We start from the raw sequence: 57,671 nt of genomic DNA, 5'->3' as shown, positions 1-57,671 counted from the left end.
GCAGCACTTCTTCAGCCGTAGCACCTTGTTCAATCCGCTCTCTAAACTCCGCCGTCTTGGCTTTCAGTTCCTCATCCGAGAGCTTCTCAAAATCAGGCTCTATTTTATTGATCAGTTCAACCGTCTTCATTAAACGTTTGACGTCACGTTCATTTGTATCCCCAAAAATTTTTTTGACAATTCCTAGCATGGTTTACCCCTTTCGCGCAAAACAATTAATAGAATCAATTTCACAATAAGAAAGGGTCCATGATGAAATTGATTCCCGATATGTTTGACAGGCCCGGCTATACCAGCCCATCGTGCGATGTTCTTTGCATAAATTGTAACAGTTTGTAGGACATGCCGCAACACAAGCAGCCTCCAGATTTGCATCCGGTTAAAGATACCAAAACAATTGACGCACGAAATACACAATTGGTTACACCTGTCCAAGCTGAAATTTTCAATCATGTTTACAATAAACATATAAAAGAGCCCTATCCCGCCAGGTTCGCAAGGATAAGGCTCGTGTTATTATCATTTTCCTGATATCCATGAAGCATGCTTCAATCAAAAAGTTCTATTCATTTTAAAATGCAATAAGTTCTTGCTTTACAGGCTATTCCCGTTCGATCAGACCGTATTTACCATCATTGCGTTTGTAAACTACGTTAACTTCCTCATTATCAATATTAGAAAATACAAAGAAATTATGTCCAACCATGTTCATTTGCAGAATAGCTTCTTCCACATCCATAGGTTTCAACAAGAAACGCTTGGTACGAACGACTTCCAGCTCATCCATTTCCGCATCCTCATCTTCGGCAACAGCCACGCTACCCGCTGGATCTTCCACAAAAAGAGTTTTCAAACTACCTTCCTGCCGGAATTTCCGGTTAAGCTTGGTTTTGTGCTTGCGAATTTGCCGTTCTAGCTTGTCTACCACGGCATCAATGGATGCATACATGTCATCGCTTTCGTCTTCGGCACGGAGAACAAGCCCCGGCAAAGGAATGGTTACTTCTACAGTGTGCAAATCTCTGGTTGTGCTTAACGTTACACTTCCATCAGACGTCGGGGGTGCATCGAAATACTTCTCAAGTCTGCTGAATTTCTTTTCAACGTAGTCCTTCAAAGCGTCGGTAACCTCGATCTGTTGACCTCGTACTGTTAAGTTCATAGGGCACGCCTCCTTTGCCTCTTCAGTATAACACATATGTTAACGCCAAGTAAAAAAGGAGATCAACATTTCGAAGATTTTTTACAATTTTCCTCATGATTCGACAAAACACTTCCCATAACGCCATTCTATGAAAAGGGTCATGTTTAAATTCAGCTCGCATACATATGTGAATAATGAAGAGAAATTTAAAAAGTTACTCTGCTGGTGTCATGACAAATCCACTATTTCGAGTTCATGCTATGTATTTTATCGACTGGGGAGGGGGTTATTTGTCAGACTGAATCCGGTATAGAACCTATGCTAAAAGCAAGACCTGACTATCATGCAGGCAATTTATACGAAAGGATCATTACACCCAGCCCAGCTGGCTCTTCCCCTGCAAAAATCCTAAGACAGCTAATTGGGGAGAGATGGAAAGTAGGAAGTTAATCCATGGCTTTTATTCAGCGTTATGCAACGAACCAGACCGGGGCTATTACCTTTATAGGAAATACACTCGGGCTGGCACGTTCTGCTTCGGCGGGGGTGCCAGGTACAGTGACCAGCATTGGCGCTTTCATCACAACCAATACAGCCTCTCGCTTCGGCACATATCCATTCGGCACGACTTCTGCTTTTGCCAGTAACTCATCGACGGCATTCCTTGTGCTCCCTGCGGGCAGTACCGTGCTATATGCTGAACTTATTTGGGGAGGAAGCTATGCCAACGGCAGTACCAATGTATTGTCCAGCGCCAGCAATCCGATCACATTTCAGACGCCTGCTTTATCTACTACAGTCAGTCCTGAATCTGCAACATCGGTCAACGTCACCAGCCTCAGTACCTATGTGAGAACCGCAAATGTAACAAATTTGGTCATTCAAGGCGGCCCAGGGGCATACACGGTCGGGAATGTAACCGGCACCATCACGGTTCCCGATTCTACCAACACCAACCACGCTGGATGGACACTGGCAGTGGTATACAATAACCCGTCCCTCCCCTTCCGTAACCTATCGCTGCGTGTTGGCGGTGAAGGGGTCAGCAGCGCTACTGGCTCGGTCAACGTGGTAGTGAGCGGGTTTGCCACGCCTGTACAGGGAACTTTGCGCGGCAGGGCGTTAATTAGCGCCCAAGAGGGTGACGTGGATATCACCGGGGATCGTGCGTTATTTGGACCTACCGCATCCAGCTTAACTGCGCTGTCTGGGCCCAACAATTTTTCGACTAATTTTTTTGCGTCACAAATTAACGGGGATGACGGCACATTGGTCACGACGGGGACCTTCGGTACCACTAATGCGGTGAATGGGACACCTGGGACGCAGGTTACGGGTGGACGGCAAGGCTGGGACATTACCAACGTCGATATCTCCTCCACGCTGCTAAACAGCCAAACCAGCGGTGTCCTTCAACTAACCACTAATGGCGATATTTATACCGTTAATGCCAATGCCATTCAAATTGATATCAATGCTCCGCTGGTGACCCTAACCAAAACTGCTAGCTCTACGGGGTTGGTTATTGGCGATACAGTTACTTACACGGTTAACATTTCAAATACGGGGCTTGTCAGCGCGTCTAACACAGTACTTACCGATATCATCCCAGCCGGAGCTACCTTTGTACCCGGCAGCGTTATTGTCGCGGGCACTGCCCAGCCCACAGCCAATCCTGCAACAGGTATTACAGTGGGCAGCGTAGCTCCTTCTTCCACGGTAACCATTACATTCCGAGCAACAGTCACCTCATTGCCAGCCAATGCGCAGCTAGGCAATCAGGCATCGGCAGCCTTTTCCTTTCAAACCGTGCCTGGCGGGCCTGTCATCTCTGGTAGCGTTCCGTCCAATACTGCGAGTACACCGATCTATCAACCCGTTATCGGGATTGTTAAAAGTGCCAATACATCGGCTGCTACAGTAGGAGACACCATTACGTACACGTTTCAAATATCCAACACGGGTAGCATTGCTGCGAATCTCAACTTTACAGAGAGCATCCCGGCGGGCTCATCCTTTGTTCCGGGCAGTGTGACCATTGGCGGTTCTTCCGTGCCTGCTGCCAATCCTGCTGCTGGCTTTTCAGTAGGAACGATTAATACGGGGTCTACTATACCGGTGACCTTCCAGACCCTCGTCAATGCTGTTCCTGCCTCTGGCAACTTGACAGATCAGGCGACTTACACGTACACCTTTATACCACCTGACGGACGTGTATTGAATGGAAACGGCACATCCAACACGCTCACCATTCCTGTATCCTCACCGAATGTGACCGTGACCAAAGCCTCTTCCTTAGCGGCTGCTGCTGTTGGAGAAACCATTCAGTTTACGATAACCGCCACAAACAACGGCATTGCAAATGTGACCAATGTCGTGGTGACTGATCCGCTACCTAGCGGAGTTGCCTTCGTACCTGGCAGTGTCACTGTAAACGGAACACCAGCTACGACAGCTTCGCCTGTAAACGGGATTCCAATTGGCACTTTGGCTCCAGGCGCATCGGTAACAGTTGTTTTTCGAGCAGCCATTAATTCATTGCCTTCTCCCTCGCAAATCAACAATCGCGCAACTGGCAGCTTTACCTCCGGTGCCTTTACCGGATCATCGTTGTCCAATCTTGTAGCTATACCTGTCGTGATTGCAGCGCCAACGATTACTAAAAGCGCAAGCTCCAACCGTGCCAGCGTCGGTGGAACGATTACTTATTCATTTCTCATCGCCAACACCGGTACAGCCGTGTTAAATACGACCTTAACGGAAACTGTACCGGCAGGCTCCACCTTTATTCCAGGGAGCGTCATTGTTGGCGGATCTTCGGTTCCGGGGGCCAACCCCAATACCGGAATTCCAGTAGGCACAGTGAATCCTGGAGCACAAATTACAGTCTCGTTTCGCACCACAGTAGACTCTCTCCCACCCGGAGGTGGATTAAACGATCAGGGACAGCTCCAGTATTCCTATCAATTGCAAGACGGGAGAACCCTGTCGGGCACACTTCTTTCAAATATCGTTTCCGTATCCATATCGCTCCCCAACGTAGCAGTAACCAAGTCTGCCGGATTTACATCCGTTAGTGTAGGCGAAACGCTAACCTACAGTGTAAATGCCGTTAATAACGGAATTGATCCCATCACCAACGCCGTGATTACCGATCCGCTCCCTAGTAGTGTGTCATTTGTACCCGGGAGCGTAACCGTTGGCGGTTCACCTGTGAGCACGGCTGACCCCAGAAGCGGTATTCCTGTCGGCAACATCAGCGCAGGCGCATCTGTTCTAGTGTCCTATGCCGTGCTGGTCAATGCCGTCCCGTCCGTACAGCCGCTGCAAAACACGGCCAGTGTCAGTTTTACCAGTGGCACCTTTACCGGAACCTCCCAGACGAATACGGTTACTGTGCCCGTTTATCAGCCGCGTATCAGCGTCGCCAAATCTGCAAGCACAACAGCAGCTACGATTGGCGACACGATTTTGTATACCTTGTCGGTCACAAATAGCGGCAACTATAATGCTTCTGTCACGCTGACTGATGCTATTCCTTCCGGGTCTACTTTTATAGAGAACAGCGTGGTAATCAATGGTGTTAGTCAGCCGGGAGCCAGTCCAGCAGCAGGTATTTTTATCGGAACCGTGTCACCGCAAAGCCCGATCACACTGACATTTCAAACTGTAGTGACCTCTCTTCCAACGCCATCTGTGCTGACAGACCAGGCCAACGCCGCCATTTCCTTTACGCTGCCTGATGGGCGAGTGCGAACAGATAGCTCATCATCCAACGTGTTATCCATTCCTGTGTCTGCGCCAAATGTGTCCATTTCAAAGACCACAGACCGTTCCACTGCCATTCCAGGTGATTCAGTGTTATACACGCTGACAGTACTCAACAACGGTATCCAGGCAGTGAACAATATGGTCGTTTCCGATCCGATCCCGCCTGGCTCCCAATTCACTGCGGGCAGCGTAACACTGAATGGCATCGCAGTGGCTAACGGAGATCCGGCATTAGGTATCCCGGTTGGGAGCATTGCCCCAGGAGGAGGGGCGACGATCACGTTCAGGGTCACGGTATCCTCTCCATTGCCGAGCCCACCGCAGCTCACCAATCAAGCGCGTGTCAGCTATACCAGCGGCGCTTTTTCAGGTGTTTCAGTATCTAATCCGGTGACAGTAGCCGTCAATGCTCCAGTGCTAACTGTAAGTAAAATTGCTGACCCCCTACAGGCAACGGTTGGCGATATCGTTACGTATTCTGTGGCAGTGACCAACAATGGAAACATTGCTGCTGCTGCCACATTAACAGACAATATCCCCACAGGCTCGGCACTGGTGCCGAACAGTGTGGTCGTTAACGGTACTCCTGCTCCGGGTGCCAGTCCCGCAACAGGTCTGTCTATTGGCTCCATTGCACCAGGAGCCACAACTCAAACAACTTTTCAGGTGGTGATTACTTCCGTGCCTTTACCTCCCCAACTCACCGACCAGGCGAATATCAGCTTTTCCTTTCAACCGCCCGATGGCCGGATTGTTAACGGCAATGTTTCGTCCAATATCGTCACAATTCCTGTTTCATCGCCCAATGTGCAGGTCAGTAAAAGCACCTCGGCAACTGATGCCGTTCCTGGTGATACGATAACCTATACTATTACAGCTACCAATAGTGGGATCGAAATCGTAACAGATGTCCGCGTGACTGATACCATTCCGACAGGCTCCTCTTTTGTTCCTGGCTCCGTTATCGTAAATGGAACAACGCTGCCGTCAGCCAGCCCCGTGACCGGGATTCCAATTGGTTCTATCGCTGCTGGGGCGTCAGCAACGGTCACCTTTTCCGTATCTGTTAACATCCTGCCTGAGCCACCTCAGCTTAGTGATCAGGCCACGGTTTCTTTTACCAGCGGCACACTGAATTTCACCTCACTCTCCAACACCGTTGTCGTTCCCGTTTACCAACCTATTATCAATCTCGTTAAAACTGCTAATATGAGTCAAGCAACCGTAGGCGATACCGTAGTCTATACACTGACCGCCCAAAATACAGGTAATTTAGCAGCAACAGCTACCTTTACCGATGCCATTCCATCAGGTTCCTCCTTTATACCCAACAGCGTCACTGTAAATGGTTTACCTGTTGCCGGGGCTAACCCCCAAACGGGTGTGGTGGTTGGAAATATTGCAGTGGGAGCCTCTGTCGCTTTAACCTTTCAAGTGGTCATTAATGCTGTCCCTACAGGCTTGGGCCTGTTAAATCAAGGTTCGGCCACATTCACTTTCCAGCCGCCTGACGGTCGAACATTAAACGGAAGCGTCCAATCCAATCCGGTGTTTATTCCTGTATCCAATCCAGATGTGACCGTGACCAAAACAGTCAATCAGACGTCTGTAGCCTTTGGAGACACCATAACGTACACCATTACCGCAGCAAACAATGGCATCACACCTGTGACAGGAACGGTCTTTATCGACCCGATTGCCGACGGCACTACTTTTGTACCTAACTCCGTACAAGTCAACGGTGTCACTATACCGGGAGCCAACATTGCCACAGGCGTGTCCGTGGGCACTGTCCCTTCTGCCAGCTCGGCAACGGTCACTTTCCAGGCCATAGTAACCTCCTTGCCAGCATCAGGTTTGTCAACGGATCAGGCAACGGTCTCCTTTAATTCCGGGGCTTTCGCAGGCCAATCCGTCTCGAATCAAGTTAGCCTGCCTGTATTTCAGCCGATTTTGAATGTGACCAATACTCTGAGCGCAGATCGTGCAACCGTAGGGAATACGCTTGGTTTTGTCATCAATGTCACGAATACAGGCAATGCGCCCGCAGAGACAGTCGTGCTTGATCTGTTATCCAGCTCGCTTAGCCTGAATCAAAATAGCGTGTTGGTCAACGGTGCGCCTATTCCTGGGGCAGACCCGATTACAGGCATTAATATTGGCTCGGTCGCCCCAGGTGCGACGGTAACCGTCTCATTTAGCGCTGTGGTCATATCGGTACCACCTGGCTCTATACTAACCAACCAAGCCACTGTGAACTACACGTTCCAACTGCCGGATGGACGAACGTTGACCGGCAGCGGTGCAGCCTTGCCCGTATCCATTCCGATCTCATCACCGAATGTTACAGTCACGAAGGCAGCCGATGTGGCAGTCGCTGTCGTAGGTGATTCGGTTCCCTACGTCATAACTGCGTTCAATAACGGACTCGATCCTGTTACTGGCGTAATCGTCACAGATACCATTCCTTTCGGAACCGCATTTGTACCGGGCAGCGTTACAATTAATGGCACTCCTGTTGCTACAGCCAACCCGCAAAACGGCATTCCCGTCGGGACGCTTGGAGCCGGTGGTGGAGCCACCATACGTTTTTTGCTTAACGTACAGTCACTGCCGTCACCAGCGTCCATTACCAATGAAGCAACCGTCAGCTTTACTTCAGGTGTATTTAATGGATTTTCTGTGTCCAACCCTGTTACCATCCCTGTGTACCAACCTATCGTCACTGTATCAAAAAGTGCAGGAACGGGAAGAGCTACGGTTGGAGATACTGTGACCTACACATTCTCTGTTACTAACTCTGGGAACATTGGCGCCGATACCGTCCTTACTGATCCGATTCCAGCCGGGGCTGCCTTTATCCCTAATAGTGTAGTGATTAACGGCACGGCCGCACCTGGTTCAGATCCAACTGTCGGGATTCCCTTAGGTATTATAGGCGCCGCTACGACCGTCGCACTGACCTTCCAGGCAGTTATCACCTCACTGCCCGCGTCGGGTACACTGGTCAATCAGGCGACCGCTGCTTTCAGCTATCAGCCACCAGATGGCCGTGTCCTGACCGGAAGTGCAGTATCTCCGGCCGTGACCGTCTCCGTCTCTTCGCCGGATGTGGACGTTATCAATACAGCCTCTGCCACAGTTGCCGTAGTCGGAGATACCATTACTTATACCGTGGTCGCTACGAATAACGGAATCAGCCCAGTCGTTAATGCCGTCGTATCTGATCCACTGCCGCCAGGCACCAGCTTTGTCCCCGGCAGTGTGACCGTGAATAGCACATCTGTGCCTGCTGCGTCACCAATCTCAGGTATCCCTGTAGGCACCATTGCAGTAGGTGGCTCAGCAGCCGTTACATTCCAGGTCTCCGTTGCCAGTCTGCCTCAGCCGCCGCAAATAACCAACCAAGCGACTGTCAGCTTTACTTCAGGCGCGTTGACCTCGTCTTCGCAATCCGATCCGGTGACCTTGCCCGTTTATCAGCCGATCATCGGCCTGACCAAAACCGCTAATACCATCAACACACAGATCGGATCGACATTGGTCTACACCTTGACGTTAACCAATACTGGAAATATCGCCGTTTTACCTGTTCTGTCGGATAACATTCCTGTAGGTTCTGAACTATTACCTAACAGCGTAGTCGTTAACGGCATCCTGGTGCCAGGAGCTTCGCCAGTTACAGGCATAACACTCGGATCACTGGCCCCTTCAGGCAGTATCACAGTAAGTTTCCAAACCATCGTCTCGTCTCTGCCAACTCCGCCTATACTGACCGACCAAGGGCAAGTGAACTTTACGTACTCACCACCGGATGGTAGAGTGCTGAGCGGTACTGTCACATCCAATACAGTTAATGTCGCTGTGTCTGCACCTAATATTCAGGTGACTAAAACATCCAGTCTGGCAGCCGCTGTAGTTGGAGATACGATCAGATATACACTGAGTATTACGAATAGCGGTGTGGATTCCGTCACAGATACCGTTGTAACCGATACAATCCCAGCAGGTACTTCATTCGTTCCGGGTAGTGTCCTTATCGACGGGATACCTTTCCCTAACGCCTCGCCCATTGCTGGAATTGTCATTGGAAACGTCGCACCTGGAAATACATTTATCGTGAGTTTCCAAACTTCTGTCCAAAGCTTGCCGCAACCACCACTGCTCACGGATATTGCATCCGTCACATTTACCAGCGGAACGTTCACCGGCACTGCCTTTTCCGATCCACTCATCGTCCCTGTGTTCCAGCCGTTAATTACACTTACTAAAGCATCGAGCACTGTTAACGCCTCCGTCGGCGATACACTAACCTATACGATTACAGCTGTGAATAACGGTAATATTGCAGCTGCCCTTACGATCAGTGATAATATCCCTGCCGGATCATCATTCCTTGCCAACAGTGTCAGTATCGCTGGCAGTCCACAACCTGGTGTGTCCATCGAAACGGGCGTCCCGGTTGGATCTGTGCTGCCGGGCGGAACGGTATCCGTAACTTTCCAAACCGTTATCAATGCTCTGCCTAATCCACAGGTACTGGTCGATCAAGCATCAGGCTCATTCACTTTCCAACCGCCGGATGGCAGAACCGTATCAGGATCAGTTGTATCCAACACAGTTAGTATCTCTGTATCTTCGCCAGATGTGAGCATTGTCAAAGGAACAGCAGCTACGGACGCCATTGTCGGCGATATCATCACCTATACCTTGGCCGTTTCCAACAATGGAATCAGTACTGCCAATAATATAGTGGTTTCAGATATCATTGCGGCGGGAAGCTCCTTTGTGAATGGCAGTGTTACTATAAACGGAACCTCCTTCCCTGATGGAAATCCGGGATTCGGTATTGCCATCGGTACACTCACTCCTGGAGCCGTTACTACCGTTACATTCCAGGTTCGAGTTGATTTCTTGCCTACACCTGCACAATTAACCAATCAGGCATCAGTTAGCTTTACCAGCGGGGCATTTACCGGCAGCTCAACATCTAATGTGGTGACTATTCCAGTCTTCCAGCCGATCCTGACAGCAGTCAAAACAAGCAGCAGCAACAATGCCACCATAGGTGACATCATCACCTACACGATTGTCGTATCCAACACCGGAAACATTGCTGCCTCAACTACGGTAAGTGACAACATTCCAGACGGCTCCGTATTTCTTCCAAATACAGTGACGATTAACGGCATCGCTGCTCCTGGTGCAAGCCCAGTTTCCGGCATCCCGACTCCAGCTATAGCACCAGGACAATCGGCAACCGTTACTTTCCAAGTGCTGGTATCCTCCATCCCTACAGCTGTACTACTGGTAGATCAGGCTGAGGTAGGCTATCGCTTTAATGCTCCAGATGGCCGAGAGGCTGGCGGATTCCATTTATCCAACATCGTTGAGGTTGCCGTGTCACCGCTAGATATCACCTTAAGTAAAAGCGTAAGCTCACCTTTCGCCACTACTGGCGATACCCTGACGTATGAACTCGTGATTCATAACGAGGATGCGGACACCGTGCAAAATGCCCGTTTGCTGGATACATTGCCAGAGGATATCGAGTTTATTACAGACTCAGTTCAGATTAACGGGTCTACCGTGGCTGGAATCGATCCTAGTGATGGCATACCGTTGCCTTCATTAGAAGCGAATACCAAGACCCTTATATCCTTTGAAGTCCGTATCGCAGCTACCGAACAGCCGGGACCGCGTACCAACCAGGCCCGCTTGTTGCTCACAAATGGTGAAGAATCGAGTGCCATTTTGTCCAATCCTGTGACGGTTGCTATACTCCATCCTGTAGTGAACCTTACGAAATTAACCAATACAGAGATCGCACATCCGGGTCAAAGCGTCACCTATTCCATCATCGCGGAAAACACCGGAAATATTGGGGCCTTCGGCTTGTTGGCTGACTTATTGCCACCAGATCTCTCCTTTGTTCCCGGCTCTGTTTCGGTTAATAGAGTTGCTCAATATGGTGCCAGTCCAGAACAAGGTATTACGCTAGGCGCTATTGCACCAGGAGAAAAAACGACTACTGTCTTCTCCGCACTTGTCGTTCGTGTCCCTGAGTCGGGCTTACTAGAGAATCAAGCTTCACTGACTTACTCCTACCAGTTACCAGATGGACGGAGCCTAGATCAGCAAACCACTTCGCCTTCCGTCTCGGTTAAAGTAGCCGCTGCCGATCAAGGAGCCTTGTCAGCTGTGCTGCACACGACGGTATCTACTGTCGCATTGGGCGATGCTGTGCCTTATCAGCTGACCCTTGTTAATGATGGAGGCTCCGTCGTTACCGACATCGTGTTAGCCGATTACGTACCAAGTGGCACCATCATAAATCCGGACAGCTTGAAAATTAACGGTTCTCCATCTGCCTCTAGCAAGCCGGGTGAATCACTCTTTATCGGTAGCTTACAGGCGGGACAGACAATTAACGTATCCTACACCGTAAATGTTCAATCTCTGCCGGTCGGAGGACGTCTAAATAATAACGTGCGACTTCAGTATGCTGATAGTGGCGGTGCGAGCGAAGTCACCAGCAATACCGTGACTGTAGCTGTTTTTGATCCGCAGCTTTCCGCAAACATCTCCACAGAAAATAAGGAGGCCCTTGCAGGAGAAACCCTGACCTACACGGTACTGCTCCATAACTTTGGCAACATTACTTCAGAAGTTATTCTGCAAAATTTCATTCCTGCTGGAACTCTATACATCTCCGGCAGCATCCAACTGAACGGTCAATCGTTGGCAGAAGCCGATCCTGCTGTCGGAGTTAGTCTAGGTTCTGTGGAACCTGGTCAGTCATTGACCCTGACTTATCAGGTAAACGTATCCGAGACACCACCATCTGGCTACATCGTAAATCAAGCTGCCTTTACCTACTCATTTACATTGCCTGGAGGAAGAATCGTACCAGGCACATTGACTACCAATACCGTGACGATCCCAGTGGTATTCCCACTGCTTGAATTAGTGAAACAGGTGAACACCCATGACGCCTCTGTAGGAGACACACTGACCTTCACTATTCATATTACAAATAAAGGAGGAATCTTGGCGCAGTATCCGTTGTTCACAGACCCGTTGCCGCATGGACTTGTTTATGTACCCAACAGCCTGACTATCCAAGAAAAAGCACAGCCAGGCGCAAATCCTGGCACTGGTATTACGCTCCCGGATATTGCACCAGGAGAGACGCTCACCCTTACGCTCCAGGCACAAATCCGTGAAGCACCTGCAGATGGAACATTCAGCAACCAGGCCACCATCGAATATACCTCACGTCGTAGTGGTGGAGAGACCCTGCAGGAAACCGCCCAAACCAACACTGTAGGCGTGGACGTCATCGCAGCCATTCCTAAGCTTACACTTAGCTCCAGCGCTCTGCGTGTCGAGCAAGAAGATACCCTGTCCTTCACCGTCCAGGTGGAAAACATCGGCAACACTCCGCTGGAGGAGCTATTGCTCACAGCACCATTCTCAGCCGAAGATTTCCTTGTACTGAGAACCGTCACCGTGAACTCTGTGCCAATTCCGCATCCTAATCTGCTCCAAGGTATCCCGTTAGGCCAGCTTGATCCTGACCATAAAGCCGTCATCGTCTTCTCCTTCGATATCGAATCTGCACTCCGCGCGTACTTGATCGCCCAGGCCATCCTGCGCTATCAATTCCGTTATCCAGACGGACGCGTAGAGAAACAATCTGCCTCCTCCAATACCATTTTTGTGGAGATGGCTGACTTTGACGGTTCTCTAGAGTAAAGGTTCTGTTATGTTGAGCCCCTTACCACCGTGTAAGGGGCTCTTTTATGTATGTAGAAAACATAAAAAAGCCCTGGAATATATTCCAGGGCAGTTGCTAGCGCGTTATCCATTGCTAACCATCTTACCAATTATGTAGGTCGGCTATGCCGGGGATGATTATAATTTGGTTACGTTAGCGGCTTGTGGTCCACGTGCGCCTTCGACGATGTCGAACTCCACGTCTTGTCCTTCTTCAAGTGTTTTGAAGCCTTCTGTTTGAATTGCGGAAAAATGTACAAATACGTCGCCGCCGTCAGCCGTTTCGATAAAACCATAACCTTTTTCTGCGTTGAACCATTTTACTTTACCTTGCATGCACTAACATTCCCTTCGTCATCAAATGAAGTGAAGCTCTCGCCCACATTTTTGACTATACCACCCAAAGTTATCCATTGTCAATTGGAATTGATAATGTTTTCATGTATAGTTATTCCATATATAATACAATGGGTAAATAGTCAACAACTTTGTTCCTTGTTCATTAGAACTTGAACCAAAGCAGACTTCCTAATCATGTTTTAAACTACATTTTAGAGTCTGAAACGATAAATTGATAGACTTTTTTTGCTTTTGAGGGTTCTTTTCTTTATTTAGAAACTATTTAAATGTTCAAGAAGCTCTCGTCCACGCAATAAAGCATGTTAGACGAGAGCTTCTTGAATTTATTTCATACGATCCATTAGAACGCTATCAGGTGTATAGTTAGATTCTTTGGACAAGCTAATTTTGCACTTCCTGTTTTAGCGTTTAAATGTATTGTTTTGCAATTCACACTAAACAACAAATCTATTATTTTGAATCAGTAATTTCGCTTCACTGTTCATACCTACCTATGTTGTATGTCTTTCAATAAATACCGAAATATCATCATTTAACAGAAGATCCCAATTAGCTTTAATTTTATAAATGGGCCACTCCCACCATGCGATTTTCACCAACTGCTCGATTTCCTCTGGTTTGAATCTATATCGAATTATTCGCGCAGGATTTCCTCCTACAATACTATACGGGGGGACATCCTTAGTAACTATACTTCCAGCACCAATGACAGCACCCACACCAATAGTAACACCTGACAGAATCATCACATTATTCCCGATCCACACATCATCTCCAATGGTGACATTACCTTTAGTTGCAGGGTGCCCTAGTTTATACTGAGCTTCCGTAAATATATCACTAAATGGATAAGTAGTTAACCAATCCACCCTATGCTCTCCCCCAAGCATGATAGTAACATTATCAGCAATAGAGCAGAACTTACCTATTTTAAGACTTTCACTTATTGTATGACAGTAAATACTTGGATTTCCGTAGGTCCAATCTCCTATTTCAAAATTAGCATATATAGGGTTTTGATTTGTAAATACTATACCGTTTTTAATTTGTTTCCAATTCAATGCGCTATCTCCCCATTCTTATTCAAGTACCCTTTAAACTTTTAATTCATATAATCTGATTAAAGAAGGTTCATAGTTATAGACCACTGCTGCTTGGTAATGCTCAATAGCTCTCTGAATGTTACCTGTTAATTCATAAAAAACCCCTAGATTATGATGAGCTGCGAAGCTTCCAGTCCCTCTTACATTTCCTTCTTCGCCCGTATCACCTACATCTAGTGCCTTTTTATATAATTGTTCAATATTAGGAAGAATACTCTGGTAATTTTGAGGATCGCTAATCATTAATTCCAAAAAAAATAGGGCGGAGACAAAATAGAAATCAGAAGAATGCCCCATAAATTTTTCCTCATGATCAAAGACTGCTAAACCTTCCTTAAGGTTCCCAGAAGAGATAATAGCATACATATAGTTGACTATAATACTAGTCGAAATAGTCTCTTTATGATCCATTAACTTATATGCCTTCTTGAGATTATTGAATTCTTTCTCAGCATCTCCCAAGCCACGATATTCTTTAGCAATTTGATAATAGTAATAAGAAGTATCAGGATGCTCTTCAATTGCTTTTTGCAATAATGGAATATTTCTATCATGTTTCTGAGTTTCCATATATCCATCATGCATAATCTCTACATTTAATTTTACTCTGGGTAAATCGGACTGGATTTGTTCGTGAACATTCCCAACATACCGACAATACGATGGAATTATCCTAGAAATATAACAATGTTCATAATTTAGCCCGTCTTCAGAAATAAACTTGCTTGTGTGTTTAACCCTTCCAATTTGGGGGCCATCCGCTATAAAAGCGTTAATAATATCCTTACATTCATTGATGATGAACTCATCTGCATCCAAAATCATACACCAGTCTGTTGTAGACTGTTCTAATGCAAAATTGCGAGCATCCGCAAAATTATGATTCCATTGATAATCAAATATTTTCGCTTTATAATCAGCTGCAATAAGTTTGGTACGATCCGTTGAGCCAGTATCTACAATTACTATTTCATCGACATTTTCTACTGCGCTATCCAAACAACGCTTGAGTACTGCTTCCTCATTTTTCACAATCATAACTAGAGAGATTGTAGGTTTCATAAAATTATCCTTATGCCAGTTTTAGCTAAACTAATACTTCCATGAGTTTCTGATACCAGTTAAAATCAAGGCTCTTAAGTCTGAGCATGTACTCTTCAGATAATTCTTCTTCTCCTATATGATGAAGGAAATAAGCAATATTATATATAACCTCTAAATGAGTCTCATCAAGCGACAGTGCTTCATCAAATAAAGGAAGGACTTTTGCAATTTCCCCCTGCTCAAAGTGAATGACTCCGATCGTATTCAGAACCTCTACTTTATCCGCTACACAAGATAGGAACTTGACATTTCTTAATATTTCATCATTAGTCTGGGAAGAAGTAACTTCAAATATTTCTTGCTTATTAATATGACCATTCTTGATATCATTCATAATATCCAGAAGCTGATTGTTACAAGCAGAAATAATATATTGGTAAACTTCAAATTGATTTAAGATTTCATTTGGGACAACTTTAGATAGTCTTTCAAGTCCTTTGACTGCAGTACTATCTCTTGGCAAATTAACTCCCATGAAATCCAGGTTAACAAACCCACTATTAATAAACATTTCTTGTATAGATGCTAATGTAAAAAACCTCACATGTGTACGGTCTAGAATCCCTGCATCAGCATACTTCCATTTTCCATCCAACAGTTCATTAATAACGCTATAGTGCATTATGTTAGGTATACTTGCTAATATTTTTCCGTCAGGTTTCAGAAATTGACGCATATTTCCAAGTGTCTTCCAAGGATCATATAGATGTTCCAACACATCCCCAAAAATGATGTAATCAAAACTTTTTGGTGGGTATGGTAGATCTCCGTTCTCTACATTGTGTGGAATGACATCAGCAACTAGAGAAGCTATACTAGCTGAATTTTCGTTTAGCTCTATGCCATAGAGTAGGCTATTTTTGAATTTATTCTTGATTCCGAGCAGAGTTCCTCCACAGGCACATCCAACCTCAAGTACAGTTATTTGAGAAGACGCATCAGCCTCAATAAGATTAATAAGGATATCTCGCTTATGTTGCGAATAAATAGGGTCAAACCCCCATTTTTCTTCAAATTTTTTTGCGTTTTTTTCTAAAAGAGAATTAAAATAGGACTTATCCTCTTTAAATGAAGTGCTGCCATAATGATGGATAAATGTATCCTTGCATAGCAATAACTTATAACCATTTTTTCGCATGCGAATGGAATAATCGTCATCTTCATAATTCCCTGGCGAAAACCTTTCATCAAGCAAACCTATTTGCTCAATGACGCTTTTTTTGATAAGCATGCAAAAGCCAACTAATTTCAAGCGTTCTTCCCAAGATAACGGATTAGAGATATTGTAATCTTTAGCAAATGAATGCATGTCATCGATATTTCCATATGGAACATCAATTTCTTGAAAATAGGAAGAATTGTTTGTAACACATCCAACTGCCCCAATCTCATCCGAGCTATATAATGCTTTTAGAAGATTTGAGAGCCAGTGCTGAGTCACGATTGTATCGTTATTGAGAAGAAGGATTTCAGTACCAGTAGCGACCTCTATTCCTTGATTGCATCCTTCCGGAAACCCACGGTTTTCCTTATTTAAGATCGTTACAACATCTGTTTGCTGTGCTAACCATTCGGCTGTATCATCCTGAGAAGCATTATCAACTACAATGATTTCATATGCATTCTCATGGGTGTATTTCCGTATACTTTCAATACATTGTTTTGTGTACTCTAACTTGTTATATGTTAAAATGATTATGCTGGTTTTCATAGTTTACTCCAATACTATTTTTTAGTTATTGCACATCTCCATAAGGAAGGATATATCAGAGACGTAAGGGTAATTATCAACTAGTTTATTAAAGTAAGACTTCTTCCCCTCTGGTTCCGATATACAAATAATTGGATAATACAAATGTTTTTTTTCTGGTGATAGCTTTAAACTCTCAGCAAAAAATTCTAAAGCATCTTCCCTGTAACCTTGTGCCTCATGATAAAAAGCAAGATTTTCATAACTTCTATCATCTAGTTGTTGACGTGACAATAACAAAGAATAGTAATTCATTGCGTCTTGCATTTGGTTTACGCTAAAGAAATAGTTTCCAACGTCATTAATCAGCTTGGGATGATTCGTATAATTTATTAAATTATCAAACTCCTCATAATAGCCAAGCAAAAATAAGTCTTTAGCTAATAAAAACAACTCAGTCGAATAGTTTTCAGCAACATCATCACTTACTGTTTCTTTTTTTTCCATGAAGTTGTACAATGCATTTAACAACTCATTTTCACCGCTGCAATCAGATGATTTGAAAAACTCCAACTTGTCTTTTTGTTTAAAAATCATACAACCAATGATTAACTGACGTTGTAAAAATGAATCTTTTTTTATCTCTGAGGATAAATTTCGAACAGATTCCGCCCACAATTTCTTATTTTTATTTATCAGAGCATACCTAAGCTGATCTCGATCTGTTAATGTTACTTCATCACTGAGTAGGTCATAATAATGGTTCACCATACGATGATTTCCTAAAGCAAGGAACACTTTAAAAAGAATAAGACAATGTGACATTTCCTGAGTGTCATAATTAGCATCTAAAAACCTTTTTATAGATTGTTCATTGTCGTTTAGGCTTAACCATTCAAGCAAGCTAAATAGTACATTCACGTTCTTTTTATCCCTAAGAAGCTTTTTTCCAAGCCAATATACAGCCTCTTCATTACGACATAACCGAAAACTTAATTTTATTAATTGATTTACTGGAACATCATACCCGTAAGAAGGGTTTACAAGCCAAGCAGTTGCCTCGAACCGAGCCTTATAATCAGCTTTTTCAATAGCCTTTTTATAACACTCAATCGCTTTTTCATAAAGACCAAAGGATTCGTAATGTGCTCCTTTTATAGTAAAGTACTCTGGGTAAGATCTAAAATTAGATAGTTTTTCTTCCGTCAAAAACCAAGAGTCTTTTAGTTTGTCATTTTCGATATATAGGGAGATAAGCGCCATTAAGCAATATGGGTACCAAGCACTTGTTTCATCTGCCTCTTCAAAAGACTTTTCGTAGGCCAGCATTGCATTTACACTATCATCTGCAAATCTGTATTGATTTCCAAGAGTAAACCAGTCATAGGCACTCATGGCTTTTTGGCGTTGCATTTCCTCAAAAATCTTCATATTTCGGGTATGCTTATCTTTCTTTACTACAGTTTGCTCCTGATAACCTGTATGGTATATACAAAGATCTGTCATTTGTGTATATACTTTTGCATCTTCCTCTCCGATGCACAATTGTTCGTGTATTGGACGATAAAACTGTATCCCCATAAAGTTAGGGAACAATCGCGTCACAGGAGCAGTAGATACTTGTTCCATACTTTCAGAAGATCCTGAGTAATTTACTACAGTAATCGTATACCCTACATTAGACTTAGGAGTTTGTTGGGCTATAAAATCCAACCACTTGGATTCATCATCAGCAGATAGATATTCATCTGCATCCAGCACTAAAACCCACTTGCCAGTAGCAAAACGAATGGATTCATTACGAGCGGCTGCAAAATCATTACACCATTCGTAATCAAAAATAAGATCTGTATATTCACGAGCTATCTCTTTAGTCCGATCCGACGAGCCTGTGTCTACAATTATGATCTCCTCAGCGATATTTCGCACACTATCAAGGCACCGCGAAAGCAATGCCTCCTCATCCTTTACAATCATACACACACTAAGCCGCTTCATCTTTACCAACCCTATTCTGATCCTATAATTAATTCCTCTTGTCAAAAAACAAACTGTCTGGTGTATATTTGGCATTGTATGCTGCCTGTTGATCTTGAATTGTCCCTTTTTTTGCAAGCCATTCACTAGCTTCTACTTTAAAACTCTCCATCTTGGAAAGAATAGCTTCGTCGAAAACAGTAAGTTGCTGTATTCGTTTTTTATCTGTCTCAGTAAGTTTTTGTTGATTAGAAATGATTTTAAGGGAAATTTTTTCTCTTTGATCTGCATACTGGCTTAATTCCATGTAACTGACTCGGTGAATTCGCTCAATCAGCTCTATTGTGGCCCTTTCCAGTTGGGTTACATATTCCTGAACAGCACTCATTCAATCGACTCTACATTATGATTTAGTGATTTTATAGCTGTATCCCAAGCGCCTCTTAATTCTGTTAAATGGGAAATGACTTCTTCCGCAGGTATCACATTCTTTTTCAAGTTAGCATTGATGAGCTGGTGAAGCATGTACTCGTACACTTGGTAAAGAGTGGCGGAAATCGGATAATCATGATTTAAAGCAGCAATAAGTTCATTGATAACGGCCTGTGCTTTACACAAGTTCGTATTGGCTTTTTCATGATCCGTTTCCTCTATTCCTTTAATTCCCATTCGTATAAAGCGAATCGCTCCATCATACAGCATTAGCAACAGTTGGCCCGGTGAAGCTGTTTGCAATTGCGCTTGTTGATACTTTTGGTAGGGTGAATTAATCAATTCTAGATCTCTCCCTTGGAAAATTTGGTGTTAACTAAACATACTTGAAAGACTGGATGACGTGCTGTTGTATTTGTTCATAGCCGTTTCCATAGCAGTGAATTGCTGATAATAACGTGTTTCTATCATTGTAAGCCTATCTTGTAAAGCATCAATCCGCTTATCATAATCTGATAACTGGTCGCCTATTTGACTCTTTGGCTGGAAAGCTGCTGTTAAATCAGAACTGACTTTAGAGGTTCCAGCCTTATCCGCCAAACTTTGAAGAGCACCTTGATTAGTCTTCTTCAGCCGGCTGAATATACCATCCGAACCAGTATAGTTTGTTGAAGAAGAAGTATCCGTCTGGCCAAACAAAGCAGTTACGTTTTCAGGAGTGGTTTCCAAAGCCGCACGTAACTTCTTCTCGTCTACGTATAGTTTCCCTTTTTCACTATAGGTACCGGTTGTAATTCCGATCTGAGTCAAATTTATTTTCTCGCCACTCGGTAGAACTACATCTGTAATAATCGCTGATCTCATATCACTAAGTGTTTTGTCTACAATAGAATCATTTTTGAGCATACCACTCTTGGCTTTGCTTTCCCAGAGTGTAATCTCGTCTTCCTTCATGTCCTTTCTCTGGTCACTGGTCAACGGTAAATATTTACGATAACGTTCTTCACTTGTTTTTTGGTTTAATGTCGAAAGTGTATCATTATACGCCTCAACAAAAGATTTTATAGTGTTAACCATTGCGTCAACATCCTGTGAAACTTCAATTTGTGTTGACTGTCCTGTCGGTGTAGTTCCATTTAAACTGATTTCGACACCATTAACTGTGAAACGATTTGAAGTCTGTTCTGTTGTTAGACCATTAATTTCAACAATTGCATTTTTTCCTTTTACGACATTAGCTGTTTTGAGTCCGAAGCTTTGTTCAAGGAGTTCTCCACTTAATGTAATATCATTATTTCCTGTATTCTTATTAGTCAAAGAAATTTTACCAGATGAGGCATCATATACAGCGGTCACACCAGCTTTTGTGCTCCCGTTAATTTTGGAAATCAATGAATCGATTGTATCGTCTGAAGTGAAATTTATAGTATCGGATCCGACAGTAATACTATTCTCATTACCCGTGTATATATCTGACAGCTTTGTAGTACCAGGAGAGGCAACTACTGTTCCTCCAGAAGATACAACATTAGAAGCAGTCGCCAGATTAGTAACCTTGACATTTAATACAGAGTTCACAGATGCTCCAGTTGCTGTGGCAGTGAGCACATTAGAAGCTCCAGTAACGGTTGCTTTTTTTGAATCGATAGCGCTACTAAAACTAAAATTTGTTAATTTTTCATTAAAAGTGACTAATTTCGTACTTACTTGGCGGTATCCATCACGCTTCCATTCTGTCAGTTGCTTTTGCTGGTTCAGTTTGTTTAATGGAATACTTTCAGCAGTCATTAACTTTTTGACCATTGAATCAATATCCATTCCTGATGCCAAACCACTAATTCTCATTGTCATAACTAATCCTCCTGAATGTTAAGCTTTTTTATCAATAATAAGCCCGTTCATTTCCATTAAATTTGCCGCTACATCAAGAAGCTTTTCTCGGGGGACTTCCCGAATTAAATCACCTGTCTGTTTATCAAAGACCTTGATCATTATTGCGTGGGTCTCCTTGTGAATGGAAATCTCAAACTTTTTTTCCGGCCCCTGCACAGCTCTAATTACCTTTTCTAATTGCTGAATTGCTTTTTCTTCTTCACTAGACAATCTCTCGACCGATTGATTAACATTTTGCTGATTTATAGCTATAATTGATGGTTCATCTGCGACACCCTTAGGTGAGATAGATATCGCCTGTCCTGGTATTGGGCCAAGACCAGAAATACTATTATCCACAACTTACCCCCCTTATCGTGCTGAAGCATCATCAAGAACGTTTTTAGTTTTAATACTCTTTATATCGGAAAATAAGTGCTAATTATGAAGGGAATAACAAAAAAGAGACCTTGAAAATCAAGGTCTCTTCTAAGGAAAAAGTATAGATTAACGAAGTACAGACAAAATACCTTGTGGAGCAGAGTTTGCTTGTGCCAGCATGGATTGGGAAGCTTGCAGCAAGATGTTGTTTTTGGACAAGGAAACCATTTCTTTAGCCATATCTGTATCACGGATACGGGATTCAGCAGCAGTCAGGTTTTCTACTGTAGTACCAATGTTGTTGGAAGTGTACTCCAGACGGTTTTGCACAGCACCCAGTTTAGCACGTTCTGTGGAAACGGCTTTGATCGAATCCTCCACTTCAGACAGTGTTGTTGTAGAATCCAAACCACTGAAAGATGTAGTTGTAATAGAAGCAATAACAATAGTACTGGAAGCTTTATCATTAACTGTAATGCTTGCACCAGCGGTAATCGTGATACCATTGAAGGTAGTTTTAGTCATGATTTCGTCAATTTGGGCACCCAATTGATCCAACTCTTGACCGATATTATCTTTATCGTTAGTACTGTAAGTTCCGCTCGCTTTTTGAACGTTCAATTCTTTCATACGAGTCAGCATGGAGGATACTTCATTCATTGCGCCCTCAGCAGTTTGTACGAAAGAGATGCCGTCTTGAGCATTACGTTGAGCTTGCTCCAGACCACGGATTTGACCACGCATGGATTCGGAGATGGACAAGCCAGCAGCGTCATCAGCAGCACGGTTGATGCGCAGACCGGAAGACAGTTTCTCCATATTTTTACTTGCTGCATTTGTGTTCAGACCCATGTTGCGGTGTGTATTCAATGCCGGAATATTGTGGTTGATAATCATTGTAAATTTCCTCCCTGAAATGGTTTAATGCCCACATCCTTGTGGTATGAACGTCTTCACAGGTCGGCCGCCCTGAAGAATTACCGTTCTACAATATATATCGACCTCTCGCACAAAATTGTTTATAGCATTTCAAAATTTTATTCAGTAATCTTCCAATATTAATTGGACATATTCATTTTTTCACTAATTTTTGCTTCTCTCTCCCATTTCTAACATGGCATTCTTAAGAGCTTCAAGGTCCATAACTGCGTTTTGATTGTTATCCTGAATTGCATCAAAAATTTCTTTGCGATATATATCTATATCTTTTGGTGCTGATATACCTAACTTTACGTTATCACCTTCAACAGATAATACAGTTATAACAATGTCATTATGGATTACAACGGACTCACCTTTTTTACGGGATAAAACAAGCACTAAGATTCACCACCCTGCTCTTCATGTGTTGGCTTCGGCCACAATGCATCTCTTGTAGTATAATCAGTATGTTGTAAAACAATTTGTTTGCCAATAGACTTCTCTACATTGAAAATTAAAGGTGCAAGCAAGTTGACTGTTACTTTTTCCCTATTACTATGCCAAGTCACAATACAGCGAACTTCAATCTGCTCTCGATCTGTCACACCGATATCTGCAAGTGTATCATTGGATAGTTCAAACTCATAATCAGATACAAAATCAAATGGATTGATTGTAATAAACGTGACTGTCGCCTCTTCTACGGCGCTCAAAATACTGAATAATTCATTATGCTCTTGTAGCTTATATTCATGTAAATGCTCAAAACCGGGTAATCCCTTCGGAAAAACAAAAACCGCTTCTTCATCACGACATCTTATTCCATTCAATTTCCGGGTCATTTCTTATCCTCCTTAAAAATCAACAAAAGAGCTACGGATTTCCATCCATAGCTCTACAGTACTAATGTCAAAGATTCTAAAGGCTAACGCATAAAATCCATTAAAGAAGGTTGCATGATCTGAGCAGATGATTTCAAGGCTGCCTCATAAATAGTTTGGGCCGAGGTTGCCTGAATCATCAAACTTGCAATATCAGCATCCTCAGTTTTAGATTGCAAGGTTGTTAAATTCAGATTTCTATCATCCAAACGAGATTGCACAAGTTGTACACGGTTTGTCCGTGCACCAACCTCAGACAAACTAGCCTGCATTTTTGTAAAACGCGATTCAATATTAGCAGACTGGACACTAATAGCGCTATAGTTACCAGTTGTTAAAGCGGCGCTCAAGTTGTCCATAACTTTAAAAACATTATCCGCATCCGTTGAAGCTCCAAAAAATTCACTCCCAGGTGTATTTACCTGAAATGTGGATTGATCCCCTATTGCATAATTTACAGCACCTTGATCTGTATCAATTTGGTCATAACTAGTCGTGGTACTGGTGAGTTCATAGGGGGCCTGATCATATTTTTGGCCATTAAAAATATACTTACCACGGATTTGGCTGTTTCCAATATTGGTCATTTGTTCCTTAAGCTGATCGACCTCCAACTTAATTGCATCGAGTCCAGATTGAGGAACCGTTTCACTCGAGGCTTGAACCGTCAGTTCCTTTAACCGTTTCATGACATCTCCAGCCTGCTGCATAGTAGAGTCGGTAAAATCTAACCAACTCACGGCTGCATCTGCATTGCTGGAGTATTGCTCATTAGAAGCTAACTCAGATCTATACCGAAGGGCATAAGTTACACCTACAGGATCATCTGAAGGTTTATTGAGCTTACGTCCGGTTGTGATTTGGTTTTCCATTTTATTCATATTGCTGTAGTTACGGTTCAGGTTATTGAGCGTTTGCATGCTCATCATCCCCGAGGTTACTCGAATCGCCATACGCTACCTCCTACTAACAAAAATAGAATTAGAGTCCTACACGGCCTGTACTATTAATTAGCTTGTCCAACAGCTGATCGAATGTCGTCATAAAACGAGAAGACGCACTATAAGCATGCTGAAATTTGATCAGATTGGACATCTCCTCATCCAGAGACACTCCGCTGACAGATTGTCTACTTAAATCTACTTGCTCCGTCAGGAGCTGCGCATTCTGTGATTGACGTTCCGCTTCCTGAGTCTGAACCCCAAGCTGCCCGACAATAGAGCTAAAGTAGTCATCCACTGACGTTGGATTGGATAAAGCCGCTCCAAAATCAAACTTTACATTCTTCAAGTTAGCCATAGCCATAGCCAAAGCATTGTTCCCGAGTATCACCTTCTCACCGGTCGTACCCGTTCCGTCTACCCGCATTGAAGTTGCAATTTTATTAGGGTCATTTTGTATGTCAGGATTTAACGTAATATTACCAGCTGTAATCGCAGCACCATCTTTAGAGGTGAAAAAGGCATCCCCTTTAGTAGGAGTTGTGCCACTAATTGTATAACCCAACTGATGAAGGCCATTGATCCCTTGGACGGTAACTTTCAAATCGCTTGTTAAAGTCCGGTTATTATTTGCATTAGAGTAGGTAACCGCTGTATTATTCGGTCCTGTATTCAACACCGTTCCTTCAGGAAGCACAGTACCTTTAGGAAGGGTCACTTCAATATTTCCATTAGCCAGTGTATTCGCCAATTGATTCATCTGATTTTTGTAATCCGCAACATATCTGTCACGTGACAATACCATTCCGTAAACTTCGCCGCCAGTCAAGGTGCCACCTGTAAAAGCAGCCTGAAGGCCGTCTGCAGTTACTGGAGTAAGTTCGCTACCAGTTACAACCATTTGTCCGGCTACCGTTACTTGATATCCGTTATCTAATTGGGTAACTTGCACGTTAGCTAGTTTAGACAACTTATCAATCGCATAATCTCGCTGGTCTCTTAAATCATTTGGATTATCCCCTAAAGACTCCAACTTGGTAATATTGCCGTTTAAATCTGCTACAGATTGCAGAAGAGAATTCATTTCTGTTGTTTTTAAAGTAATATTACTAGTTAAATCTGTCTCCAGCGCATCAAGCTGCTTACTTGTTTGATTCAAGGCATCCGTTAAAGCCAACGTAGTTTCTTTAACAATCTTACGGTTAGTTACGTCCTGAGGATCTTGGCTTAAATCCGACCAAGCATTCCAAAAATTGTCCATTACTTTTCGCATACCTGTGTCAGAAGGCTCATTCATAATCGTCTCGAGCTTATTCAAAGTATCGTAGCGGATACTCCATCCACCTAAAGAGGAGTTTTCATTACGATATTGGTCATCTAAAAACGTCTGACGAACACGCTCAATAGCAGTGAATTCTACCCCTGTGCCCATTTGACCTCGTACAACAGAACGGTTCAAACCATAAGCTTCCATAGATTCTGAAGCCTTCATACTAACCACTTGTCTGGAGTAACCCGCTGTGTTGGCATTTGAGATATTGTGTCCAGTTGTATTTAATGCCGCCGTTTGTGTATTCAAGCTTCTTTTTGCTGTTTCTATACCATGAAATGTTGAGACCATATTTTCCTCCTTCAATTAGGCGCGTGTATCAAATAGTCCCGCCCGTACAGCTGATGTGCTTTTGTCAGCTGGACGCTGATAAACCGCTTCAGATTCCGCATAATATGACATACTCTCAATGGAAAAATCAATATAGGAAAGCGCCTGTTTTATGAGCTGTTGATTCAACTCATTTAATTTTTTCAATTCTCCAAGCGTATCTGCAAGATTTTTTTGAATTTGAAGGAGGCGCTGCTTATCTTCTATATCGAACACAAGACGAGACAACTCCGTAATATTAAGATTCAACTTGGATTTAATACCACGTTCCTGCAAAAATTCATACGCTGCCTGCAGGCGTTGTTCATCCAGCTGTTCAATGTGTCTGGACATCTTCGATTCCTGATTCATGACTTGTATGAGTTGCTCAACCTTATTTGATATCAGTGCTTCTTTTTTCTGAGTTCCTAATGCAATCAACTGCTCGTGCGCCTCTCTAAGCTGCTCCAGCGCATCCATCAAACGCTCTAAAGGCATATTCCTTCACCTAACTTTCGGAAGACTGCTTAAAGAAAGGTAATAGCTTCTCTGCAATTTTATCGGCATCCACACGATAGGTTCCAGAAGCTACTTGCTGCTTAAGCTCCTGAATTTTCTTAACGCGGTCTGCATCACTGCTGCGGTTCAGCATTTCCATTGCTTCTGGAGAAATGGAAACCTCGTCCTTACGGCGCGACTTCTTAAGCTCCTCCTGGCGTCCTGTTTCAATATTTCGCTGATATGGATTAATAGCTCCGATGCGGTTGGTCTCGTTAATTTTCATAACTTCCACCTTCCTTAAGTTATTTGATATGGTCAGAATGTATCAGACGACATAGCGTCGAACATGGTTCGTATTATGCCTTACTTCTTTATTTTGGGCATGGTTGCTAAAATAAAAAAACCGATAAGCTCTATAAAGATTATCGGCGGTATTTGAAACTTTTTGAATAGCTGAATGCGTATTTAATTCCCCTGTACTAGTTTCCGCGAAGTTTATCAATCGCGCTGTAGGTACCTGAGCCCATATTATTACTTTGATCCTGATTACTACTTTCGCGTATGGCCTGATTCAGGTCTTTAGTCAGACGTGTTCGACAAGAATCGCACATATGCCCTTCACGAATCGGTATCCCGCATACCTCGCAAGGATACGTCATATTGGGCGCATTAGCAATGGAAATACGTCCCTCACGTATAAATGTCGTGATCTGCTTAACAGAGACACCTGTAGCTTCCGAAAGTTCATGCATATGAATACCTTTATTCTCACGTATATGTTTGACACACTGTTCGTATTCAACCTCAATTTCTTTAATACAGTTCTGACAGATTCCCCTAACATTCATAATAAACAGCTTTCCACAGCGAGGACAGTTATCCAAGTTCATCCTCTGTAGCGCCCCTTTCCAATTTCCGGTCTTTTAATTGCTTTTATCCTTACATTACCTTATAGCGAAGAGCCCCGTCTATCAAATATTTCAAAAAAAGTTTTTTAGATTTAACACAACTCCACATTTCGTACGTTATCATAGTAAAAGCTATAATAGGGGAAGATTCAACGGACAAAAATCCTCCCATTTCTATGTACATTAATATGCAACAACATAAAATGCAGAGGCAAATAAGCCCTTCTAATCCAGCCTATTACATGTGAGTATTTATCGTCAAACATTACTCCGTACTTTAGAGAAAAAAATAAAATAAGCGCCATTCCAGTTATTCTCGGGAATAGCGCTTCATTATCATTAAACAGCTATATATGAATATGGTTAAAATGTAGAAATAAAATGAGGGAAAAACCGGGCGAAACAATCCTCAGAAGAATTCATGTTCACCTGTGCCCCGAATACAATCAAGAAAATGCTATAAATCCGGGGGATCGGCGTCCATACGAATGCTCCGCACATGGAGTGTGGGTATTCATAAATCTCATACACCTAACATCATTTCAACTTATAAGCTATCTGAAATTAAGCTAGATGTACCATTGGAAATTTGCAGCCCAAAAAAACAAACGACTTTACAAATAATTATTCAAAAAAGCATTGTTTTAATAGAGGCCTTCCCGTATACTATAGTCAAAAGCTTGGTTTAATAAATACATTTTATACAACAGTTTATAATGTTTATTATTTATTTGTGTTTGTTTGTGGTACTTGCAGTTCTTGGCCAACTTTTACCAGATTGTTGATTTTAACCAGTTCTTCAACAGTTACACCGTATTTTTCAGCAATAGAAGCCAGTGTGTCGCCGTCTTGAACATTAACAGTAATTGTTTTTACAGTTGTTGCTGGTGTTTCAGTTGTAGTTGTTGCTGGTTTTGTAGTTGTTGTTTGGTTGTTGTTCTCAGTTGTTGTTTGAGTCGGTGCTGTAGTTGTATTTTCAGTAGTTTCAGTTCCGTAAACTTTTGCTTCGAATGCTTTTTGCGCTGCTTCTTGCTGTTGAATGATCAGTTGTTCTTCAAATTGATCTTTATTTTGGTCTGAGTTGGATCTCGCTAATACTTGACCTGTAGCAAGTGGACTCAACAAAGATACTGCACCTAAGCTAACTGCCAACATGCTAGAAACTGCTACTTTTTTCATTACGTTTTTCATGATTTTGTTCTCTCCTCTTTTTAGCTTTAAATTTTAATTAACTGCTTTACTACTGAGCGAGACACTCCCAATGTCCGCTCTTTTGTCGTTAGCTGATCACTTATTACCAATCATGTTAGCTATCAACAGATAGAAATTGTACTCCTCTTTTCCAAAAAAATCAACCTCTAAATTGAAATATTCTGATTTCATCCCTCACTTCCTAACTTTTTGTTCGTCTCTATATTTTTATTATATACCTCTCTCTAGCTTGTTGTCAAATTCTGCTGATTGTACGGATTAAAAGGCTTCGGCCCTATCATTTGATCCTTCTTTCAAAAGAACTATAACCTTTTTTTCATAGTTTCAAGCATAAAATTATGGAATATAATAGAAATTTAGACTCACGATCTCGCTAGAGTCAGGCAAAAGATAGCCAAATGTACTCCTCGTTCTAATGCCTTTTCTCTCAAAACACGTGCACACGCCTGCAATGTACTCCCCGTTGTATAAATATCATCTACAAGCAAAATTGTAACGGAATGCATATGCTCCATTGCACGTTGAGATTCAGCTTTTAAAGTAAAGGATTTCATCAAATTCATCATATTGGGGTGAACAGAAAATGCATTATTCATTGTATTCATGCGTTCATTTTTTGATTTAAAGCTTTGCTTGCCTGTATCTTGCGGGCGAACAAGTAAAGGTAGAAAGGGGAGCTTATTTCGCTTTGCAATCTCTTCTGCCAAAATTTCAGCCTGATTAAAGCCACGCTCTGTCAGCCTCTTTTCACTTACCGGGACACAGGTCACTATATCTACATCCCACAAAGATTGCTTGAAACGATTACATTTATGACCTGCAAACTCATGTCTCATCGCCTGATAGGCACGGTTCATGATTTCGCCCAGCAGGGGGCCAAACTTTTCATTGCCGCGGTATTTAAACTGTCCAATCCATTCTTTCATCCTCGGCGTATAACTGGTTGCACTCCGATTACATACATAATAACGCACTAATCGGTCGGGCCTGACGCAATCTGGACAAGACGTCGGACGTCCACAATGTGCACAACGAATGTTGTAAACCCAAGAAATTTGGGTCGAGCAATGAGTACAAAGCCCAGTAAATTCGGAAAAATGACCTGTGAGAGTGCCGCAAGCAACACATGTTTGCGACTGACGATGGAATAACCAATTCAAAAACAAACGGGTTCTTGGAATCATCCCCATACCAAAATGCACCTTTCTTGGTAGTTTACGTACCAACATTGTTTCAGGTTTCACATTTCCAAAAAAACTTTTTTTATTTAATGCATTTAGTGCTTCACCAATTTCAGATATCCTTTTTTCCGAGCCAGTGCATTCATACGTTTAATCTGTTTAATCGCTCTCTTTTGACCACTAGTCCATTGAGGAGATATAAAAATAACACTACCACATGGGTCATCCTTAGATCTTCCCGCGCGGCCAGCCATTTGGACAAGGGATGCTTCATCAAAAAGACTGCTGTCCGCGTCTAGTACATACACATCACTCCGCGGAACAGTCACTCCCCGCTCCAAAATAGTGGTTGTAACCAGCACACGTATTTCAGTAGCCCGAAATAAACGCACCTTAGTGGTTCGTTCTTCATCCTGCGATGAGGTGCCGGCGATAGGTATATCAGGAAATTGTCTAATCAGCAGTTCCACAAGGCCTTGAATATGTGAGATTCGTGTCACAAATAGAAAGACCTGCGCCCCCCGTTGAATGGATACGTTTAGGCGCTGAACAAATGAAGCAGGAAGCTGACCTTTTTGCAGCCACTGATGCACTGGAGGAGTCCCCAAACGAATTGGGACAGGTAGGGGATGACGATGAAAACGAACGGGAACCTTGGCATGTGGCAGTTGACCACGTGCAGCCTCTTTCTGCAAGGGGCGCGGTGGCGTAGCAGACAAATAAATAAACTTTCCTTCCCGCTTACATACTGCTTGGGCAGCAAAGGCAAGCATTGGATCATTGTGATAAGGAAATGCATCAATCTCGTCAATTACAACCAAATCAAAAGAGTGGCGATAACGCAACAGCTGATGTGTTGTTGCCAGTGTCAGTTGTCCCCTTTGCCACCGTTCTGCACTCCCTCCATAAAGCGTCACCATGCTAACCTGGGGAAACGCAACTGCCAAGCGAGGTGCCAATTCCAATACCACATCACGGCGCGGTGTTGCTACGAGCGCTGTCCCTCCGCGCTCCAACACATGCTGTAAAAGCGGAAACATCATTTCCGTCTTGCCCGCGCCAGTCACGGCCCAGAGCAGAAATCGTTCGGCCGCAGAATCGGGTACTTGCCGGCCAGCAATCTCCCAAGCACGCTCGCCAGATTTGGGCGATGACTGCTCGTTGAGGGCAAGAGTGCTGCCATGCGCAGCGGCAGCACCTAATTCCTGGCGCGCACGCATGCTGCGCCGGAATAATTCGCGCGCTCGTTGCCATTGGCCTACCGGGTGAGAGCATTTTCGCACCCCTCCGGGTGGTGCGGCCAAAAAGCACAGCGCTGCTTCGGCGGCGGCACGTTGCGCAGGGCTCAGCCCCCAGCGGTCGAGATTCGTCGCCGGGGTTGCCTCTGCCGTGCGCGGTATGGTAGGTTTCGCTGTACCGCGCAGCAGCAGCGAGCACTCACGGCTGCGCCCAAGCGTGAGACATGTCTCGCAGTAGGCGCACGCCTTACGACCGCACGATGCGCAGCTTGTGCGGTGGATCTTTTCGCTGCCACAACGGTTGCAGCGGAGTTCCTGTCTACGCGCGGCAGACCAGCGCGCACGTGGTGCTGGAGCCAGACCAGCAGCAAAGCTGAGTCGGCCTTGCAGATATGCAAGTTGCGCAGCTGAACGCCAAGTATGCTCCAAATCCGGGGCTGCCTCTGCTAGCAATGCTTCAGCTTCAGGAACAAGCAACTGGCGTCCTGCCAACAAATGAGTCAGCTCGTTCGCTTGTCGTGTTAAACATTCCATATCCAATCCATTTACTCCCGTGGCGAGCTTCCGGTTTTGAATAGAACGTACAGTTCCTATTGTTTCTTGTTCCTCATTCCCATGTTGAGTGCGTGAAACCCATCCTTGGTGCCGGTCCCAAATGTAAATATTGTCTACTCCTCTAGATAAGACCCGTTCTCCATTAGAAGATTCAAGAACCAACTCATTCTTTAGCTGTGCAAGAGTATAGGCCCACCATTGTCGATCCCCCCACCGCTCCATCTCTGCTAACTCCCTAAATCCTCCACACAGGCTTACTCCCCAAGACAAGGGAAGCTCGTCTCCTAATAACACCCACCTTTCGACATCATTCTCCTGATGCTTATCTTGACACCACCACCATGTCATATCTACTCGAATATCCACAGATAATCGAAGATTCCAATTCCCTTTATATCTGACTGCATATACTGCAATTTTCATCTTTGTTCTCTCCTCTCATTCATCATTGTTCCTAGTTCTTATCACCCTGGAGAACAGCAAAAAAGCACACTTCCATGGCTATTAGCCTGAAGTGTGCTTCACATCAAACAGATTTCAACGAAATCCCTATTGTCTTGCATATGCAACTGTCTATAAATATTTATATCTGATTTTAACCACGATGTCCACAGATCCCTGTCACTAAGGAACAAGTGGGACGCCCGCCAACGGGTTTGCTGTTCTAAGATCAATAACAACCTGTTTTTCACCGCCTGACTTCGGCAAAACCGGGTTCCCCGGTGAAAAACGACATGAGATGACTGAAACATCCATATGACTATAGCGCACCAGCCGGGTCAGAATCGGTAGCGTATCGTCTATAGATTCATCATCCAGTACCGTTACATGTAGCGGCCTCCGGTGTAGCCAGGCAAGGATACTCAATGAACGCATCACCCATTCCACACGATCTCCATCATTGGATGTAATCACAATGTAGCGAGTCGCACGACGATTCAGCGATGTCGTGTGTGCATCTTCGCCATTGTGATAAGCCTGAACCGCCTGTCGTATATACATGAGATGCACGACTGCAGCTCCCACACCGTATATAAGCAATATCCAAACCAAGTGAGCCGTCACGAGGGTTCCACCTCCTCCTATAGCGACAATATATGCCGTATAACAGGAAGAGGTGTCACGGTTATGTACTGGACTTCCATACGAGCGGATATCTCGCTCTAAAAGAGAGGCGGTACAGCATTCATATCTAGGCAGCTGCATCGTCTAATACATGAAAAGACTACACTTTACAGCGTAACCCATCCATATTTGATGGAGTTAATAACTGCTTGTGTACGGTCATCCACTTCCATTTTTTGCAGAATACTGCTGACATGGTTTTTGACCGTTTTCTCGCTAATGAATAAATATTCACCAATCATCTTATTGCTCTTGCCTTCGGCCATCAGACGTAACACTTCTGCTTCACGACGAGTCAGCGGATTATTTTCGCCTGCAACAAACTTCACGCCTGCTTCCTTAGTATGACCTTCCGCCATAGCCCCTGTTTCATTCAGGTAAGTCATCCGACGAAGCTGCTGAATAAGCTTGCCCGTTACCTTCGGATGAATAAATGCATATCCTTCATGTACTGAACGAATAGCATTAATGAGGGACTCGGCTTCCATATCTTTTAACAGATAGCCATTGGCTCCCTTGCGCAACGTCTCGAATACATAGCTTTCATCATCATGAATGGATAAAATGATCACTTTGACATCCGGGAACATCTCCCGTAGTTTTTCAGTTGCCTCTACACCATTTTCAATTGGCATATTAATATCCATCAGAACAATATCCGGTTTCTCTACGTTGCAGAATTCCAACACTTGAATGCCATCGCCACATTCTCCGATGACCTCAATGTCGTCCTCCATATTCAAAATACGTTTAAGTCCTTCACGAAACAACTGATGGTCGTCCGCTAAGAGAACTTTAATGGGTGCATTACTCATTTCCTGATTTTCCATGTTGTTACTCCTTTCCCTTTTCCACGTTGGTTGGGATATGAATCACTATCTTGGTGCCTTGATTCTCAGCTGATTCGATCTCCATTCTCCCCTCGAGCAGTTCAACCCTTTCCCGCATACCAATCAGACCAAAATGCCCATGGTCTTTGCTTTTTTGCTGAAAAAGCTCTGGCTTAAAGCCCAGACCATTATCCTGCACAACAATTTTTACAAGCTGTGCCTGGTAGGTAATCTCCACAAGCACATAGGTAGGGTAAGCATGCTTGGCAGCGTTAGTCAAAGCTTCCTGGATCAGACGGTAAATGGCTGCTTCCATCGCGGAAGAGAGACGGTGTTCCTTGCCCCTTGTTTCAAAAAGCGCTCTAATCTTCGTTTTTTCTTCAAAATCCTGCACATATTTCCGGAGCGTCGGAATAAGCCCCAGGTCATCCAGGGCCATGGGACGCAAGTTGAAAATGACCTTTCGCATTTCTTCAAGACTGGAGCGAACTTGTTTCTTCAAGTCTACTATTTCGTCCTGAACCATCTTAAATTCCTGCTTGGCGATCATTCTTTCCACAATTTCCGTCCTAAGCACTAGATGCGCAAGGAGTTGCGCAGGTCCATCGTGAATTTCACGGGATATGCGCTTACGCTCCTCTTCCTGAGCCAAAATAATTTTCAGACCAATAAACTGCCGATTCTTGGCCGATTCAATGATCCGCGTCACTTGTCCCAATTCACCCGATAAATATTCCAGCACGACCCCCATCTGCGAACCGATAGTTTCGGCCCGCTCGACAGAAGCCTCGACACTTTTGGCCCGCTTTTGAAGATCATCTCTTCTGGCTTTGAGATACATTTCCTTCTCGCGAAAAATCATCACATCGAGTTGAAGCTGTGTCGCCTTCTCATAAGCCTGTTTGATATCCTCTTCCGAGTAACGGACGAAATCACGACTGACCTCAGTCAACCGAATTCGGGACCGCCGATAGTTCATTTCCAGCTGGTCCACTTTTTCGATCGTTTCTGCCGTTTCCTTTAATACGCTCTGAAGCTCTTGATTTAACGTAACCAGTTCGGTCCGGGCCGTGTCCAATATTTCGAACATCTGATATTTGCTGTTCTCCATCACCTGGATGGCATTTTTAATGACTCGGTCTATGATATCGGCTTGAAAGTCCACAAATGTTCTACTCCAATCCTAGCATTTCAAGTATATATCATACCATATCATGACTGGAGGGTGATGGTCTTCGTTTCTTGTTCCCATTTTACAGTCATTCCTAACTGTTCAGACACCAGTCTTAATGGGACTAAAGTCCTGCCTCCCAGTACAATAGGTGCAACTTCAGTGCTCTGACGCTTTCCGTTTAGAATCACTTCTTTTTTTCCTACAGTCAAATCCATCAGCACACCACCGCGCATAATGGTGATCCGCTGATCGCCCGCATTCCATTTGGCTTGTCCGCCAAATGCGTCCAGCACATACTTAATTGGAACATATGTCGAACCATTGCGAGTCATCGGAGCTGCATCAATCGTTGTTGGCGTTCCATTTACCGTCATTGATTTTTGACCGATCGTCATCTGAGCTGTTCCCTTTTTAAGTCCTTCTGTGCCGACCGTCCCCGGTGTATTAAAAGAGATATTATCAAAAGCGACCTTACCTGTCTTAGCGCGCTCATCCTGACCCTCGGCTACATTGACCACATAGAGACGTTTCAGCTTCGCCGGATAGGAAATATTCAAACTGCTCATATCTGCGTTAATCGTTTTCCAGCCGTTCCAGTCAATCACTTTGGCGAGATCAATGTATGCCGTTTTGCCTTGAGCATCCTCCAGCTCCGCACGCAGCCAGTTCAGACTCTTATCCCCTTTGACATCAATCGAGATGGATGTAGCTGCCTGCTCCAACGTCTTCCCGGATGTGCCATTTAATTGAGCGTAAGCATACATTTTGCCACTGCCGTTCGTCATGTCGTAGCTTAGCTCCAGCACTTTGGAATTGGCATGGTCTCCATCCCCTTGTACAACAGCCGCTGTACCGGTAACACCTTCCACATTTGAAGTGAAATCAACCGGATACGAAACATTTTCGAAGTTTTCCCAGTTATTTGTACTTGCCCCGCCAGCGGACAGGAAGACAACCGCACTGAAACCATCGTAGCGACCAATGGCATAGCCTGTTTTCACACCCGCATCCACTGTATTTACCGTAAGCTGATTATCCTTAACGTTTCCCTTAAAGCCGATGAACTCCCATTTGAGCGCATCTGATGTAATGCTGACACTCTGTCCATCTTTCGTCTTGGCCGTTATCGGTACTGCGATTTTAGCTCCTGCAGTAAGCGAGCCTGTCCCACTTCCTGCAGTAAGTGATGAAATTTCATCTGCTCCAAGCACGGTGACCTTGGTTGTCGCACTGGCTGAGCCACTGGATGCAGTTAAAGTAGCAGTTCCCGGTTTGGCCCCCTTCACAACACCGCCGCTCACGGACACAACAGCTGGGTTGCTGGACTTCCACGTCACTTGTACTTTCGAGGTATCAAATGGATTGTAGTAGTTGTCGTAGCCTTTGAAGGAGTAACTTCCGCTCTGACCAATCAGCAGCGTTTTATTGCCCTTGATGGTAAAGCCTCTGAGCGTTCCTTTAGGAGCAGTGGTATATACTCCCACTCCATTTACGATGCTACGTTGCTCTGTACCATATTCTGTATTGAATGTAAGCCCCGCTGTCGTATCTCCCAAATCACGAGTTACCATGGTGGTAGAGCCGCCACCATCGAGGTTCATCCCCTTCCAGACACCAATATCTTTCATCAGTGTTTGCAGCTCGCTCAAGGATACACCAACGCTGTTCCCATTCTTCTCAACGGCGATGACATAGGCATATCGCTTGTCACGGGAATATCCCAAAGCCGTACGCGCACGCGTCCCGCCTATACTTGTCGTACTTCGGGAGAACGAAGTCTTCTGTCCGTCATTTACTAATATGGTATGTCCACCGATCATCATTTGTAGGTTGGAAGGATCTACTTCACTCCCTGTCGATTTGACGCGAAGGTGATAGTTCGTTTCTACAGTCTGTCCCACAGTCAGATGCGCTTTGGCATAATCCGCTGCTTTACCGTGTGTACGCAAAATATAGCCATCCTGCGGAACAGTCATATTCAATGTAGCATTTTCGGAGACTTGCGTAACCACGCCATTTTGTACCAATATTTCAGTAGGCGTTGTCGAACTGTTTTTAGGTCGCTCAATTGCTTTCCAAGCAGATGTATAAATATACATAGCATTGGAGTGACTATAGCTGCTCCCACTCGTCTCAGGCGAGTATGAAGCCTTATTCATCCCTGCCAAAGAGAAGGAAGACCCATCACCAGCTTTTACTGTACCTTCAAAAGTAAATTGCTCAACCATCGGTGAGCCATCCTTCGTTACAGCAAAGGCATACATCCCTGTTAAATCAGAGGGAGTAGACATCAACACCCCTTTGGACACCTGTCCACCGATCGGTGCTCCCTCGCTAGAGGTATTAAAATAATCCCCGTTCACGCCAGCAACCGCACCGGTCTCTTTTGCCATACCGCCTGTACTCTGACGGGTCGTAAACTGTCCGTTCTTCCCAGTCATGACATCCAGCTTTACGTACGGATTTTGCAGGTCTACTCGAACGATATCAGCCAGCGCTGTTCCCTTGGACCCTTTAAAACGATATTTCAATAATGTTGCACCCGAAGTAATGATCTCCTCACCCAATTTTACCGTTGAACCGGAGGCAGCACTCGCGATTGGCGCAGATATCCAATTATTTAACGGGACTAGAACCCCAGTTCCGGCAACCGGACCGACCCATAATACTCCTGCCAGCGTTAAAACAGCCCATCTTTTAGCAATTCCTTTGCCATCTACTTTCACTTTGCTCTGTTTTCTATTACTTAAAAACATTTGGATAATAGCTCCCATCTTCTTTGTATTCAAACGGATTAATCCGCGCATGTACTCTACCAATAAACAAAAAAATCCTCTTATGTTAATAGACTTATTATAAAGGCAAAAGTTCCGAAATTCCGCCAACTAATTCATAAAATCCAAAACAGTGAATTGACGAATGCAATATAGGCGCACTATAATACACATGAACTAACGAGTTCATTTTAAACCAATTAGTTTAAACTCGATTTTATGACCCTATCGGAAGGAAGGATAATCATGAATAAACAACGGGCCATCATCATGCTCACCTTATCAATGAGCCTCGCAATTGCCGGATGTTCTACCGGAAAAAAAGATGCTGCTTCAGGTTCATCCGCACAGCCGACCGTTGTGCGCACTACAATCGTCAAGAATACACCACTCCATACCGCCTATGACTTGTCAGGCACCCTTCAGGCTTATGAAGAACGTACACTGGCCTTTCAAAATGGAGGTACCGTCGCCAGCGCAGAGGTCACTACTGGCACTCTAGTCCAAAAAGGGGCAATCATTGCCCGTCTAGATGATGCTGACTACAGGCTACAGGTTGCACAGGCAACGGCCTCTATCCAAGAAGCTTTAGCCGGTATAGATAACGCACAGGCTAACCTACAGGCAGCTGCCTCTGCCATTCAATCCGCCGATGCAGGTATTACGAGTGCTCGTGCAAATGTCAGCAAGGCCAACAAGGGTGCGCGCGCTCAGGAAAAACAGCAAGCACAAATCACTGTCGATAAGGCACAAAGCGCCTATAACAAGGCCAGGACGGATAGCGAGCGGACACAAAAGCTGTTTGAGGCAGGTGCAGCTACCGCGTCGGATAACGAGAACGCCCGCCTGAATGCAACTGCTGCTCTTCAAAATCTGGAGCAAGCAAAAGCTTCCTTATCTCTTTTGCTGGAAGGGGCCACAGCCGAAGAGCATCAATCTGTCCAAGCTTCCTTTCAGGATGCGATTGCAGGTAAAACTAAAGCTCTTGCAGCCAGCGAACAAGCAGAGGCTTCCCAGAAACAAGCACGTGCCAACTACGAAAAGGCCCTTGTCGCCAAGGACCAGGCGGAGCTGGCATTGTCACGCACCCGTTTAACTTCTCCCGTGAACGGCGTAATCTTAGACAAAATCGTGAATACAGGTGATTTGGTCGCGTCGGGCCAAGCCGTCTATCGCATAGGCTCCACCGACCGTCTTAAAGTACTCCTTCCCGTACCAGACAGTGAAATTAAGGATTGGAAAAAGGGACAACAGGTGAAGGTGGCACTCTATGATGAGACTCGTCATGGTATGGTGTCCAACATCTATCCTTCAACCAGCACCGATACGGGGCGGGTTAACGTAGAGATTATCATTGCCAATCCACAGCGAGACTGGTTACCCGGCCAGATCATTAAAGCTGCGCATCAGGTAACAGACAAGAATGGTATTCTTGTGCCTGCTGAAGCAGTCATCAATACGGGAAGCAAGCCTTTTATTTTCAAAGATATTCAAGGAAAAGCGGTTAGAACCCCTGTGGAGCTTGGCAATCAGGTTGTAGATAATCAATTGCAAATTGTATCCGGGCTTCGTGAAGGAGAACGTATTGTCATTAAAGGGGCAGAATCCCTATTTGATGGAAATGCGATTCAGTCGGAGGAAGGCGGACGTCCATGATTGAGTACATCGTAAAAAAGCGAAAAATAACATTGCTGTTTTTTGTCATGCTGATTGTAGTTGGAGGTTTCGGTTTTTTCCAGTTACCACAGCAGGAAATGCCAGACGTGACCATACAGAATGCTATGGTCACAACCGTTTATCCCGGTGCTTCGCCACAAAAGGTAGAACAAACCGTAACTAAAGAGCTGGAGAAACGCATCAAGGAGGTTGAAGGTGTTAAAACGATTAATTCGACTTCTGGCAACGGATTCTCCTCTATTCTAATCGAATCCAAAAATGGAGTGGATCCTCAGACAGTTTGGGATAATATGCGTAAAAAGGTGCAAGATGCACAAGCCGATCTTCCTCAAGGTGCTGAGGTGCCTGTTGTAAATGACAAGCTGACCAGCTCGTTTATCGGCTCTTATGCTCTGACCGCCGACTCATCTGCACCACTGTATAAACTAAATGATTTGACCACCACCTGGAAAGATCAACTTAATACGATTTCCGGCGTATCCAGTGTCAAATTCAATGGTCTTCCTGACCAAGAAGTACGTGTCCGTATCGACAATCAGAAGCTCCAGCAATATCAGTTGTCGTGGGGACAAGTGGCACAAGCGATCCAATCTCAGATCGATCGAGTTCCTACCGGTAATATTGAATACAACGGACGTACCTATCAACTCATTGTTCGTGAGACCGAAAAAGCTGACGAATTAAATCAGGTCATTTTGACACGTACAAAGGAAGGTAATCCTGTTTATTTAAGAGATATTGGAACAACTGAGCTGGCACATCCTGAGGCAGAATATTTCGCTTATGTAGAGGGTAAACCGGCCATTACGCTAAGTATTGGAGCGGAAACAGGCACAGACATCCCCTCTATGAGCGAAAAGGTCAATACCAAGCTCAAAGAGCTGGAGAAAACACTCCCCGTAGGTGTTCACTTACAGACTCTCTTTGTACAAAAGGATCAGGTAAACCATATCTTTGACGACTTAAAGCGTGAAACGATTCTGGCAATTGCGGCTGTTATTCTCGTTTGTATGTTGGGCTTGAATTTGCTCACCTCTGCTTTTGTCGCGCTGGCAATCCCTATTTCGGTTTCGATTGCCATTATCTTTCTACCTATGTTCGGCATTACTTTAAATCAGATTTCCGTTGTCGGTCTGATCATTGTACTCGGCATACTCGTGGATGATGCTGTAGTGGTAAACGATAATATTGAGCGCAGACTTACGGAATTAGGAGAATCACCCTCCGTTGCAGCTATAAAAGGTACCAAAGAGGTCATGCTGTCTATTTTGGTTGCAACATTGGCCACCATCTCAGCTTTCGCTCCACTGTTGTTTCTTCCCGGAAATGTAGGTGCCTTTATTAGACCCATTCCCGCCATTGTTTCTCTGACCATGTTAGCCTCTATGATCATGTCCCTCACGATCATCCCTATTTTTCGAGAATGGTATGAAAAGCGCAGACAGACTCGTCATCCTCAGGGGAAATCAAAACCAGTAGGCTTGCTCGGTCAGCAGATTCACTCTTTAAACAAGCTTTATTCACAAAAGCTGATGCCTAAAGTCATTCAGCGTCCCTTGCTGACGGCTATGGTTGGACTCATGCTTGGAACAGCTGCTTATGGATTAGTTCCCTTTACATCCGTTGAGCTTTTCCCTGAATCAGAAGACCCTCATGTTGCATTAAATGTAAAAATGCCTGTAGGCACTTCCATTGCGGAAACCGACCAGGTCGTTAAAGATCTTGCAAATTGGATCAAGAAGCAACCTGAAACTTCCAAGGTCGTTTACAGCGCTGGGGGGACTGCTCCTCAACTGTTTAGTGACATTAACAGTATGGGCGGAAATATTACTTATAACGAAACCGTAGGTCAGATTGCTGTCGTCGGTAAAGAGAATGTATTCAATCTTAACTCAACAGTTGATGCTTGGGAACAACATGTTAAGAAGTCCTACCCTGGCGTTACGGTTACCATGTATGTTCCTCGTCTCGGGATTCCAGTAGGTAAACCCGTTTCTATTCGTATTTCAGGTCAGGATCTGAATGAACTGCAAACCCTTGCCCAAAAAGCAAAGGAGCAGATCGCGACAGTAGAGGGGGCAACGGGTATCGTAGATGACATAGGAATTGAACGGTATGCTCTCGAGCTTGAAGTGAACAAACAAGCCATGGATCAGTATCTAGTAAGCTACACAGATTTGACTCGTACCCTCCTTTTGTTAAAAGAGGGGGCTCAAGTAAGTCAATTTGATACTGGAAGCAGTCTGGTAGATATCAAAATGTATTTGAATCATAGTAACGAAGAGCCAAGTAACCTTTTCCAACAATTAAGTGTAGTGAATGCAGCTGGAAGGCAAATTCCATTAAACCAATTAGTACAGGTTAAGCCTTCATTTGCTATTCAGCAAATCAAGCATTACAATATGGAGCAGACGATTACGGTCGAGGCCGATTTGAACGGACGAACCGCGAGCGAAGCCATGGTAGATGTGGAGAGTAAACTGGCACAGATGAAGTTCCCTGAAGGATATAAATGGGAGGTAGGCGGTGAAACATCCGATCAGTCCACCATATTCGCGGACTTAGGGAAGCTGGCGATCGTTGTAGTCTTACTCATTCTACTCTTGATCACGATGCAGTTTTATTCACTCTCCATTCCTATTATTATTATGGCAACCGTGTACCTAGCAGCAGCCGGCGGGATTATTGGTATTTTCCTGACGGGTATGCCTATCGGTTTTATGAGCATCATGGGAATTATTGCACTCGCGGGTATTGTTGTGCGAAATGGGATTGTCCTAATTGAATTTATCGAGGATGCAAGACATGAAGGAATGGAATTAAAGGAAGCCGTAATACAAGCAGCCGCTGCCCGTTTCAGACCGATTTTATTGACTTCCCTGGCTGCCATTGTAGGTATGATTCCGTTAGCACTATTGGGAAGCCTGCTCTTTAAGCCACTGGCGTTCACTGTCATTTTCGGTTTGTTATTTTCGACCTTGTTAACTTTGTTTGTGGTGCCGTCTTTGTATATGATCATGGCTAAGTACAAGATGCACCGGCAACTCAAGAAACAGCAGCACACAGTTATTACACGTGACCAACCTTTGTAATATATGAAGTGGTGAATTCCGCATGCTGTCGAGTTGGATCCTGAAGGGAGTATGTATGGAAAATAAAAAAAATGATATTTTACAAGCAGCCATCCGGCTGTTCTCCAGAAAAGGCTATTATTCAACATCTGTTGAGGAAATCGCCAAAGAAAGTGGGATGGCAAAGGCATCCTTCTATAAATACTTTCAAGGGAAAGAAGAACTGCCTTTGGAAATGTGTATCATTCTGGAGAATAACATTGAACAAGACATCCGGGCTCTCTACAGTAAACCTGATCTTTCTAAGCACGATAAACTGCACGGTTTTATTGTACTTTATTTGAAAAATCTCGTTGAAAACAAAGTGTATCTCATGATGGATCTTCCTGAGCCTTCCATGCTTATTTTTCAGAATGAACAACTCAATGGTGCGTTTGAACAGCACGAATACAAATTGTACAAATGGGTTCACGACTGCCTAATTGATATTTTTGGACCAGGCATTGAAGATCATGCATGGGATATAACCTTTGTACTGAAAAGCATTGTGTTCGAATATATTCGCTTCTTTGCCGATCGGATGAATGATGAAACGATTGAGCATCTAACACAGTTTATCATCTTCTTATCCAGTTCCTTGGCAACCAGCCTGAGCAGTGCTGATTCCGCTCCACATTTGTTCTGGAGCAAAAAAGGCTGGTTACCCGAGAGCGCACTAAGTAATCCCTTTGACCAAGGTCGTCAAATTAACGGCCTGCTCCACTCCCTGGAAGACAGTATACTGCTTTCTTCGTGGAGCACAGAGGAGAAACAGGAGTGTCAGCAAATTTACGCTCAATTAAAGGAAGAGGCTCTGAAATCGAACCCTCAAAAAGGTCTCTTAAAAGCTCTTTTTGCGTATTTGGAGCAATATAAGGAAGTACAAAAGGTGTGTCATTTACTCAGAAATTTATTGGGTCTCGCACCGATATCCGAATAGTGGTGTGAAATTAAGTACACTATGGCAAGTTCATAATTAATAGCAGAGCATATCAAAAAAAGACTGTCTCATGCATAGCATGAACAGTCTTTTTAGGTTAATACGTTATTCTGATAACTTACGAGAATTATAACCCCGCTTGCTCTCTCAGAATTTCCGCTTTATCTACACTCTCCCACGGTACATCCAGATCTGTACGTCCAAAGTGGCCGTAAGCAGCTGTTTGCTTGTAAATTGGACGACGCAGATCCAACATGCGAATGATGCCTGCTGGGCGAAGATCGAAGTTATTTCGGATCAGTTCAACGAGTTTTTCATCACTAACTTTCCCTGTGCCGTATGTATCGACGTTAATCGAAACAGGCGTAGCTACACCGATGGCATAAGCAAGCTGAATTTCCACCTTGTCAGCCAATCCAGCTGCCACGAGGTTTTTCGCTACATAACGAGCAGCATAAGCAGCAGAACGGTCCACTTTGGTTGGATCTTTACCCGAGAATGCTCCCCCGCCATGACGTGCATAACCACCGTACGTATCCACAATAATTTTACGGCCTGTCAGACCTGCATCCCCTTGAGGACCACCGATAACGAAACGCCCTGTTGGATTAATGTAGTACTTGGTGTGCTCATCCAGCAATTCGGCAGGAACAACTGGCAAAATAACCTTTTCCTTGATGTCTGCTTGAATCTGTTCCAAAGTGGTATCTTCTGCATGCTGCGTAGAAACCACAATAGCATCAATACGAACAGGTTTTCCATTTTCATATTCTACCGTTACTTGAGTTTTACCATCTGGACGAAGGTAATTCAGCGTTCCATCCTTACGCACTTCAGACAAGCGTCGTGCAATACGGTGAGACATAGCGATAGGAAGAGGCATTAGCTCAGGTGTTTCGTTCGTAGCAAAACCGAACATTAATCCTTGGTCACCAGCCCCAATGTTTTCTGTTTCCTTATCTACTTCAGCAGGATCACGGCTTTCCAGGGCAGCGTTAACCCCTTGAGCAATGTCTGGCGACTGTTCATTCAAAGAAGTCAATACAGCGCAAGTATTATAGTCAAAACCGTATTTTGCACGTGTATAACCAATTTCCTTAATCGTATTACGAACAATGGATGGAATATCCACGTATTCCGATTTGGAGCTGATTTCACCAATGACGAGAACGAGACCGGTAGCTACCGATACTTCACATGCTACCCGTGCATTAGGGTCATTAGCCAAAAAGGCGTCCAATACAGCATCGGATATCTGATCACAAATTTTATCCGGATGGCCTTCTGTTACAGACTCGGACGTGAACAAATGACGACCTTTTACAGACATGAATTTCAACCTCCCACAATTAAAATACATGAGGATTTTTAATAAATCCTAACATGGCATGGCATTATTCAGTTACCTTCAACTCAACAAATGACGGAAGATATCTTTTACACCTGATTAACAAAAAATGAACCTTTTCCGGTAGGAAAAGGTTGCGTACAAGCCTCAAATGCCATGATATCCTATTTAAAACAAGGTGTCAATTCATGTCATCCAAATAACAAAATTTGAAAATGAAGTGAGTTTACATGCGAACCATTATGATCCACATGTAAATAGCTCCAGTTTATACCTACTATTTGTTTAAAATCTATATCAATAATTACAATTTATAATGTACCAAATTCAGACAGGCTACGTTCAGCGGATTGTATCAATCGTTTAGTAATTTCTCCACCAACGGAACCATTTTGTCTTGAAGTTAAATCGCGCCACTCTACATTTTGATTCCTTGTAAAATCCCCTAATTCTGCAGCAAATTCACTGTCAGCATTCGGATGTATATGTGCATATTGAGGATTATAAACAGGTAACCCAAACTCGGCAGCAATTTCATACTTCAAATCATCTAACCTCGCACGGCTTTCGGGAATTAATCGTCTTTGACTTCTTGACGCCATCGTATGCACCCTCCACTCAATGAATTATTTTTCATGAAGTTAGTGTGCAGTGTTTAAAGTCAACTTAGCCAAGAACAATTTGCTATCCCAAGCAGTATTTAAGAAAAAGAGTACCTTAAACAGAGATAGACACCAGTTATTGAACAGTATAACCGCCTCGTACCATAACGACTAGGCCAAACTTCTGCCCTTCTTTTACTTGAATACCTCTTCCTTCTCTAGGAAACGATAATAAATGATTTTTTTCGACAGCCTGGTTATGAACAATTTCAGTTCCAGAAGTAATATCAATAGCACCACTGGCATCCATGCTGTACACAACAGCATTTCCATTACGTAAAATAAATTCTGCCCCAGCTTTGGCAATCAGTTTCTGACCAGGCTTTACATCAACAACCTTCAAAGCCTCTGTCTGCTCCACCGTTGAACTTTTAGCAGCATTAGAGGTTCCTGAAGACGTTGTATTAGAAGCAGTGGTGTTTGTTGCTGGAGCAGTCGAGTTAGTTGTTTTACTACTAGTGCTGCTTGCAGTTCCCCCACCTTTGATGGCCTGAGCAATTTTTTGGTCAACATAGCTTTTGGTTACGACTGGATCATCAGCTGTTCCAGGTTGTCCAGAACTGGAGGCTCCATTAACTGAACTGTTCATCAAAGAGCCAGCCACAATTCCTCCTCCAAGTAAAACAGCAGCCAACGATACTTTATAGCGTGATTTCATGAAAACCTCCTACTGCAGTTATAACAAGTATAGGTAAGCTTAAATTATTGCGCACTTGCTCCAGCGGAACCTTGCATAGCCCATGGCTTATTGAAAGCCAGCTTCAAAGTATCAATACTTGAAACAATATCTTCCGCTTGTTGTTCAGCAGTAGTCACTTTCAAATTAGCCTCGTAAACCTGAAGCTCAGTAGCCAGTCCAACATCAAATTGCTTTTTAGCCATATCAGCCGCACTTCTTGCACTCACCAAACCAGCTTGGATCTGTGAGTATTGGCTTTCCAATGCCTTGATATTGTTATAAATTGTTCTCACAGCTTCTTCCAACTGTCTCTTTGTACCTTCTGTAGCATACTGAGCTTTTTCAACATTAAGTTGTTCAGCTTCATATGGGGTATTTCCAGGAGTACTAAAGTTATAAAGCTTTAAGCTCAATTCAGCCAAATCCACTTTTTGCTCACTCAACCAAATGGCAGTACTGCTAGTGAGTACTTGGCTTACTTTTGTCTCTACATTATCTTTAAATTCAGAATAGACAGGCTTATCCTTCAATTCATAACGTTGCTCTGGTTTGTAGCCAATCAATTGATTCAAAGATATATATGCACTATCCAAATCTTTTTTAGCTTTATCCAAAGCTGCTTGATTTTGAGTCAACTGATTAGTCGCTTGGGTAACCTCATAATCACTCGACATTTGATTATCTCTCTTGATTTGTGCAACTTTAAGCTTGCGCTCAGCATCTTCAATATTTAATGCTGCCAGTTTGACGGCATTTTGCTTTTGAAGGAGCTTGTTATAAAGATCCTTCACATTATATTCAATACTTTCTTTGGTCATTTCCAGATTCTTTTTGGCAGCCTCATAATTAAGGTTCGTTTGGGCATAGCCTTTAAAAGCTTTATCTTGAGCCTCATCTCCCGCTTCAGCAGGAACAAAATCAATATTTTTGCCAGTTTCTTTCATGATTTTCCCTGCTTGATCGATACTCACTTCTCCTGTTTTAACTGAAGTACTATCAGCTATAGCCAGTTTTACTGCATCATCATAGGCTAAGGAGTCATTATAGTAAGTATCATAAGTAACTTTGGTCACAGGAGCTGTAAGTGGCTTACTGGACAAGCTATTAGTGTCAGTGGCGCTACCATTAGCTTGATTCGAAATGGTCACTGTTCGTGTAGCTTGATCCCAATTTACTTTGGCGCCTAATGATTGGCTCACAAAACGTAAAGGAACGAGCACCTGACCCTTTTGAATTTGAGTTGCTGCATCGAGCTGTACAGGATTACTGTTTTTATAAGCAAGTTTAGAACCAATATTCAAAGTTAATCTATCATCATTTTTAGATGCTATTACTTTTTTGGCTTTGCTGTCCCACTCTACTTGCGCTCCCAAGCTTTCAAAAACGCCACGAAGAGGCACCAAGGTTGTATTTTGACTGACTATCGGAGACTGTGTATATTGCTGAGTTACACCGTTAATAATAACCTTTATATCACCTGACTGAGCTCCTGCAAGATTAGCAAACGCAGAAGTAAGAACCAATGTGGATAGTAATGCCACTCCAAAACGTTTCATAATTTCTCTCCTTTGTCAATAAGACTAATAAAAGAAAAGGGCTCCAAAAGGAACCCTTTTCTCATCTAATTCAGTTAACTCAAAAGAGTTGCTCTTAAATTAGTTGTTGTTTTCAACAGTTACTGTTTTAGCAGTTGCATCATAGTTGATGGATGCATCCAAAGCTCTGCTCACCCAGAAGATAGGCAGTACAGTACGGTTTTTGTTAGTTACAGCTTTAACGTCCATACGAATCACAGAACCGTTAACAGTCAACAGGTTAGTGTTCAGTTTGATTTGAGCAACGCGGTCACCTTTAATCAGGGTAACTGTGGAAGTTGCTTTGTCAAACAGGATGTTTTGTGGGGATACACCCAAAGCTTCAGCTGCATAACGTACTGGCAAGTAAGTGCGTCCGTTTTCAGCATAAGCAGCTACATCAGCTGTTTTAGTTTCGCCGTTCACAGTGTAGGAAGTGCTTCCCAATGTGAAGACAGCTTTAGTTTTAGTAGCACCTGGAGCTGGAGTTCCAACAGTTGCGATTGCTACTTCAGCAGCTGCAGTGTTGTTGTCTTTCCAGTTTTGAGTGTTGTCAGTTGCGCCTTTGTATGCAGTGTAAGAAACTGCGCTACCTTTCAGCTTAGCAACGATGTCGCCTTGTGCTACAGTACGGTCAACAGTCAGCTTAGGAGCGGAGATTGTGATTGTACTTGGAGTAGCAGATTCGCTGTCGATGTAGAAGCTCAGACGGCCTTTGTTGCTTTCGCCGTAAGTATCAGTAGATACGCTCTTCACTTTAACGTCACCAGCTGTAACTTTTACTTCTGGAGTAGAAGCAAAACGTACGCCTGTTGGCAATTCCAAGATTACTTCACGGCTACCGTCTTTCTTAACGAAAGCTTCTTTAGCAGCTTCAGTGATTGTGATATCGCCAACTTGTTGATCGCCCAGACCGATTGTCAGGGTTGGTTTGGAAGCAGCAGCCAGAGTAACTGCTTGTTTCACAGTTGCAACCTTAACAGTACCGCTCAGACCTTGGCTACCAGCAACATCAACGTTCAGATCGCCAGAGAAACCTGGTTGCGTAGCAACTTCAACGTTTTTCAGTTTCAAAGTACCAGCATCAGTTGTGCTGTTAGCATTGTTGAAAGTCAATTTCAAAGTACGTTTGTCAGAGTCAGTGTAGGAAACTTCTGCTCCACCCAAACCGTTAGTGTTCTCCATAGAACCGGAGAAGTTGCTTCCTGGGTTATTGCTTTCAAAAGTTGACTGCCAACGAGCACCTTCAGGCAGACGCAAAGTTACAGTACGTCCTTTTACGAAAGAACCAGCAACAGTTTCTTTAATTACAACATCACCAATTTTTTGCTCGTCATGACCAGCAAGGATCGTTGTTGGAGTAGCTACGGAAACGCCACCACCGATTTGACCATAGCTACCGACTACGAGGGAGCTAACGTCAGTTGTTGCATTACCAGAGATGCTAACAGTTACATCGCCTTCTTTAGCACTGTTTTCATCATCAACATAGAATCCTACAGGCAATTGGAAAGATGTTTGAGCATCACTTACTTTTTTCAAAGACAAAGTAAGAGTGTCGCCATCAGTAGAATAATTTACATCCCCTGGCGCAATTGCTTTGTCTGTTTTAGAAGTAAACAAAATAGTCGCTGGGTTTTTAGGAGCAGAATCCCATTTGAAACCGCTAGGCAATTTCAATTTAATGTTGTTTGTACCCAAAGAACCAGCAGTTTCTTCTTTAACTTTCAAAGTTGCAGTAAAGTTTTCTTCGCTGGAAACAGTATCAGCTGCGGACAAGGATACTTGACCGGAAGAAACTACGTTTGCGATTGTTGCTTCACCGCTAGTGAAACCACTTGCAGAAGCTGCATCAAAAGTAGCTTTTACAGGTCCATTGCTAGGTCCGTTAACATTGATTTTACCAAAGTTCATGTAAAGATCAACGCTATCTTTGGAGTTAGTAAAGTTGAAAGTCACTCTTGCAGAGTTATTAGTGAGCTTCTCTACAGTCAAACCTTCACCTGGAACGTATCCAGTTTCTTTACGAGCTGCTTCATTATCATTGTTATCGCCTGGATCAATGTAAACACCCAAACCATAAGTAGAATCAATAGCAGTAGGTACAATACCAGGGGCAGTAGCGAATTCAAAGCCTTTAGGCAAAGTAACAGTGAAAGATTCACCTTTACCAACAGAAGCTTGGCTTACGTTAACTTTTACTCTACCCAGAGTAGTGTTAGAAGTTTGACTTGAACCAATACTTGGAGTATTAACAGCAGAATAGCTAGAAGCTGCATGGATTGCAGTTGGTGCAGTCAATGCTGCGATTGGAGCTGCAACACCAGCAACCAATGTTGCTGTTGCCAGCACGTTGATCATTTTTTTGTTAAACTTTGTCATAACCTTTTTTTCTCCTCCTTGAATATAAACAGAAATATTATTTTTGTCTTTTTGTCGGATCTTGTCACTCATCAGTCGTTACACCTCCTTTCCGAGCTTTATGAGAACCCTTATAAAATGATATCTGTGACAATATCACAGAAGCTTGGAATCTAGTTGAAAGAAAGCGTCCATTTATGACGTACTCCAGTATTATACAATGTGATAACAATGCAGTAAAGATTTTTTTTAGCGAATTTTGTCTTTACGCTTTTGTACCCCTTTGTTTCATACTCACCCAATTAGACGTAGCATGGGTCCAAAAAGTTGCGTCTGTTTCAAAAAAAAAATATTTTTTTTGATTATGTATTTCGCTTTCCACAGTCATAATTATACTATTGAACCTGTTCCTCCGTCATCCTACAACTTTTACCTTCTCAACCTTAAATGTACAAGGTTATTTTCTGTACATTAATCAGGCCTCTAATGGAGTATATTCGTAACGAATAATCCATAGAATACATAAAGTACATAAAGACTATAGATTCCTAAGAAATCTAATACTCTAATACACTTTAAATAGTAGAAATGACGGAGAACAGGAATATAATGTAAATATAATGAAACAAATTATTTTACTACATTAATCTTCGCGCCATCAGAAAGCAGACTTACGCCCTTAACGACAACATTTTGTCCCTCAGTAAGCCCCTTGGTTATCTCAACCTGTTTGGCACTTTCCTGGCCTGTCTGCACTTCTACCCGTTTAGCAATAGTACCCTCCACTACATATGCATACTTCTTTCCTGCCTGCTCCGTAATGGCGTCCTGCGATACTAAAATGTTTTTAGGAGCCTCTGTCTTCATATATACAGTTACAACCATCCCTGATTTTAATTCGCCAGAACCATTAGGAACCGAAATCTCGACAGGATATGCCTTGAGGTCATTATCCATTACCGGATTGACGGCCGACACTCTGGCTTCAATGCGCTTGTCTAACGAGTCCACACCTACAGTTACAGATGAACCCACCTGCATCTTCAGAAGCTCTGATTCAGAAACGTTGACCTTAGCAATGATAGGATTGGTATTCGCAATTGTAACAACTGCAGATTGTGCACTAACCATTTGCCCTTGGACTCCTGTTACTACCGATATAGTGCCGGAAATCGGAGCTTTGACTACAGCATCCACCAGTTGACTACGCGCTGTGTCTAAATTCGCTTTGGCTTGATTAACAGAAGCACGCGCTACGTCTATGCCCGTTTTCTGTTGAGCAAGACGTAATGACTTCTGAGCATTATTATATGTTGTTTGCGCACTTTCCTTGGATGTTTGAGCATTGTGCAGCGCGATCTGTGCATTCTCCACTGCAGTTTGAGCCTTTCGATACGTTATTTGGGACTGCTCTAACTCGGATTGAGATAGAGCGCCCGCACTAAACAACTGTTGGTTGCGATTAAGCGTATTTTGTGCATCACGTACGGAATTTTGAGCATCAACCAGGCTGGTCTGAGCTTGAGTAATGGAATTGTCTTGCTGTACAAGCGCACTTTTAGCTTGATCCACACTGGACTCTGACTGTTGCACAGATTGCTCTGCGCCTGACTCAGCCTGTTTTAAATTGGCCAAGGCAACCTGATATGATTCCTGGGATTGCTTAATCGAGTCCCGTATATCCTTTTGATCTATAGTAAACAATGTGTCGCCTTTGCTTACCTTTTGCCCCACTGTAAGGTTAATACCTTGAATCTTACCACTAATTTTTGGAGATACTTGAGCCGTCTCCTTGGGAGCAAAGCTTCCAATAATACCTGTTGAGTCGTTAATACTACCTTTGGCCACTTTGGCTACTTGAACCGGAATAGCTTGCTGCGCGGCAGTTGGAGCGGCAGGGGCCTCACCCCCACCGCAACCCGCTAATGCAACTGATAAAAGCAAAGTTGTAGCAATCAGAGCACTTTTTTTATTCATTATGTTTCTCCACCTCACCTTATATATGAACACTTTTTTGTAGTTTCGCTTCTTTTTTCAGTTGTCTCTTTGCCTGTCTTTTCAATTTCCGATTTTTACGTTTTTGTATCATATTATCTAGGATTACGTAGACTACCGGAATAAGAATCAATGTAATAATAGCAGCGAAGGACAACCCGAATACAACAACTACTGCCATCGGTGCTTGTGTTTCGTTACCACTGCCTGTAGCAAATGCCATTGGAAGCAATGCTAGTACAGTTGCCAGCGTCGTCATCAAAATTGGACGTAACCGTTCAGACGCTCCATGAATAATGGCTTCATCTCGATCTTCGCCTTCTTTTCGAAGCTGAATTATAAAGTCAATCATAACAATCGCATTGTTGACGACCAAACCGACGAGCATGATATAACCGGTAAATGCTGATACGCTGAGGCTTGCTCCCGTTACAGCTAAACCGATAAGCACACCAATTACCGTAGGTGGAACTGAGAACATAATAACAAATGGTGTAAGCAACGATTCAAACTGTCCAGCCATAACCATATAAATCAGCACGACTGACAGCAAAATAGCTATCGCTAAGTTCATAAAAGATTCCATCATTTGTTCATTTTGTCCGCCACCCGTATCTGCACTATAGCCTTCTGGGAAGTGAGTACTTTTCAAAAGAGCATCTATTTTTTGATTAATGGTAAGAATATCCCCTGTTCCGTCGATATCAGCTGTAATCTGTACTTGACGGGTTTGGTTTTCACGAGTAACAGTATCGGGTACACTCCGTTTATCAATACTTGTTACTGATGATAAAGGAACATCAATCCCCTGCGAGGTGGTAATACGCAAGGCTTGTAGAGATGACAGATCATGGCGGCTTTGCTCTGGCAATGATATCTTCACATCAATCTGATCATCACCCGTACGATAGCTTGTGGCGGCTGATCCATTAAATGAAGTATTAACTGCAGATAAGATTTGAGTTGCTGACAAGCCATATCGACTAGCAAGCTCCCGATTAACGGTAATTTCATATTCTTCACGAACTGCACTCAAGCTACTTTTGACATTAACGGTACCCGGTATTTTTTTCACATCCGCAACGAGATTGTCCGAGAGTTCACGCAGGACGTCCATATCGTCACCTTTTAAATTAATGTTAACAGCCTTTCCACTCGAAAGACCTGTTGCAGATGCTAGTGTAATCTCTGCATCTGGAATACTATCAAATTTCTTACGAAGGCCTTCAACTACAGCGTCTGTTGGCTGATGCCCATCCTTCAGCGTTACATTTATATCTGCCGAGTTGGATGGGGCTGCACCTGAAAAGCCTGAGTTGCCACCAGAACCAACCGTGACTGTCATTTTATCCAGATCAGGAACTTTCAAAATTTCTTTTTCTATACCTTGAACTACCTTTTCCGTTTCTTCCAAGACTGTTCCATTCGGAAGTTTCACATTAATCGAAAATTCACCAGTATCGGACTCAGGGATAAATTCAGCCTTAACCAAAGGAACCAAAGCACCTGCCGCCACAAACATTAATAAAGTAATGATTAACACAGATTTTCTGTGGTTAATTCCCCACTTCAGTACACGTCGATAGCCACCCTTAAATTTCTCAAATCCGATATTAAACCACACAATAGGGTTAATACCTTTATAAGTACCTGAAGAGTAAATGGATTCATCTGGTATGGTAGGTAACCAACGCGAGCTAAGCATCGGCACAATTAGAAGGGATACCAGCAAAGCAGCGATGTGAGAGAAAATTACAGTTAACGCCAACGGTTTAAATAGAACCCCTGCAATTCCATCAACAAAAACAACTGGTAAAAATACTACAATCTGTGCAAGTGCAGATGCCATAACCGCATTACCCACTTGCTTGGAGCCGTCAATAGCTCCTTGTAGCATACTTTTGCCTTCATGTCGCTGCCTAAAAATATTCTCAATAATAACAACGGCAAAGTCGACGAAGGATCCTAACCCCAAAAGCAAACCGCTCAATGAAATAACATTAATGGTTTGTCCGGTGAAATACATCATCATAAACGTTGCTACGAAGGAAATTGGAATAACGATCGCAGCAATAATAGTAGAACGTATACTGTTCAAAAATAATAGCAGTACAATGGCTGCGATAATAAGCCCCAATATAGCATGCTCTATTAGCGAGTGTACGGAGTCTCTAATAGGCTTAGAAGCATCTGTTACCATTTCCAATTGAGTTCCCGCAGGTAACTCTTTCCGTATTGAATCTAAACTCTCCTTCACTGAATTGGCGATTGAAAGAGTATTTCCACCTGTAGCCTTAGTAACAGAAATATTAATACTTGGCTTTCCATTAAAGGTAGAAATAATAGTAACATCTTCGGTGGAGTCTTCAACAGTCGCAATATCCTTTAATTTCACGCTTCCCTTACCTACAGGGATTGGCGTTTCACCCATTTCCGAAACAGCCTGATATTCACCTTGTACCCGAAGCTGAATTTGTGTATTACCACGATATACAGAACCAGCAGACCCAGCAATGTTATTAGCCGATAGCGCTTGGCTGATTTGGTCCAGAGTAATACCATAGCTTTGTAGCTTGGCCTGATCTACAGTGATCTTTACGAGTCGTTCTTGGCCGCCTGACATGTTGGCTGCGGCTACTCCTGCAATTCTTTCAAGTCGCGGCTCAATAATATCTTCAGCAATCGGCTTTAGCTTGTTAATATCCTGGTCCCCTGTAAAAGCGAGGGTTATAACTGGTGTTGCGTTAAGATCCAATTTAAGTACGCGTGGCGAATTTGCCGCCTTAGGAAGAGAGCCTCTAACCCCATCGATTTTATCTCGCATATCGAGGGTTGCCTGATTTATATCTACTCCCCAGTTAAATTGAATCATGACCATAGATGTTCCTTCTGAGGACTCGGACATGATCGTATCCACATTCTCGATAGAAGCCAGATTTTTCTCAATAGGTTTAGTAACCAATTCCTCAACTTCTGTAGGTGTTGCATTTGGAATACTGGTCACCACTGCAGCATATGGCAGCTTCATATCCGGCATCTGCTCTACAGGAAGCCTTAACGCAAAAATACCGCCCCCGATTAACAAAGCAATAATTAACATAAATACTGTTACAGGACGGCGTATTGAAAACTGAGACATCTCATCACTCCCCACTCACTTCTCTATGTAATATTTAAGCACACACATCCTCTACTACGATGAAATAGGCGTAAAGTTTCAGATAAATGCGCAAAAAAAACATATATAAAAATAATAAACACATTTTGAGATAAATCCTTAAAAAAAAGCAATTAATTACAGTCGTTTAAGGCAAATCAAAAATAAAAAAAACGCCGTAATGCTTATCCAAAGTATTCATCTCACTGATATTATGGCACAGGCCCGTAATTCCAGTCAAATAGCTGATTTATAAAAAACATCCCTCTCATGTATATGAAAGGGAATTTCCATTTCGCATGGAGGGATGTTTAATAATTACAGGTTTTTGATTGATTAGATTTTAGGAAGCAGTTTTTTATCAGCCATAACTTTAGCCACAATAATCGCTGCATCTCCACGCAAGGTCAAGGATGTAGGGTTAAACATATAACCTTTTTTCGGATCACTTGCATCTACAGGAGACCCTGTGATAAAGCCTTTCTTGGCGATAGCCAATACAGATGCTTGTGCGTAGTAATCGATCTTGTCCGCATCTTTAAAGGTCTTGGACAGATTTTTCATGATCTTGTCATGATCTGTTTCCAGCTTCAAATTCAATGCCTTGGCGATAATGACTGCTGCATCTTGACGTGTGATTACATCTTCCGGCATAAAGATTCTTGGTTGCGAACCTTTGACAATACCGGCACGCGCAGCTGTTTCAATATAACGATAATCGTAGAGCGCATCTGCGGATATCGTATTTGGAATAGACACGTCGTCGAAGTGCTTCGCTCCACTGAAATTAAGTGGAATTTGCAAACCTTTGACAATCATCGACGTGAATTCGCCTCTCTTAATGTAGCTGTCAGGTCCAAAGCTATTAATTGGATCCATTGGGTTCATAACACCTTTAGCCAAGATCGCTTCGATGTAATCTCTGGCGTACTTGTGCTTAATGACATCACTATATGTTTCTCCAACCTTAGCAACTACATAGTAGCCGAAACGATCAAACGGTACTTTAATGGTATGTTTCTTCGGATCCACCACACCACCAATGTTCTGCCAATCCTTCAAATCAGGATCAAAAAAGAACACTGTCATTTGTTTCCCTGCATCCTGAGCAATACTGCTATCATACGTTAGCGTCAATGTAGCACGCTTGGAAGGTACTAGCTCGTTAGATGGGTCACGCCAGTAGAAGTTTTTGATCTTGCTACTGTCATTTTGCGATTTGTTTGCCAATTGATATGGATCGGCACCATACGTTACGGGATCGTAAGCATCTGTTTTGATATCATCTGCTGTACCTGGGTCAATCCAGAATACTGGACTGGACTTGGTAAAGCGACTTGGGAAATCTCTGTTGAAGTATCTACTTCCATCAGCAATCAAACTCTGCATGTCGGACAATGCTTTTTCAGTTTCAAATTCATGACGGTCTACCACACCATCTTCGCTATTCGCGATCGCAAAGTACAAAGTATGACCAGAGAAGACCTGGTTTTTGAATTGCTGTGGTTGATCGTAATCCCGACGTATCAGGCTCGTTCCTTTCGCGAAAGCAAGTGTAAGATTACCATCAAACACTTTGTGCGATGTTTTCATCGCTTCCATGTACTGCTCGCCAGGAATATTAGTAGGCACATATTTAACAGTAATGGTCTGTTTTAATTTTTCCTTGCCAACTGTAACCACTACATCAATTTTATTATCTTTGTTGGCTTTTAGACCTGTTACGATGGCTTTGTAAGTTTGTGGGTAATCCACAGTACCATCATAATCAGAGTCGAATCCTTCTTGAACTGCTGTTTCCTTACCTACTGTAACACTATCTGCATTACCTGCGTTTACAACAACTTGCACAAAGTTTTGATTCACGATCCGTTTTTCAGGAAGCGGACGCAAGATATCAAAAGATGTGGATTGACCAGATACTTGCAGTCGGAAAGTAGCAAACGGTCCGCTCTTGCCACTATTGTACAAGGTAATGTTATAAGCTACTGGCGTTCCATCTTGCGAAATAGTTTGGTTTTTCAATACAAAGCTGAAATACTTTTTGTCCGGATGGTAGTATACGAGCAGATCTTTTAGATCTTTGCTTGTAAACTTATCCGTAGTGGCACCAGAGTTGTATGCAGTTTTGGCGTCCTCTGCTGAGAAGAATTCGTTATTCAGCGTCCAGTTAACCTCACTGTCATCTGATCCCTTAATTTCTAAAATGTATTGATCTTTATTGGCAATATCACTTAACGAACCATTCACTTGATCCGCTTTACCCAAATCAGCAATACTGAAAGTACCAAAGATATTGATATTTTTCAGCGATGTTTTGTAGTTAGTGTCATCTACTTTAGTGAAATTTGCATCTTTTGCTTTCGGTGCAATTTCGCTATACTTCGGCGTATTGCTCAGGCCGCTAACGGGTGTAAAAGGAATAATTCCTTGTGTGTTTGGAGCAGGAATTACTGGAATATTCGTTTGTGTAAAGTTTACTTTTACCGTATTGCTATACTCGATACCTGGCTTGAACACAAACTTGATTTCATTATTTCCGTTTGCCAGTGCGTTTGCAGCCGCTGTTTCGGAGGAAGCAGCCAGCTTAAAGTTCGCTCCTGAGCCTTCAAGGTCAACTAATACGTTGTTCACATACAAGAATACGTTTCGGTTACTGCCAGTATAGTGAATAT

Annotated in this window: 38 protein-coding genes (2 of these 38 cut by a window edge); 4 read left to right on the top strand and 34 right to left on the bottom strand. The window is 43.4% G+C overall.

The features are described from left to right. Both secA and hpf read right to left on the bottom strand, forming a co-directional pair. Window positions 1–190, bottom strand: partial view of a preprotein translocase subunit SecA gene (secA, locus tag ACXHJ1_RS09340; RefSeq protein WP_457905992.1) — the 5' end (the start) only. The gene continues 2,261 nt to the left of window position 1, outside the view; 190 of the gene's 2,451 nt are visible here — the first part of the coding sequence; its start codon is at window positions 188–190; its stop codon lies off the left edge, out of view. Between the two features lie 411 nt (window positions 191–601). Further along, the gene (gene hpf, locus ACXHJ1_RS09335) at window positions 602–1,162 is read right to left on the bottom strand and encodes a ribosome hibernation-promoting factor, HPF/YfiA family (protein WP_016822933.1); all 561 of its coding nucleotides are present in this window, start codon (window positions 1,160–1,162) and stop codon (window positions 602–604) included. 435 nt (window positions 1,163–1,597) lie between these two features. On the opposite strand from hpf, the gene ACXHJ1_RS09330 reads away from it, so the two are divergent. Then, complete coding sequence (locus ACXHJ1_RS09330; RefSeq protein ID WP_457905991.1) at window positions 1,598–12,673, top strand: adhesin; 11,076 nt, start codon at window positions 1,598–1,600, stop codon at window positions 12,671–12,673. 159 nt (window positions 12,674–12,832) lie between these two features. Here ACXHJ1_RS09330 and ACXHJ1_RS09325 read toward each other — a convergent pair whose 3' ends face one another. The 24 genes from ACXHJ1_RS09325 to ACXHJ1_RS09210 all read right to left on the bottom strand — a co-directional run bounded on the left by ACXHJ1_RS09325 (window position 12,833) and on the right by ACXHJ1_RS09210 (window position 37,475). Further along, window positions 12,833–13,030, bottom strand: coding sequence for a cold shock domain-containing protein (locus ACXHJ1_RS09325; protein ID WP_013373372.1), 198 nt, complete (start codon window positions 13,028–13,030; stop codon window positions 12,833–12,835). 515 nt (window positions 13,031–13,545) lie between these two features. Beyond that, a complete protein-coding gene (locus ACXHJ1_RS09320; protein WP_107733897.1) occupies window positions 13,546–14,088 on the bottom strand; it encodes a CatB-related O-acetyltransferase in 543 nt (180 codons plus the stop codon). 60 nt (window positions 14,089–14,148) lie between these two features. Continuing rightward, window positions 14,149–15,219 (bottom strand): tetratricopeptide repeat-containing glycosyltransferase family 2 protein, encoded by a 1,071-nt coding sequence (locus tag ACXHJ1_RS09315; RefSeq protein ID WP_107733844.1) that lies wholly within the window; start codon window positions 15,217–15,219, stop codon window positions 14,149–14,151. 25 nt (window positions 15,220–15,244) lie between these two features. Continuing rightward, complete coding sequence (locus tag ACXHJ1_RS09310; RefSeq protein WP_107733843.1) at window positions 15,245–16,972, bottom strand: glycosyltransferase; 1,728 nt, start codon at window positions 16,970–16,972, stop codon at window positions 15,245–15,247. 21 nt (window positions 16,973–16,993) lie between these two features. Beyond that, window positions 16,994–18,949, bottom strand: coding sequence for a glycosyltransferase (locus tag ACXHJ1_RS09305; protein ID WP_457905990.1), 1,956 nt, complete (start codon window positions 18,947–18,949; stop codon window positions 16,994–16,996). Window positions 18,950–18,977: 28 nt separating this feature from the next. After that, a complete protein-coding gene (locus ACXHJ1_RS09300) occupies window positions 18,978–19,316 on the bottom strand; it encodes a hypothetical protein (protein ID WP_167437851.1) in 339 nt (112 codons plus the stop codon). Further along, window positions 19,313–19,702, bottom strand: coding sequence for a flagellar export chaperone FliS (gene fliS, locus ACXHJ1_RS09295; RefSeq protein WP_107733841.1), 390 nt, complete (start codon window positions 19,700–19,702; stop codon window positions 19,313–19,315). The genes ACXHJ1_RS09300 and fliS overlap by 4 nt, the downstream gene beginning before the upstream one ends. 30 nt (window positions 19,703–19,732) lie before the next feature. Then, complete coding sequence (gene fliD / locus ACXHJ1_RS09290; RefSeq protein WP_107733840.1) at window positions 19,733–21,211, bottom strand: flagellar filament capping protein FliD; 1,479 nt, start codon at window positions 21,209–21,211, stop codon at window positions 19,733–19,735. Between the two features lie 18 nt (window positions 21,212–21,229). Next, complete coding sequence (locus ACXHJ1_RS09285) at window positions 21,230–21,592, bottom strand: flagellar protein FlaG (RefSeq protein WP_243208167.1); 363 nt, start codon at window positions 21,590–21,592, stop codon at window positions 21,230–21,232. A 147-nt stretch (window positions 21,593–21,739) separates the two neighbouring features. Then, window positions 21,740–22,510 carry a flagellin N-terminal helical domain-containing protein gene (locus ACXHJ1_RS09280; RefSeq protein WP_107733839.1) on the bottom strand — a complete coding sequence of 257 codons (771 nt, stop codon included), beginning with the start codon at window positions 22,508–22,510 and terminating at the stop codon, window positions 21,740–21,742. A 186-nt stretch (window positions 22,511–22,696) separates the two neighbouring features. Beyond that, a complete protein-coding gene (csrA, locus tag ACXHJ1_RS09275) occupies window positions 22,697–22,933 on the bottom strand; it encodes a carbon storage regulator CsrA (protein ID WP_058710896.1) in 237 nt (78 codons plus the stop codon). After that, window positions 22,933–23,376 (bottom strand): flagellar assembly protein FliW, encoded by a 444-nt coding sequence (locus ACXHJ1_RS09270; protein ID WP_107733838.1) that lies wholly within the window; start codon window positions 23,374–23,376, stop codon window positions 22,933–22,935. Before ACXHJ1_RS09270 ends, csrA begins: the two co-directional genes overlap by 1 nt. Window positions 23,377–23,459: 83 nt before the next feature. Further along, entirely contained in the window at window positions 23,460–24,368 is a 909-nt protein-coding gene (flgL, locus tag ACXHJ1_RS09265) for a flagellar hook-associated protein FlgL (RefSeq protein ID WP_107733837.1), read from the bottom strand. A gap of 28 nt (window positions 24,369–24,396) precedes the next feature. Then, the gene (gene flgK / locus ACXHJ1_RS09260; protein WP_107733836.1) at window positions 24,397–25,977 is read right to left on the bottom strand and encodes a flagellar hook-associated protein FlgK; all 1,581 of its coding nucleotides are present in this window, start codon (window positions 25,975–25,977) and stop codon (window positions 24,397–24,399) included. A 15-nt stretch (window positions 25,978–25,992) separates the two neighbouring features. Then, window positions 25,993–26,493: a flagellar protein FlgN gene (locus tag ACXHJ1_RS09255; RefSeq protein WP_430209047.1), complete on the bottom strand. Its 501-nt coding sequence runs from the start codon at window positions 26,491–26,493 to the stop codon at window positions 25,993–25,995. Window positions 26,494–26,503: 10 nt separating this feature from the next. Next, entirely contained in the window at window positions 26,504–26,779 is a 276-nt protein-coding gene (flgM, locus tag ACXHJ1_RS09250; protein ID WP_016822917.1) for a flagellar biosynthesis anti-sigma factor FlgM, read from the bottom strand. Window positions 26,780–26,975: 196 nt separating this feature from the next. Further along, window positions 26,976–27,386, bottom strand: a complete 411-nt coding sequence (locus ACXHJ1_RS09245) for a TIGR03826 family flagellar region protein (RefSeq protein ID WP_019688798.1) — start codon at window positions 27,384–27,386, stop codon at window positions 26,976–26,978. A 741-nt stretch (window positions 27,387–28,127) separates the two neighbouring features. Beyond that, window positions 28,128–28,595, bottom strand: a complete 468-nt coding sequence (locus tag ACXHJ1_RS09240; RefSeq protein WP_107733833.1) for a LysM peptidoglycan-binding domain-containing protein — start codon at window positions 28,593–28,595, stop codon at window positions 28,128–28,130. A gap of 383 nt (window positions 28,596–28,978) precedes the next feature. Further along, entirely contained in the window at window positions 28,979–29,542 is a 564-nt protein-coding gene (locus ACXHJ1_RS09235; protein WP_290402581.1) for a ComF family protein, read from the bottom strand. Between the two features lie 350 nt (window positions 29,543–29,892). After that, the gene (locus ACXHJ1_RS09230) at window positions 29,893–32,013 is read right to left on the bottom strand and encodes a DEAD/DEAH box helicase (RefSeq protein WP_457905989.1); all 2,121 of its coding nucleotides are present in this window, start codon (window positions 32,011–32,013) and stop codon (window positions 29,893–29,895) included. A gap of 201 nt (window positions 32,014–32,214) precedes the next feature. Then, the gene (locus ACXHJ1_RS09225) at window positions 32,215–32,655 is read right to left on the bottom strand and encodes a hypothetical protein (RefSeq protein WP_017427118.1); all 441 of its coding nucleotides are present in this window, start codon (window positions 32,653–32,655) and stop codon (window positions 32,215–32,217) included. A gap of 167 nt (window positions 32,656–32,822) precedes the next feature. Beyond that, window positions 32,823–33,545 (bottom strand): response regulator, encoded by a 723-nt coding sequence (locus ACXHJ1_RS09220; RefSeq protein WP_013373401.1) that lies wholly within the window; start codon window positions 33,543–33,545, stop codon window positions 32,823–32,825. Window positions 33,546–33,549: 4 nt separating this feature from the next. Beyond that, a complete protein-coding gene (locus tag ACXHJ1_RS09215) occupies window positions 33,550–34,710 on the bottom strand; it encodes a sensor histidine kinase (protein WP_013373402.1) in 1,161 nt (386 codons plus the stop codon). Between the two features lie 47 nt (window positions 34,711–34,757). Then, on the bottom strand, window positions 34,758–37,475 hold the full coding sequence (locus ACXHJ1_RS09210; RefSeq protein WP_457905988.1) for a stalk domain-containing protein: 2,718 nt from the start codon (window positions 37,473–37,475) through the stop codon (window positions 34,758–34,760). Window positions 37,476–37,739: 264 nt separating this feature from the next. On the opposite strand from ACXHJ1_RS09210, the gene ACXHJ1_RS09205 reads away from it, so the two are divergent. Genes ACXHJ1_RS09205 through ACXHJ1_RS09195 form a run of 3 tightly spaced genes read left to right on the top strand, consistent with a single transcriptional unit; the run spans window position 37,740 to window position 43,220 of the window. Then, complete coding sequence (locus ACXHJ1_RS09205; RefSeq protein ID WP_457905987.1) at window positions 37,740–39,149, top strand: efflux RND transporter periplasmic adaptor subunit; 1,410 nt, start codon at window positions 37,740–37,742, stop codon at window positions 39,147–39,149. Continuing rightward, a complete protein-coding gene (locus tag ACXHJ1_RS09200; protein WP_457905986.1) occupies window positions 39,146–42,262 on the top strand; it encodes an efflux RND transporter permease subunit in 3,117 nt (1,038 codons plus the stop codon). The genes ACXHJ1_RS09205 and ACXHJ1_RS09200 overlap by 4 nt, the downstream gene beginning before the upstream one ends. 55 nt (window positions 42,263–42,317) lie before the next feature. Then, a complete protein-coding gene (locus tag ACXHJ1_RS09195) occupies window positions 42,318–43,220 on the top strand; it encodes a TetR/AcrR family transcriptional regulator (RefSeq protein WP_107733828.1) in 903 nt (300 codons plus the stop codon). Between the two features lie 127 nt (window positions 43,221–43,347). Here ACXHJ1_RS09195 and metK read toward each other — a convergent pair whose 3' ends face one another. The 8 genes from metK to ACXHJ1_RS09155 form a co-directional block, all read right to left on the bottom strand. Beyond that, window positions 43,348–44,550, bottom strand: coding sequence for a methionine adenosyltransferase (gene metK, locus ACXHJ1_RS09190; RefSeq protein WP_107733827.1), 1,203 nt, complete (start codon window positions 44,548–44,550; stop codon window positions 43,348–43,350). A 329-nt stretch (window positions 44,551–44,879) separates the two neighbouring features. Beyond that, window positions 44,880–45,170 carry an alpha/beta-type small acid-soluble spore protein gene (locus ACXHJ1_RS09185; protein ID WP_016822907.1) on the bottom strand — a complete coding sequence of 97 codons (291 nt, stop codon included), beginning with the start codon at window positions 45,168–45,170 and terminating at the stop codon, window positions 44,880–44,882. A gap of 136 nt (window positions 45,171–45,306) precedes the next feature. Further along, complete coding sequence (locus ACXHJ1_RS09180) at window positions 45,307–45,888, bottom strand: hypothetical protein (RefSeq protein WP_016822906.1); 582 nt, start codon at window positions 45,886–45,888, stop codon at window positions 45,307–45,309. Window positions 45,889–45,932: 44 nt separating this feature from the next. After that, a complete protein-coding gene (locus ACXHJ1_RS09175) occupies window positions 45,933–47,465 on the bottom strand; it encodes a stalk domain-containing protein (protein WP_457905985.1) in 1,533 nt (510 codons plus the stop codon). 99 nt (window positions 47,466–47,564) lie between these two features. Next, window positions 47,565–49,937 carry a copper amine oxidase N-terminal domain-containing protein gene (locus ACXHJ1_RS09170; protein WP_107733825.1) on the bottom strand — a complete coding sequence of 791 codons (2,373 nt, stop codon included), beginning with the start codon at window positions 49,935–49,937 and terminating at the stop codon, window positions 47,565–47,567. Between the two features lie 537 nt (window positions 49,938–50,474). Then, the gene (locus ACXHJ1_RS09165) at window positions 50,475–51,821 is read right to left on the bottom strand and encodes an efflux RND transporter periplasmic adaptor subunit (protein ID WP_457905984.1); all 1,347 of its coding nucleotides are present in this window, start codon (window positions 51,819–51,821) and stop codon (window positions 50,475–50,477) included. Window positions 51,822–51,840: 19 nt separating this feature from the next. Next, a complete protein-coding gene (locus tag ACXHJ1_RS09160; RefSeq protein WP_016822902.1) occupies window positions 51,841–54,978 on the bottom strand; it encodes an efflux RND transporter permease subunit in 3,138 nt (1,045 codons plus the stop codon). Window positions 54,979–55,332: 354 nt separating this feature from the next. After that, window positions 55,333–57,671, bottom strand: partial view of an S-layer homology domain-containing protein gene (locus ACXHJ1_RS09155; protein ID WP_457905983.1) — the 3' portion only. It continues 1,678 nt past the right edge of the window; 2,339 of the gene's 4,017 nt are visible here — the last part of the coding sequence; the start codon falls outside the window, past its right edge; it ends in the stop codon at window positions 55,333–55,335.

It is taken from the genome of Paenibacillus sp. ALE2 (assembly GCF_054113385.1).
The sequence above is the reverse complement of the archived record's forward strand: the minus strand, read 5'-3'. Positions and strand labels throughout refer to the sequence as shown.

What these genes read in the sequence shown, in the direction of transcription:
- flgK (WP_107733836.1), bottom strand. Translation starts at nt 25,977, where the DNA reads ATGGTCTCAACATTTCATGGTATAGAAACAGCAAAAAGAAGCTTGAAT.
- hpf (WP_016822933.1), bottom strand. Translation starts at nt 1,162, where the DNA reads ATGAACTTAACAGTACGAGGTCAACAGATCGAGGTTACCGACGCTTTG.
- ACXHJ1_RS09280 (WP_107733839.1), bottom strand. Translation starts at nt 22,510, where the DNA reads ATGATTATCAACCACAATATTCCGGCATTGAATACACACCGCAACATG.
- flgM (WP_016822917.1), bottom strand. Translation starts at nt 26,779, where the DNA reads ATGAAAATTAACGAGACCAACCGCATCGGAGCTATTAATCCATATCAG.
- ACXHJ1_RS09195 (WP_107733828.1), top strand. Translation starts at nt 42,318, where the DNA reads ATGGAAAATAAAAAAAATGATATTTTACAAGCAGCCATCCGGCTGTTC.
- ACXHJ1_RS09200 (WP_457905986.1), top strand. Translation starts at nt 39,146, where the DNA reads ATGATTGAGTACATCGTAAAAAAGCGAAAAATAACATTGCTGTTTTTT.
- ACXHJ1_RS09240 (WP_107733833.1), bottom strand. Translation starts at nt 28,595, where the DNA reads ATGAAAAACGTAATGAAAAAAGTAGCAGTTTCTAGCATGTTGGCAGTT.
- ACXHJ1_RS09210 (WP_457905988.1), bottom strand. Translation starts at nt 37,475, where the DNA reads ATGTTTTTAAGTAATAGAAAACAGAGCAAAGTGAAAGTAGATGGCAAA.
- ACXHJ1_RS09220 (WP_013373401.1), bottom strand. Translation starts at nt 33,545, where the DNA reads ATGGAAAATCAGGAAATGAGTAATGCACCCATTAAAGTTCTCTTAGCG.
- ACXHJ1_RS09305 (WP_457905990.1), bottom strand. Translation starts at nt 18,949, where the DNA reads ATGAAGCGGCTTAGTGTGTGTATGATTGTAAAGGATGAGGAGGCATTG.
- flgL (WP_107733837.1), bottom strand. Translation starts at nt 24,368, where the DNA reads ATGGCGATTCGAGTAACCTCGGGGATGATGAGCATGCAAACGCTCAAT.
- ACXHJ1_RS09300 (WP_167437851.1), bottom strand. Translation starts at nt 19,316, where the DNA reads ATGAGTGCTGTTCAGGAATATGTAACCCAACTGGAAAGGGCCACAATA.
- ACXHJ1_RS09315 (WP_107733844.1), bottom strand. Translation starts at nt 15,219, where the DNA reads ATGAAACCTACAATCTCTCTAGTTATGATTGTGAAAAATGAGGAAGCA.
- ACXHJ1_RS09180 (WP_016822906.1), bottom strand. Translation starts at nt 45,888, where the DNA reads ATGAAATCACGCTATAAAGTATCGTTGGCTGCTGTTTTACTTGGAGGA.
- fliD (WP_107733840.1), bottom strand. Translation starts at nt 21,211, where the DNA reads ATGACAATGAGAATTAGTGGTTTGGCATCAGGAATGGATATTGATTCA.
- ACXHJ1_RS09185 (WP_016822907.1), bottom strand. Translation starts at nt 45,170, where the DNA reads ATGGCGTCAAGAAGTCAAAGACGATTAATTCCCGAAAGCCGTGCGAGG.
- ACXHJ1_RS09310 (WP_107733843.1), bottom strand. Translation starts at nt 16,972, where the DNA reads ATGAAAACCAGCATAATCATTTTAACATATAACAAGTTAGAGTACACA.
- ACXHJ1_RS09160 (WP_016822902.1), bottom strand. Translation starts at nt 54,978, where the DNA reads ATGTCTCAGTTTTCAATACGCCGTCCTGTAACAGTATTTATGTTAATT.
- ACXHJ1_RS09330 (WP_457905991.1), top strand. Translation starts at nt 1,598, where the DNA reads ATGGCTTTTATTCAGCGTTATGCAACGAACCAGACCGGGGCTATTACC.
- ACXHJ1_RS09235 (WP_290402581.1), bottom strand. Translation starts at nt 29,542, where the DNA reads ATGAAAGAATGGATTGGACAGTTTAAATACCGCGGCAATGAAAAGTTT.
- ACXHJ1_RS09270 (WP_107733838.1), bottom strand. Translation starts at nt 23,376, where the DNA reads ATGACCCGGAAATTGAATGGAATAAGATGTCGTGATGAAGAAGCGGTT.
- ACXHJ1_RS09245 (WP_019688798.1), bottom strand. Translation starts at nt 27,386, where the DNA reads ATGAACTTGGATAACTGTCCTCGCTGTGGAAAGCTGTTTATTATGAAT.
- ACXHJ1_RS09255 (WP_430209047.1), bottom strand. Translation starts at nt 26,493, where the DNA reads ATGCCTTTAGAGCGTTTGATGGATGCGCTGGAGCAGCTTAGAGAGGCG.
- ACXHJ1_RS09325 (WP_013373372.1), bottom strand. Translation starts at nt 13,030, where the DNA reads ATGCAAGGTAAAGTAAAATGGTTCAACGCAGAAAAAGGTTATGGTTTT.
- ACXHJ1_RS09170 (WP_107733825.1), bottom strand. Translation starts at nt 49,937, where the DNA reads ATGAGTGACAAGATCCGACAAAAAGACAAAAATAATATTTCTGTTTAT.
- ACXHJ1_RS09205 (WP_457905987.1), top strand. Translation starts at nt 37,740, where the DNA reads ATGAATAAACAACGGGCCATCATCATGCTCACCTTATCAATGAGCCTC.
- ACXHJ1_RS09165 (WP_457905984.1), bottom strand. Translation starts at nt 51,821, where the DNA reads ATGAATAAAAAAAGTGCTCTGATTGCTACAACTTTGCTTTTATCAGTT.
- ACXHJ1_RS09175 (WP_457905985.1), bottom strand. Translation starts at nt 47,465, where the DNA reads ATGAAACGTTTTGGAGTGGCATTACTATCCACATTGGTTCTTACTTCT.
- metK (WP_107733827.1), bottom strand. Translation starts at nt 44,550, where the DNA reads ATGTCTGTAAAAGGTCGTCATTTGTTCACGTCCGAGTCTGTAACAGAA.
- ACXHJ1_RS09230 (WP_457905989.1), bottom strand. Translation starts at nt 32,013, where the DNA reads ATGAAAATTGCAGTATATGCAGTCAGATATAAAGGGAATTGGAATCTT.